The organism is Clostridium sp. chh4-2 (assembly GCF_002899675.1).
Taxonomy (GTDB): Bacteria; Bacillota; Clostridia; order Lachnospirales; family Lachnospiraceae; genus CHH4-2.
The window spans coordinates 1-57,671 of record NZ_PKUU01000028.1 but is presented as its reverse complement, the minus strand read 5'-3'; the positions used below and the strand labels follow the sequence as shown (position 1 = coordinate 57,671).

58 protein-coding genes (1 of these 58 running past the window's edge) are annotated in these 57,671 nt (G+C 46.4%); 6 read left to right on the top strand and 52 right to left on the bottom strand.

The genetic code is table 11. The annotated features are described in order from the left end of the window. The 10 genes from C0033_RS23130 to C0033_RS23085 all read right to left on the bottom strand — a co-directional run. Positions 1–126, bottom strand: partial view of a (4Fe-4S)-binding protein gene (locus tag C0033_RS23130; protein WP_103228258.1) — the start only. Its footprint begins 828 nt before the window's first position; only the first 126 of its 954 coding nucleotides appear in the window; its start codon is at positions 124–126; its stop codon lies beyond the left edge, outside the window. A 15-nt stretch (positions 127–141) separates the two neighbouring features. Then, positions 142–1,764, bottom strand: a complete 1,623-nt coding sequence (locus C0033_RS23125) for an FAD-dependent oxidoreductase (RefSeq protein ID WP_103228257.1) — start codon at positions 1,762–1,764, stop codon at positions 142–144. Positions 1,765–1,802: 38 nt separating this feature from the next. Beyond that, positions 1,803–3,239, bottom strand: a complete 1,437-nt coding sequence (locus C0033_RS23120; RefSeq protein ID WP_103228256.1) for an aldehyde dehydrogenase family protein — start codon at positions 3,237–3,239, stop codon at positions 1,803–1,805. Between the two features lie 21 nt (positions 3,240–3,260). Further along, a complete protein-coding gene (locus C0033_RS23115) occupies positions 3,261–4,301 on the bottom strand; it encodes a tripartite tricarboxylate transporter substrate binding protein (RefSeq protein ID WP_103228255.1) in 1,041 nt (346 codons plus the stop codon). Between the two features lie 22 nt (positions 4,302–4,323). Then, positions 4,324–5,823, bottom strand: a complete 1,500-nt coding sequence (locus C0033_RS23110) for a tripartite tricarboxylate transporter permease (protein ID WP_103228254.1) — start codon at positions 5,821–5,823, stop codon at positions 4,324–4,326. Positions 5,824–5,847: 24 nt separating this feature from the next. Beyond that, on the bottom strand, positions 5,848–6,351 hold the full coding sequence (locus C0033_RS23105; RefSeq protein ID WP_103228253.1) for a tripartite tricarboxylate transporter TctB family protein: 504 nt from the start codon (positions 6,349–6,351) through the stop codon (positions 5,848–5,850). Positions 6,352–6,369: 18 nt separating this feature from the next. Beyond that, positions 6,370–6,843: a heme-binding protein gene (locus C0033_RS23100; RefSeq protein ID WP_103228252.1), complete on the bottom strand. Its 474-nt coding sequence runs from the start codon at positions 6,841–6,843 to the stop codon at positions 6,370–6,372. A gap of 372 nt (positions 6,844–7,215) precedes the next feature. Continuing rightward, positions 7,216–8,106 (bottom strand): dihydrodipicolinate synthase family protein, encoded by an 891-nt coding sequence (locus C0033_RS23095; protein ID WP_103228251.1) that lies wholly within the window; start codon positions 8,104–8,106, stop codon positions 7,216–7,218. Between the two features lie 60 nt (positions 8,107–8,166). After that, positions 8,167–9,057 carry a dihydrodipicolinate synthase family protein gene (locus C0033_RS23090; protein ID WP_103228250.1) on the bottom strand — a complete coding sequence of 297 codons (891 nt, stop codon included), beginning with the start codon at positions 9,055–9,057 and terminating at the stop codon, positions 8,167–8,169. Between the two features lie 36 nt (positions 9,058–9,093). Then, a complete protein-coding gene (locus tag C0033_RS23085; protein WP_103228249.1) occupies positions 9,094–10,044 on the bottom strand; it encodes a sugar kinase in 951 nt (316 codons plus the stop codon). Positions 10,045–10,379: 335 nt separating this feature from the next. Between C0033_RS23085 and C0033_RS23080 the strand changes: the two genes are divergently transcribed. Next, entirely contained in the window at positions 10,380–11,336 is a 957-nt protein-coding gene (locus C0033_RS23080; protein ID WP_103228248.1) for a LysR family transcriptional regulator, read from the top strand. Between the two features lie 21 nt (positions 11,337–11,357). On the opposite strand, the gene C0033_RS23075 is transcribed toward C0033_RS23080, so the two are convergent. The 9 genes from C0033_RS23075 to C0033_RS23040 all read right to left on the bottom strand — a co-directional run bounded on the left by C0033_RS23075 (position 11,358) and on the right by C0033_RS23040 (position 19,901). Then, complete coding sequence (locus C0033_RS23075) at positions 11,358–12,350, bottom strand: response regulator (RefSeq protein ID WP_103228247.1); 993 nt, start codon at positions 12,348–12,350, stop codon at positions 11,358–11,360. Between the two features lie 47 nt (positions 12,351–12,397). After that, the gene (locus C0033_RS27225) at positions 12,398–12,559 is read right to left on the bottom strand and encodes a hypothetical protein (RefSeq protein ID WP_180994717.1); all 162 of its coding nucleotides are present in this window, start codon (positions 12,557–12,559) and stop codon (positions 12,398–12,400) included. A 98-nt stretch (positions 12,560–12,657) separates the two neighbouring features. Then, positions 12,658–13,374, bottom strand: coding sequence for a response regulator transcription factor (locus C0033_RS23070; protein ID WP_103228246.1), 717 nt, complete (start codon positions 13,372–13,374; stop codon positions 12,658–12,660). Beyond that, positions 13,337–15,331 carry a sensor histidine kinase gene (locus C0033_RS23065; protein ID WP_103228245.1) on the bottom strand — a complete coding sequence of 665 codons (1,995 nt, stop codon included), beginning with the start codon at positions 15,329–15,331 and terminating at the stop codon, positions 13,337–13,339. Before C0033_RS23065 ends, C0033_RS23070 begins: the two co-directional genes overlap by 38 nt. Positions 15,332–15,707: 376 nt before the next feature. After that, positions 15,708–15,977 (bottom strand): 30S ribosomal protein S18, encoded by a 270-nt coding sequence (gene rpsR, locus C0033_RS23060; RefSeq protein ID WP_103228244.1) that lies wholly within the window; start codon positions 15,975–15,977, stop codon positions 15,708–15,710. Positions 15,978–16,007: 30 nt separating this feature from the next. Then, positions 16,008–16,466: a single-stranded DNA-binding protein gene (locus C0033_RS23055; RefSeq protein ID WP_103228243.1), complete on the bottom strand. Its 459-nt coding sequence runs from the start codon at positions 16,464–16,466 to the stop codon at positions 16,008–16,010. A gap of 24 nt (positions 16,467–16,490) precedes the next feature. Then, the gene (rpsF, locus tag C0033_RS23050; RefSeq protein ID WP_103228242.1) at positions 16,491–16,778 is read right to left on the bottom strand and encodes a 30S ribosomal protein S6; all 288 of its coding nucleotides are present in this window, start codon (positions 16,776–16,778) and stop codon (positions 16,491–16,493) included. 190 nt (positions 16,779–16,968) lie between these two features. Continuing rightward, positions 16,969–19,491, bottom strand: coding sequence for a heavy metal translocating P-type ATPase (locus tag C0033_RS23045; RefSeq protein ID WP_103228241.1), 2,523 nt, complete (start codon positions 19,489–19,491; stop codon positions 16,969–16,971). A gap of 107 nt (positions 19,492–19,598) precedes the next feature. Then, positions 19,599–19,901, bottom strand: a complete 303-nt coding sequence (locus C0033_RS23040; RefSeq protein WP_103228292.1) for a metal-sensing transcriptional repressor — start codon at positions 19,899–19,901, stop codon at positions 19,599–19,601. A 341-nt stretch (positions 19,902–20,242) separates the two neighbouring features. On the opposite strand from C0033_RS23040, the gene C0033_RS23035 reads away from it, so the two are divergent. After that, positions 20,243–21,028 carry a metallophosphoesterase gene (locus C0033_RS23035; RefSeq protein WP_180994716.1) on the top strand — a complete coding sequence of 262 codons (786 nt, stop codon included), beginning with the start codon at positions 20,243–20,245 and terminating at the stop codon, positions 21,026–21,028. Positions 21,029–21,043: 15 nt separating this feature from the next. After that, positions 21,044–21,715: a GntR family transcriptional regulator gene (locus C0033_RS23030; RefSeq protein ID WP_103228239.1), complete on the top strand. Its 672-nt coding sequence runs from the start codon at positions 21,044–21,046 to the stop codon at positions 21,713–21,715. Here C0033_RS23030 and C0033_RS23025 read toward each other — a convergent pair. From C0033_RS23025 to C0033_RS22880, 31 genes are all read right to left on the bottom strand, one after another. Beyond that, the gene (locus tag C0033_RS23025; RefSeq protein WP_103228238.1) at positions 21,687–21,893 is read right to left on the bottom strand and encodes a DUF951 domain-containing protein; all 207 of its coding nucleotides are present in this window, start codon (positions 21,891–21,893) and stop codon (positions 21,687–21,689) included. The two genes, C0033_RS23030 and C0033_RS23025, sit on opposite strands and share 29 nt — an antisense overlap. Before the next feature lie 14 nt (positions 21,894–21,907). After that, positions 21,908–22,918, bottom strand: coding sequence for an L-glyceraldehyde 3-phosphate reductase (gene mgrA / locus C0033_RS23020; protein ID WP_103228237.1), 1,011 nt, complete (start codon positions 22,916–22,918; stop codon positions 21,908–21,910). A gap of 15 nt (positions 22,919–22,933) precedes the next feature. Further along, positions 22,934–23,656, bottom strand: a complete 723-nt coding sequence (locus C0033_RS23015) for an NAD-dependent protein deacylase (protein ID WP_103228236.1) — start codon at positions 23,654–23,656, stop codon at positions 22,934–22,936. 43 nt (positions 23,657–23,699) lie between these two features. Next, positions 23,700–24,734 carry a GNAT family N-acetyltransferase gene (locus C0033_RS23010; protein WP_103228235.1) on the bottom strand — a complete coding sequence of 345 codons (1,035 nt, stop codon included), beginning with the start codon at positions 24,732–24,734 and terminating at the stop codon, positions 23,700–23,702. Positions 24,735–24,738: 4 nt separating this feature from the next. Further along, complete coding sequence (locus tag C0033_RS23005; protein ID WP_103228234.1) at positions 24,739–25,656, bottom strand: phosphatidylglycerol lysyltransferase domain-containing protein; 918 nt, start codon at positions 25,654–25,656, stop codon at positions 24,739–24,741. A 120-nt stretch (positions 25,657–25,776) separates the two neighbouring features. After that, positions 25,777–27,039 carry a M14 family zinc carboxypeptidase gene (locus C0033_RS23000; protein WP_103228233.1) on the bottom strand — a complete coding sequence of 421 codons (1,263 nt, stop codon included), beginning with the start codon at positions 27,037–27,039 and terminating at the stop codon, positions 25,777–25,779. Beyond that, positions 27,039–27,989 carry an SH3 domain-containing protein gene (locus tag C0033_RS22995; protein WP_103228232.1) on the bottom strand — a complete coding sequence of 317 codons (951 nt, stop codon included), beginning with the start codon at positions 27,987–27,989 and terminating at the stop codon, positions 27,039–27,041. Before C0033_RS22995 ends, C0033_RS23000 begins: the two co-directional genes overlap by 1 nt. A 39-nt stretch (positions 27,990–28,028) precedes the next feature. Beyond that, the gene (locus C0033_RS22990; RefSeq protein ID WP_103228231.1) at positions 28,029–30,140 is read right to left on the bottom strand and encodes a YARHG domain-containing protein; all 2,112 of its coding nucleotides are present in this window, start codon (positions 30,138–30,140) and stop codon (positions 28,029–28,031) included. 21 nt (positions 30,141–30,161) lie between these two features. Next, complete coding sequence (locus C0033_RS22985; protein WP_103228230.1) at positions 30,162–30,560, bottom strand: zinc ribbon domain-containing protein; 399 nt, start codon at positions 30,558–30,560, stop codon at positions 30,162–30,164. Positions 30,561–30,629: 69 nt separating this feature from the next. After that, the gene (locus C0033_RS22980; RefSeq protein WP_180994715.1) at positions 30,630–33,044 is read right to left on the bottom strand and encodes a zinc ribbon domain-containing protein; all 2,415 of its coding nucleotides are present in this window, start codon (positions 33,042–33,044) and stop codon (positions 30,630–30,632) included. A 119-nt stretch (positions 33,045–33,163) separates the two neighbouring features. Beyond that, positions 33,164–35,005: a hypothetical protein gene (locus tag C0033_RS22975; RefSeq protein WP_103228228.1), complete on the bottom strand. Its 1,842-nt coding sequence runs from the start codon at positions 35,003–35,005 to the stop codon at positions 33,164–33,166. Between the two features lie 76 nt (positions 35,006–35,081). Next, positions 35,082–35,750 (bottom strand): zinc ribbon domain-containing protein, encoded by a 669-nt coding sequence (locus C0033_RS22970; RefSeq protein ID WP_103228227.1) that lies wholly within the window; start codon positions 35,748–35,750, stop codon positions 35,082–35,084. A gap of 15 nt (positions 35,751–35,765) precedes the next feature. Then, entirely contained in the window at positions 35,766–36,869 is a 1,104-nt protein-coding gene (locus C0033_RS22965) for a tetratricopeptide repeat protein (RefSeq protein WP_103228226.1), read from the bottom strand. Positions 36,870–36,884: 15 nt separating this feature from the next. Next, complete coding sequence (locus C0033_RS27710) at positions 36,885–37,007, bottom strand: hypothetical protein (protein WP_278320748.1); 123 nt, start codon at positions 37,005–37,007, stop codon at positions 36,885–36,887. Positions 37,008–37,019: 12 nt separating this feature from the next. Next, entirely contained in the window at positions 37,020–39,005 is a 1,986-nt protein-coding gene (locus C0033_RS22960; protein WP_103228225.1) for a protein kinase, read from the bottom strand. Between the two features lie 20 nt (positions 39,006–39,025). Then, complete coding sequence (locus C0033_RS22955; RefSeq protein WP_180994714.1) at positions 39,026–39,781, bottom strand: PP2C family serine/threonine-protein phosphatase; 756 nt, start codon at positions 39,779–39,781, stop codon at positions 39,026–39,028. A gap of 8 nt (positions 39,782–39,789) precedes the next feature. After that, positions 39,790–41,331 (bottom strand): FHA domain-containing protein, encoded by a 1,542-nt coding sequence (locus C0033_RS22950; RefSeq protein WP_103228223.1) that lies wholly within the window; start codon positions 41,329–41,331, stop codon positions 39,790–39,792. Between the two features lie 108 nt (positions 41,332–41,439). Beyond that, positions 41,440–41,754 carry a WXG100 family type VII secretion target gene (locus C0033_RS22945; protein ID WP_103228222.1) on the bottom strand — a complete coding sequence of 105 codons (315 nt, stop codon included), beginning with the start codon at positions 41,752–41,754 and terminating at the stop codon, positions 41,440–41,442. Positions 41,755–41,828: 74 nt separating this feature from the next. Continuing rightward, positions 41,829–42,131 carry a WXG100 family type VII secretion target gene (locus tag C0033_RS22940; protein ID WP_103228221.1) on the bottom strand — a complete coding sequence of 101 codons (303 nt, stop codon included), beginning with the start codon at positions 42,129–42,131 and terminating at the stop codon, positions 41,829–41,831. 46 nt (positions 42,132–42,177) lie between these two features. After that, the gene (locus C0033_RS22935) at positions 42,178–42,489 is read right to left on the bottom strand and encodes a WXG100 family type VII secretion target (RefSeq protein WP_103228220.1); all 312 of its coding nucleotides are present in this window, start codon (positions 42,487–42,489) and stop codon (positions 42,178–42,180) included. Positions 42,490–42,498: 9 nt separating this feature from the next. Further along, positions 42,499–42,828 carry a WXG100 family type VII secretion target gene (locus tag C0033_RS22930; protein ID WP_103228219.1) on the bottom strand — a complete coding sequence of 110 codons (330 nt, stop codon included), beginning with the start codon at positions 42,826–42,828 and terminating at the stop codon, positions 42,499–42,501. A 12-nt stretch (positions 42,829–42,840) separates the two neighbouring features. Next, positions 42,841–43,146, bottom strand: a complete 306-nt coding sequence (locus C0033_RS22925) for a WXG100 family type VII secretion target (protein WP_180994713.1) — start codon at positions 43,144–43,146, stop codon at positions 42,841–42,843. A gap of 14 nt (positions 43,147–43,160) precedes the next feature. Beyond that, a complete protein-coding gene (locus C0033_RS22920) occupies positions 43,161–43,520 on the bottom strand; it encodes a hypothetical protein (protein WP_103228217.1) in 360 nt (119 codons plus the stop codon). Positions 43,521–43,640: 120 nt separating this feature from the next. Beyond that, positions 43,641–43,889, bottom strand: coding sequence for an EsaB/YukD family protein (locus C0033_RS22915; RefSeq protein ID WP_103228216.1), 249 nt, complete (start codon positions 43,887–43,889; stop codon positions 43,641–43,643). Between the two features lie 57 nt (positions 43,890–43,946). After that, a complete protein-coding gene (locus tag C0033_RS22910) occupies positions 43,947–44,681 on the bottom strand; it encodes a hypothetical protein (protein WP_103228215.1) in 735 nt (244 codons plus the stop codon). Then, on the bottom strand, positions 44,678–45,394 hold the full coding sequence (locus tag C0033_RS22905) for a LytTR family DNA-binding domain-containing protein (protein ID WP_180994712.1): 717 nt from the start codon (positions 45,392–45,394) through the stop codon (positions 44,678–44,680). The genes C0033_RS22910 and C0033_RS22905 overlap by 4 nt, the downstream gene beginning before the upstream one ends. A gap of 3 nt (positions 45,395–45,397) precedes the next feature. After that, entirely contained in the window at positions 45,398–50,371 is a 4,974-nt protein-coding gene (gene essC / locus C0033_RS22900) for a type VII secretion protein EssC (RefSeq protein ID WP_103228213.1), read from the bottom strand. A gap of 27 nt (positions 50,372–50,398) precedes the next feature. Then, a complete protein-coding gene (locus C0033_RS22895) occupies positions 50,399–50,872 on the bottom strand; it encodes an FHA domain-containing protein (protein WP_146043765.1) in 474 nt (157 codons plus the stop codon). A 406-nt stretch (positions 50,873–51,278) separates the two neighbouring features. Then, the gene (locus C0033_RS22890; protein WP_180994711.1) at positions 51,279–52,127 is read right to left on the bottom strand and encodes a zinc ribbon domain-containing protein; all 849 of its coding nucleotides are present in this window, start codon (positions 52,125–52,127) and stop codon (positions 51,279–51,281) included. A gap of 226 nt (positions 52,128–52,353) precedes the next feature. After that, complete coding sequence (locus tag C0033_RS22885; protein WP_242984491.1) at positions 52,354–53,691, bottom strand: sensor histidine kinase; 1,338 nt, start codon at positions 53,689–53,691, stop codon at positions 52,354–52,356. Continuing rightward, positions 53,688–54,413 carry a LytTR family DNA-binding domain-containing protein gene (locus C0033_RS22880; protein ID WP_103228210.1) on the bottom strand — a complete coding sequence of 242 codons (726 nt, stop codon included), beginning with the start codon at positions 54,411–54,413 and terminating at the stop codon, positions 53,688–53,690. The genes C0033_RS22885 and C0033_RS22880 overlap by 4 nt, the downstream gene beginning before the upstream one ends. A gap of 439 nt (positions 54,414–54,852) precedes the next feature. Here C0033_RS22880 and C0033_RS22875 point away from each other — a divergent pair, with 439 nt between their 5' ends. Further along, positions 54,853–55,215, top strand: a complete 363-nt coding sequence (locus tag C0033_RS22875) for a hypothetical protein (RefSeq protein ID WP_103228209.1) — start codon at positions 54,853–54,855, stop codon at positions 55,213–55,215. Between the two features lie 329 nt (positions 55,216–55,544). Here C0033_RS22875 and C0033_RS22870 read toward each other — a convergent pair whose 3' ends face one another. Further along, complete coding sequence (locus tag C0033_RS22870) at positions 55,545–55,907, bottom strand: response regulator (RefSeq protein ID WP_103228290.1); 363 nt, start codon at positions 55,905–55,907, stop codon at positions 55,545–55,547. Positions 55,908–56,229: 322 nt separating this feature from the next. Here C0033_RS22870 and C0033_RS22865 point away from each other — a divergent pair, with 322 nt between their 5' ends. Further along, complete coding sequence (locus C0033_RS22865) at positions 56,230–56,664, top strand: GNAT family N-acetyltransferase (protein ID WP_103228208.1); 435 nt, start codon at positions 56,230–56,232, stop codon at positions 56,662–56,664. Between the two features lie 57 nt (positions 56,665–56,721). Then, a complete protein-coding gene (locus C0033_RS27220; RefSeq protein WP_180994710.1) occupies positions 56,722–56,886 on the top strand; it encodes a hypothetical protein in 165 nt (54 codons plus the stop codon). Positions 56,887–57,072: 186 nt separating this feature from the next. Here the strand turns inward: C0033_RS27220 and C0033_RS22860 are convergent, their stop codons facing one another. After that, a complete protein-coding gene (locus C0033_RS22860; RefSeq protein WP_103228207.1) occupies positions 57,073–57,276 on the bottom strand; it encodes a helix-turn-helix transcriptional regulator in 204 nt (67 codons plus the stop codon). Between the last annotated feature and the right edge of the window lie 395 nt (positions 57,277–57,671).

The following is a 57,671-nucleotide window of genomic DNA, read 5'->3' as shown; positions in this document are numbered from 1 at the left end:
ATCCGCTGTAATTTTGCCGTTTACCGTAATGATTCTGGCGGAAAAATTATCCGTTCCTTTATTGTTTAAAAAGCCTAATGCTTTCACCCTTTTTTCATCTTCGGCGTTCACAGTTAATGCAGCCATTCTCAATTCCTCCTACTATTTTAATTCATTGAACGTCAAACCGCCCTCAAGCACCTTTGTCCCTGTATAACCATAATATTTCAGGCGGTTTTGAAGCATATAGGCCCGTTTGCCTTTTGCACACACCAAAAGCAGTTTTTCATCCGGTCCGAATTCAGTCATTACCCCTGTAACCTTAGACAAGTTTACATAATCCGCACCGTCAATGGATGGCTGCAGGGAAGCGTCCACGATCCGGTAACCATCCGCCTCTCCATTTATGTACCCGGAAGGCGTAATTGTCTCAAATTCGCCTTCCATCTTATTCAAAAGAATATTTACCATGTGCTCAAATGGATGGATCGCCGTGGAAAAAGGCGGCGCATACGCCAAATCCAGATTGGAAAGCTGGTACAAATCAGCCTTCAATGAGATCGCCGTCGCAGCTATATCCACGATTTTATCTGCCGCGCCCTTTCCCAGCACCTGAATGCCCAAAAGTTTAGCGGTTTTCTGATCTGCCGTCATTTTAATGATGAAAAAGGATGCGTCGGGATAATAATGCGCCTTATCATCCACTACGCCTACCACGCTCACCGGATGGTATCCTGCCGCCGCAGCCTGCGATTCCGTCATACCGGTCCGCCCCACATTTAATTCAGGCAGTTTGCATACAGCCGTTCCTAATACTCCTGCATAGCTTCCTTCTTTTCCCGCAATGACTCTGGCAGCCAGCCTTCCTTCTATATTGGCGGAAGAGCCCATCGGAGACCATTGAGCATCTCCTGTAATCATATTTGATACGCAGGCACAGTCTCCCAACGCATAGATATCGGGATCATTGGTTCTCATCCGGCTATCCACCTTCACGGTTTTATCCGGCATCAATTCAATGCCTGTTCCTTCCAAAAAGCCTGTATTAGCCCGTATTCCCACGGATAGAATTACCGCATCCGCCTTCATGGCCCGTTTTCCGGTCTGAACCTTTTCCACATGACCGCTGCCCAGAATACCCACCAATTTTGTTCCGGTAAATGCCATGATTCCCTTATCCGCCAGATGCCGTTCCACATAAGCGGCCATCTCAGGATCAAAACCCGGTAAAATGTGATCAGCCATCTCCAAAACCGATACCTTCACGCCCTGAGCCGCCAGATTTTCCGCAATTTCAAGGCCGATAAACCCTCCGCCGGCCACCACTGCCCGCTTAATTTTGCCCGCTTCCACGGCTTCTTTAAGTGCAGCCGCATCATCAGGCGTCCGCATAAAGTACACTCCCGGCAAATTCACCCCTTCTACAGGCAATTTTACCGGAGATGCCCCGGATGCTATCACCAATTTATCATAGGCGAATACGCTCTTTTCCTGCGTTTTCTCCGATACGGCCGTCACCGTCTTCTGCTCCCGGTTTACAGCCACCGCTTCCATTCCGGTGAGCACAGTAACCCCGGTCAGGCCGCTGAAGCTTTCAGGCGTATTTACAATCAGCTGGTCTTTCCGCTGTATTACATTTCCCACATAATAGGGCAGTCCGCAGCCGGCATACGAGATATCGCTGCCTTTTGTAAGAATGGTAACTTCTGCACTTCGATCCTCTCTCTTCAGCTTGGCCGCCGCCTTAGTTCCCGCTGCTACGCCTCCGATAATTAAAACCCTCATCGTCAATCCTTCTTTCTCCCCCTATACGGGGAACCGTCTTACGGTGTCATGGTAATCCGTTTTACATCATAATATTCTGATAATGATATGGTGGACCAGTCCTTTCCGATTCCGCTTTCCTTCACGCCGCCATGGGCATATGGAAGGGGAGAGCCGCCGCCCCATACATTAATGATGATTTCGCCCGCTTCCAGATTCTCCGTCAGCAGGAATGCATCATGCAGATTTTGGGTGTAAGCATAGGCGGAAAGTCCGTATTCCGTATCATTAGCTATTTCAATTGCCTCCTCTAAAGTCTTAAAGGTAATTACAGGCAGTGCAGGGCCGAAGATTTCTTTTCTGCATAGTTCCATCTGATTATTACATCCGGTAAGAAGGGCCGGCGTCAGATAATTGCCTGATGATTTATCCTCAGGAATTTCTCCGCCGCATACCAGATTGGCACCGTGGGCAACAGCGTCACTGATCAGTCCCAGAACCCGGTCTCTGTCACCTCTTGTAATCAAAGGCCCCATAGTGACATCCTCTTCCCGGCCCCAGCCCAGTTTACATGCTTCAAATTGTTTTTTGACAATTTCCACAAACTCGTCTGCCACGTCTTCGTGCACCAAAGCGCGGTTTACGCAGGTACAGATCTGACCGCAGTTATTCATTTTAAGGGATGCAATGAAATTCGCTGCCTTTTCCAAATCTGCATCCGGCATCACGATGGCAGGAGCATTTCCGCCCAATTCCAGAGAGTAGGATTTTATCGTATTACAGGAATCGCGGATCACCTGTTTTCCGGTTTCCGATGAACCGATCAGTGTAATCAGCCTGGGAATCGGACTTGAATTCAGCACCGTCGCCACATCATTTACCGGCCCTGTCACGATGTTGAATACACCTTTGGGAAAATGTATTGATTCGGCAATTTCACCCACCTTTAAGGCAGAAAGAGGGGTTAGGGAGGCTGGTTTTAAAACACAGGTGCATCCCGATGCCAGGGTCGGTCCAAGTTTTGCTCCAATATTGAGAAGAGGCATATTCCAGGACAGATGGCCTACCATAACGCCTTTTGGGCGGTACGCGTTCGTATGATAAGAAGCATTGCTGCTGTTATAGTCTGGAATCGTGATCCCGGTAAAACGCTTTGCTTCTTCATAATAAAAGTCAAGTGCATCCACCAGCACATTGAACCCTCTCGCCGCCGCAAACAAGGGCTTGCCCGTCTCCATAGACAGAATATCCACCAATTCCTCTTTCTGGGCAAAAAGAGCCTTTTTCAGCTTTCCGATCCACTGTCCCCTTTCCGTCAAGGACATACGGGACCATGTTTTAAATGCTTCCTGGGCTCCGTCAAGAGCTTCCAACGTCTGTTCTTTGCTGGCGCATTTAATGACCGCAACGGTTTCTCCCGTACCCGGATTGCTGATTGTTCTCTCCACGCCTTTTCCTTCCACTAACTGCCCATTGATATACAATTTAAAACTCATATTCCCGCGCCTCCTTCTATCTTATTTCGCCAGTCCTGCTTCTTCCAGAATCGGAACATAGGTATCCACTTCTTCCTTCATCCATTCCTCATATTCCTTAGCGTCTCTCCACATAATATTGGACTGCTGGTTCTTAATAAAATCTTTAAATTCATCACTTTCCACCGCCTTTTTAAAGGAAGCTTCCAATACGGCAATCACATCGTCCGGAGTTCCCTTCGGCGCCACAAAACCTCTGGTAGAGTAAACCGAACAATCCCAGCCCAATTCCACAGATGTGGGTACATCTGCATAGCTTTCCATGCGGACATCCGTAAGCGCTGCAACCGGAATGATCTCTCCCGAATCGATCTGTGAAATACAGTCCACCGGACTGAATACTGCTACATCAATATCGCCGTTTGCAAGGGTCAGACCCACACCAGTACCGCCTCCTGCGTTGGGAACCACATTGACCTCAATGCCGGCCACTTTACAGAACTTCAAAATGGCCAGGTGCCACATTCCGCCTGCTGCTCCGGTTCCCCAGCTCAAATCGCCGGGATGAGCTTTTGCATACTCCACAATCCCCGAAAGATCTGTAAACCGGTCGTCATTGCTGCGGATCATAACCGTAGGGGCATCAAAATTAGCTCCACAGATAGACGTGAAATCTTCATATGACAGTTCAGAATATCCAAGCGCATTTAGGGTGGCAAGGTTTGTCATCGTCATGGCGATGGTATACCCATCCGGGTCAGAATCCGCCAGCTGCTGCAGTCCGAGGGACGTGGAACCGCCCTCCACATTGGTGCACACAACCGGAACCCCCAGATCCTTCTCCACCTGGGACACCAGCACTCTGGCAATCAAATCACTTCCTCCGCCCACTCCCTGAGGAATAATCAGTTCTATCTTGCTCTTGGGAAATTCTGACTTTGCAGCCTCTGTCTTTGCTTCAGAAGACTGTGCCGCCGTATTTCCGGCTGTTGATGGGGCCGCCTCCGGAGCTTTCGAACAACCGGACATCAATCCCATAACCGCTGCCATAATTCCTACCGCCAAACCAATACTTTTTTTCATTTTACCCTCATTTCCGCGCGTTTTACCCCGCCGCGCTGTTTTTTTCCTTCTCTGCTTTGTTTTTCAACGCTTTTCTTATCTTGGGAACCACCACCATTATTATGGTCAAAACCCAGAATACCATGGGAATCGGCCGGAAGAATATCTTATAGCTTCCCTTGGAAAGCGTAAGCGCCGACCGGAAATTCACCTCAGCCAGTGTTCCCAGTACCTGCCCCAGAATAAACGCCGACGTGGAAATGCCGACTTTATCCATCAGAAATCCCAGAATGCCAAAAATTGTCATAACATAGATGTCAAACACTTTATTGGAAGATGCAAAAGATCCCACGACACACGCCATCAAAATAATGGGGATCAATATCTTTTTATCCGTATTGATCAGTCTCGCAAAATACTTAGCCGCCGTTAATCCAACGATCAGCATAAAGATATTGGCAATAATCGTATATACATAGACGCTGTATACAATATCAGGAGTTTCTTTAAAGATCATCGGTCCAAGTCTTAGCCCGTGAATCGCAAATGCTCCCATAATAATTGCCGTAACTCCGTCCCCCGGCACCCCCAGCGCCAGCATCGGAATGAGCGCACCGCCGACAGTGGCGTTATTGGCACACTCAGGCGCCGCAATTCCTTCCGGAATACCGGTTCCGTATTTTTCAGGTTCTTTTGATCCGTTCTTTGCGCTGTTATAAGCCACAAAAGCTGCAATCGGCCCTCCTGCTCCCGGAAGAGCTCCGATTAAAGTCCCAATAATAGAAGATTTTATCAATATAAACTTGATTCTTTTTATTACGCCCCATCCCGGAAATGTCCTGCCGATCTCCTGTTGTTTCACCTCTCCGTTTTTCATATTGAACAACTGGTTTAATATTTCAGAAACTCCAAACAATCCGATCAACGCGGGCACCATACCGATTCCGCTTATCAGATTTCTGGAACCCATGGTAAACCGGGTGATTCCCGTCAAGTTGTCCATTCCCACAGTGGTGATAAAGATTCCCAAAATAGCCCCTAAAAGCCCCTTTAATAAAGAATCTGAAGATACATTTGAAATCACGCACAGACCAAAAACCGCAATCACAAAATATTCAGGGTAAGAAAACTTCGCTGCCAGACCGGCAATCGCCGAACATCCAATAATCAGAAAGATACAGCTCACAATTCCTCCGAAAAAGGAGGATACCGTGGAGATGCCGATTGCCTTTCCGCCCTCTCCCCTCTTGGCCATAGGATAACCGTCCAGCGCCGTCATAACAGCGGATGACGTACCGGGAATTTTCATCAGAATAGCTGAGATAGAACCTCCGTAAACGCCGCCTACAAAAATCCCCAAAAGCATGGCAATGGCCTTTGAAGATTCCATACCAAAAGTAAAAGAGGTCAAAACCGCTACTGCCATCGTAGCAGTCAGCCCCGGTATAGAACCCACAACAATTCCCAGCACCACGCCCACAAACGTCAAGATAATAGTCGAAAATGATATCGTTGATAAAACCATCGTAATATTTGCCGCCATATTCTTTTCTCCTCTCTCAACGTTTTACAAAAAACTGGTAGGTATTGCCACTCTGAGGAATTTAATAAACAACAGATAGACAACAATGATTGCAGCTATTGGAATCAGCAGCAGCCGCTTCCAACTGCGTTCTCCGCAGACTGCCATACTGGCTATAAGAAATACAAATGTGGAAATCTCAAATCCAATGCCGCGCAGCGAAATTCCGTATAACACCATCAATATGGGTATTACTGTCATCCTAAAAACGCCGGACAAATTATTTTTTATGGTTTCCTTCAGATCAACAGCCTTTTTAAGTTCCGCTTTGGCATAAGCCGTATCCCCTGTTTTCACCGTTATAATCTTATAAACTTCCTGTATGATAAGTACCACCGCTGCAAATGTAAAGAAAGCTGCGCAGCACTTTGGGAAAAATCCGGGACCCGCCAAAGTCATGCCGCCAAGGTTTGGCATTTTTGAACTCTCTGCATAGATAACCCCCGACAAGATCAGCAATAAAACCGATGTGATAAAGTTTCCTATCATTCCGCCACCTCCATAAACTCAAATACTTCCGGCCAGATATCCTTTTATACAGTCCACTGCAAATTGATGGTCTTCAAAATGGCTCATACCGGAGACACAAATGGTTCCAATGATCCCCGCCTGTTCCACATAAATGGGAACTGCGCCCCCCAGCGCCAGATATTCCATGGGATCCCGCCCTCTGTCTTTAATCGTTAACCCGCTCTGCTGCAGTTCATAAAAGATTTTGAGAGATGGACATCGGAACGCATCCGACACATTTGATTTTCTGATAACCGCCCGTTCATGATTTAAATCGGTTCCGTCGAAAGCGAAATAGAACATCATCTTCTGGTTCACCCGTATCATCACCGCCAGATCAACCCCTTTATCCATAGCCGCCTGTACCATCCGGTTTCCCAGTTTATAGGCATCCTCCGCCAAAAACCTTTTAAAATGAATCTCTTCTGTTTCCTGTTTTAACTCAGACAATCTTCTTTCGTATTCTCCCATACCGTTCTCCCTGTGACCGCTTTTGCTTCTTTTTGTTTTTGTTTATTTTGTATATTTTTTCATATTTTTGCTTCATTTATTATACATATCGTACTATAGATTTTTCTAATCTTCCAATACCTAAATGTTATTACCTACATAACCATTAAGTTAGCGATCTTCGTCATCACATATCAAAGGATTTAAAAATGCCCCAGAGGTTCAGCGAAAATACCGTTCAAATGACATAATCAGTCAGGACAGGGGTATTCTATGCCAACCTCCAAGGCATTTACAAAGACGCATAACGTATGCATCGTCAACCTCAGATTCAGGTAAAACAATGGATATGGGCAACAGGCTCGAAGAACGCTCTCAAAACTCTGTGATTCATCAGCCGATAATCATCTGAGTCTCAACTAATGCTTTTCTGATTCTCTCTACCTCAGCTTCACTTCTCGGAAGGAACGGCTTTTTCGGAACTCCGATATCCACTCCCAGCATGGGCAGTACCGCATGATAGAATGGAACAGGGATTCCATCTCCCGTTACGGAGCGGAGAAGATTGGCTTTCAGCTGCATATCTCTCGCTTTCTGGAAGTTGCCTGATTTACAGTTCTCATAGATTTCCTTAATAAATCCCGGGAATGCATTGGATAATCCAGATACCACTCCATGCGCTCCGCCTACTACTGCAGGAACCAGATGAGTTTGAGATCCGATCAGGAATAAGAAACCTTCATTGTCCACTTTTGCCATATAGTCATAGAATAATGCGATATCCGCAGAACTGTCTTTTACTCCCTGCAGTCCGATATCCGCCAACTCCTTTAACAGGTCTCCGGTAATACAGAAATTGGAATACTTTGGATTATTGTATGCGATGACTGGAAGACTGGTTGCTGCGATTAAGTCCTTATAGTACTGGATAATAACATCCTTTGTGTGACGGTAATAGCAGGGCGTTACCGCTGCTACCGCATCGGCTCCCACCGATTCCGCATGTTTTGCCAGCTCTATGGTGCTGTTGGTATCCGTGCATCCGATCATAAAGATCACCGGGACTTTTCCTTTTGCCACTTTCATTACGGTTTCTGCAACCGTCTTTCTCTCGCTCACAGTCATAATCGGACCGGAACCATAAGAACCTCCTACAAATAAACCGTCCACCTTATCTACGAGATATGCAATGTAGTTTGTAAGCTTCTCTACATCCACTTTGCCTTCCTCTGTAAATGGGGTGATAACCGCCGGGTAAACTCCTGAAAATTTCTTGATATCCATCTCATTTTCCTCCTTTTTATGAACATTGTATATTGTATTATGTATTTTCTTCAAAAAAAATTAACCTATGATCATCTGAGTCTCAACTAACGCTTTTCTGATTCTCTCTACCTCAGCTTCACTTCTCGGAAGGAACGGCTTTTTCGGAACTCCGATATCCACTCCCAGCATCGGCAGTACCGCATGATAGAATGGAACAGGGATTCCATCTCCTGTTACGGAGCGGAGAAGATTCGCTTTCAGCTGCATATCTCTCGCTTTCTGGAAGTTGCCTGATTTACAGTTCTCATAGATTTCCTTAATAAATCCCGGGAATGCATTGGATAATCCGGATACCACTCCATGCGCTCCGCCTACTACCGCTGGAACCAGATGAGTTTGAGATCCGATCAGGAATAAGAAACCGTCATTGTCCACTTTTGCCATATAATCATAGAATAATGCGATATCCGCAGAACTGTCTTTTACTCCCTGCAGCCCGATATCCGCCAACTCCTTTAACAGGTCTCCGGTAATGCAGAAATTGGAATACTTTGGATTGTTGTATGCGATGACCGGAAGACTGGTTGCTGCGATTAAGTCCTTATAGTACTGGATAATAACATCCTTCGTATGGCGGTAATAGCAGGGCGTTACCGCTGCTACCGCATCGGCTCCTACCGATTCCGCATGCTTTGCCAGCTCTATGGTGCTGTTGGTATCCGTGCATCCGATCATAAAGATCACCGGGACTTTTCCTTTTGCCACTTTCATTACGGTTTCTGCAACCGTCTTTCTCTCGCTCACGGTCATTATCGGGCCGGAACCATAAGATCCTCCTACGAATAAACCGTCCACCTTATCCACGAGATACGCAATGTAATCTGTAAGTTTCCCTACATCCACTTTGCCTTCCTCTGTAAATGGGGTGATAACCGCCGGGTAAACTCCTGAAAACTTCTTGACATCCATTCCTTTTCCTCCTTAATTGCACATATAATTTTTATGTTATCGATTAATCCCCGTACTGCCGCTGATAAAATCTTCGACTTCCTTTCTCATCGGGAATGCCTCAATATTACCCTTTACCGTAACCGTCATAGCGCCGACCGCATTTGCTAACTTCATACGCTCTCCCAAAGAACGCCCTTCCAAGGTCCCGGCCAAAATACCGGCTGCAAAAGCATCTCCTGCGCCAAATGCATCAACTACTTTTTTCACCTTAAAACCGGAAGAAACCTCTCTGTTATTTCCTTCGTATCCAATACAGCCATCAGCTCCAACTTTTACAATAACCGTTTTAACACCATAGTTTTTAACGGCCGCAGCGATCTTATCCGGATCAGAAGTCCCATACAGCAGCTCCCCTTCTTCCACTCCCGGCAGCGCAATATCCACATATGCCATTAACCGGTCAAGGGTCTTTTTCGCTTCCTCCAACGTCCACACCTTTAATCTCAGATTCGGATCAAATGCCACTAAAATGTTGTTTTCTTTTGCAATCTGCATAGCCCTCTCCACTGTACGTGCCGCGCTTTCGCTGATTGCCGGAGTAATTCCCGAAATATGCATAATTTTTGAATTTTTTATATAATCTTCATTCAGAATATCCGGAGTCATGGCGCTGGCCGCCGATCCTTTCCGATAATAAAAGTTTTTACTTTCACCGTTATCCAGCCTCTGACGGAAGAAAATGCCTGTTACTTCCTGATCCGACATCTGAACCTGGCTTACATCCACGCCCTCTCCCCGAAACTGGTTTAAAATCTTATAACCAAACTCGTCCTCGCCCAATCTGCTGATCCAGCCGGCCGTATGTCCTAACCGAGTCAATGCGACTGCAGTGTTCGTTTCAGCGCCGCCGGTATGGCATTCAAAGTTGTAACTATATCTCAGCCTGGTAGCATTCAGGCTGTCAAAAACCACCATAGTCTCTCCAATCGTCACTACTTCCGGCATTTCTCTGTCTCCTTTTCATCTGAATTATTATCTCTCTGCTTATGGTTTCATTATAAACACCGGATTGTACTTTGTAAAATACATAAACCGAATCGGACAGATAACCAATTGGTTATTAAAGTCAATTATTTTCATCAAAATCAGGGTTTATTATGCAAAATGTGCACTAAAATAGAATATTATACCATTATTTAACAACTTGAAATGCTATATTTAATGTAATATAATTTCTATAATTAATCTTTTAGACAAAACAATGATTGCTCTGCCATTTATCGTTATACTTTAAAAATGGGATTATTTTATGTTATCATTATAATTTTTTACATCAAGATATGCAGCTGCCCAAATTACCAATGGATAAACTATTAGGAGGTTTTACAATGACAATTCGACACTTTCGGGTTTTCAATGAAGTCTGTAGACATATGAATATGACACAAGCATCGAAAATTCTGCACGTATCTCAGCCATCAATCAGTAAAACGATCGGAGAACTGGAAGACTGGTATGGAGTGAAATTATTTGAAAGACTTGATAAGAAACTCTATTTAACAGAAGCGGGCAAAACAATTTACCACCATTCTATCTATCTGGTTGATACATATGACAAAATTGACAGCGAGATCCGGCATACCGCTACCAATGACTTAATCAGAATCGGGGCCAGCGTCACTGTTGGCACCAGTGTATTAAGCGACATCATTTCTTCTTTTAAAGTTCTTTATCCTGATATTCAATACCGTGTTTATATCGAAAATACCCAACGCGTGCAAGATTTATTATTAAATAATGATATTGATATCGCTCTTATCGAAGGCTATATCGATAACCCGGTGCTGATTACGGAACAGTTTATGGAAGCCGACGTGGTGGCTGTCTACAGCCATAAACATCCTTTTTACCAAATGGAGACCATCACGGTACGTGATTTAGAAACCGCAGACTTTATCATCCGAGAACCCGGAAGCGGAACCAGAATACAGTTTGAAAAGGTGACAAAAGAACTGGGCATCCAGTGGAATCCCACCTGGATCTGCCATAATACACAGGCAATTAAAAATGCGGTGGCGGCAGGACACGGAGTGGGAGTATTATCTAAGCTTTCTGTCCGAAAAAGGCTGAAAAGCGGTGAATTTAAAGCCATTCCTTTTTTAAATATGAAACAGGATTTTTATATCGTTTACCACAAAGAAAAATTTATGCCTAAGATGCTGCTCACCTTTAAAAAGCATATTATTAACAGCTTCAACAAGCTGGAATTGGATTTGATCAATCCGGCTAACAGCTAATTGAAAATTCAAATTTATTTTTCATATTTTGGAGCTGTTTTTTCCATCCACCGCATCAGACACCGCTTTCTGTAAATCCTCCATTTGATAAGGCTTAGTCAGAAATGCGCAGCCTCCGGCCTCTATCCCTTCCCGCGCAGTTCGCGCATCGGAGTGGGCCGTAAGAAATACCACCGGAATGTCAGCTCTGCTGCGCAGTTCTCTGCAAAAGCTCAGTCCGTTTCCATCCGACAGATCAATATCCAAAACAATGACATCCGGCGAAGATTTTTTAAGCAGCGCACCGGCTTCCTGCAGTGACTTCGCACTCATAATAGTATAACCATCCGGACGAAGGACTCGTTCATTCAGGCGAAGCAGCTCCGGGCTGTCGTCTACCAGCAAAACGGTCTTTCCCACATGCCTGGATTCGGCAGTTCTGGTTTTCTGAACAGAGTTGCGGATCTCTCTGAGCCTTGACAATTCCCTTTGGCTGACCAGAGAATATACGAAATATGCCAGCAAATCGAACAGCACCGAAATATGTCTGAGGTTTTCCGGCGGAGGATTATCCGCCCCCAGAAGACCGTATATCTTTCCCTGGACCATCATAGGGCTCAGAATGATGGAGTGGATTTCCTGAAACTGTAAAAATTCATAAATTAATGGATCACTTTTTTTAAGCATTTCCACATCCGATTCGATGATGTTCCCTCCACCTGCCAACCGCCCATACCAGGGAAACAAGTCTTTTTTTGTCACATAAGGGAGTTCTTCAATACCGGATGAGATTCCCGGCCTACACCATTCGTATGTGTTGTAAATATGCTGCCGGTCGATCTCCTCAAACACGTATACCCGGTCGCATTCCAGCTTCTCCCCTAAAAAACAAAGAAGCTGGCGCAGTCCTTCTTCCGCATCTGAAGCCGCGCTTATCCTTTTTAAACATTCCCCGACGAACCGTTCATTACGAACTGCGCTCTCTTGATGACATAAGACCTGAGACTGTCCAGCGATACCTGTATAAAGTTTCATTAACTGGCCTCCCTCCTTTTTTAATAGTGAAACTGCAGAAAGGCCTTTCACATCCTATTACTCACCAGTTTATCTATGGTGAGCAGCAGTTCTAAATCACTTTTAAACTCAATCACACGACCCTCTGTTGTCAATTTTCCCTGCCATGTATAATTGCGGTAATCCTCTATACACACCTCAAACCTTATCTGTGAATGTTCTTTTTCCATACGCCTCCTCCTTTCTCAGATTCAGCATAACAGAAAAAAACGAAAAAAACGCGAACCTTACCAAAATGTCAGGTTCGCGTTATACCGTCACTCTTATATCACTTATTTTCCAGCCCGTCGTCCAAAATGTCTAACAGATAGCCCTCATTTCGAAAATTCATTAAAGATATTCTGCCTTCTGAAGCCGCCAGTTTATTCTTTAGCCGCGACATACATTTCCAAAGAGCATTAGCATCTCCGGACATGGGCTGTTTCCAGATCTCTTCATAGATTTCCTCCGCCGGAAGGGTTTTTCCCTCATTTTTTAAAAGATACAGCAGAACGGAAAATTCCCTGGCAGAAAGCCTCATATCGCTGCCGTTTAAAAAGACCCGCAGCGCTACTGTATCCAGAACCAAAGGCCCCCTCGTCAAAGTTTTTGTGTGTTCCATTGTTTGACGATTCATGCGCACAAGGCGGAGCTGGGTTTTAACGCGGGCCACAAATTCGTCCACATCATAAGGCTTTGTAATATAGTCATTGCCGCCTGCAACAAGCCCTTCAATAATCTCATTCTTTTCATCCAGTGCTGTCAGAAACAGTACCGGCGCTGGAGTAGCAGAACGGATTTTTTCACAAAAAACCAGCCCGCTTCCATCCGGAAGCATAATGTCCAACACCAGAACATCCGGCGAATGCTTTTGAAGAAGCTCATATGCCTTCCCTATGGTTGCGGCACACAGTACCGTGAATCCTTCCCGTTCCAAAATCCGACGGTTAATCCGCTGAATATTTTTGTCATCTTCTACCAGGAGAATTATCCCCGTTTCTTTCATGTCCCGCCCCTTTCATCGCCGGAAGAGTAAACCAAACCCTTGTCCCCCTGTGCTCTTCGCTCTCTATTCCAATTTCGCCGCCATGTTCTTCTATTATTGTTTTACATATGGTAAGCCCCAAACCGGTTCCGCCTCCCTCGCCCCGCCAGAACCGGTCAAATACGTGCGGAAGCAGTTCCGCGCTGATGCCGCTTCCATTATCCGAAACGCTGATCCGTACCTGGTCATTCAAAACTTCCGCGTTGACCACTACCTTGCCGTTTCTTGTATGTCTGTTGGCATTGCTGAGAAGATTGATCAGAACCTGAACAATCTGGTCGGTGCTGCCCTCCACAACGGGTATGTCCGGTTCAAGTTCTGCTGTCAGGGTATTTGCCCGCCGGGCAAACATGGATTGATAAATGCGCACCGTTTCCGCCACTAAAGACTCAAGAGACAGTTCCGTTCTCCCGGATACGGTTCCCTGCATTCGGCCAAGATCCACAAGGCCTGTGACCATTTCCGACAACCGCCTGGCTTCGGCCGAAATAGCGGTCAGATCGGTAACTGTTTCTTCATCCACCACACCGGCCTTAATGTTCTGGGCCGCGAACTGCGCATTGACAGATATAACCGTTAAAGGAGTTTTCATTTCGTGGGATATTTCCGTATAAAACTGATTTTTCATTCGATTCATCTCCGCCAGCATCTCCTTTTCAGCGGCCATGCGCTCCTCCCTCTCTCTGGCGCGGCGCACCTCCCGCATGGTACCAAAAAACATAGCTGTCATGGAAAATAGGACGAACACCGCCATTGCCATCTCCGAAATCGCAAAGCGCAGGGCCGGAGCCATGAACATATCACGATGGTACATCATATCCCATATGGCTGCAAACACCAAAAATGCAAATCCCGACAATACGGCAGACTGTCCCGGGTCCGGCCTCTGCCAGCTCAAAAACAGGCGGACAAAAAAATATATGCCGATAAGCACCAGAATCACGATACGCCAGACTGTAGTATAGGACATAAACAATGTGGAACCGAACAGATCAACAGCTGCGAATAAACCGCATAATATAGTGACAGCCGGAGGAAACCATTTTTGCAGCACACCCGGAAATAGCAGATATAGAAGCCAAACAAGCAAAATACCGCTTAACGGCATCGTTAAATATTCCAGCCGGAACACTGCCGTCCACGGCAGCTGCGGCAATATCACGCTAAATATCCGTTGTCCGGTCACTCCTGTACGGACAAACCATGTTAGGCAGTACAAAGCAAACAGGAAATTAGGCCTGTAGCCACGCATCATCAAATAGAGGATCAGATGTACGACAAACAGAGAAAGATAGCATCCCATGAGCACTACTTCCGGCCAGAGATTACGGACTGCATACCGGTTGATCTGCTCCGGCATGCCGATGTAGAGAGTTCCATGGGTTCCCCCGTCTTTATGGGTGAAATTGGACGCCTGCTGCACAATAACAATCTCTCCATTTTCGTCCGGCGATACCGGAAGCACATAGAATTCCACGCCCGGCGCAGTATTTTCCCGGCTGTCGCCCGGAACGCCGGCTTCAAACAGCAACTCCCCATTGGCATACATCCGGCTGGCAAAGTCCACGCTGTACCCGCAGATAAAATAGCTGCCTTTCGGAGCCTTTATCCGCATCCGGCTGGTGGCATACGGAATCTCATTGCCAGGCTGTCCCAGCAGGATTTTATTGTCTCTTAATAAAGCATTCTCAGAAAAAGCCTGCGGGGTAAGCAGAGCGTTTGGTACATATTCAACGGAACCGGTAAGTCTAGTCACCCTTTGGTCAAGGGCGTAATCCGTCAAATCCCATATGCCGTCTGCAGAGGTTACAGTTGTGATTTCATCTAGGCGCGGCTTAATCCCCCATAACGCCAGCATCAAAATCACTATCATAGGCAGAACAACTGCCAGTATCCACCGCTCTTTTTTCTCTGACAATTTCCCGCCTCCCCGCATTCATTGATAGCTTGATTATATCAAATAATCACAGGTATATAAACCAATATCGGCAATTTGCAGTTTATATCTAATTCTATCATCACATCCTGTCCCTTGCCTCGTTTTTTCTTTGTACCCTTCTCGGTTCTTTTCTTCCTTCAATAACCTGTATCCGTAAATTCACGAATGCTGGATTGAGATTTTGTCTGGAAGGTTTTTTATATCATTTTACACCTATTAGAAACATATACCGCCGAAAGCACAAAAAATGACCTCATATTTTCATATAAGGTCATTTATAAAATCATATTTTATTCACACTATGAGTAAACATTTGAGCAAAACCAACACTCAAAGCCCTTATAGAATAAGGATCTTACTCCATTGTGTAAGGCATTAAAGCGATATGACGTGCTCTCTTAATTGCTACTGTAAGAGCTCTCTGATGTTTTGCACAGTTTCCTGTGATTCTTCTAGGAAGAATTTTACCTCTCTCAGATACATATCTTTTTAATTTGTTTACATCTTTATAATCGATTACGCCGTTCTTATCGCCGCAGAATACGCAAACTTTTTTTCTTCTGCGCATACCGCCGCCTCTTCTCATCTTAGAACCGTCAGCTTTATCATTTCTATTGAATGCCATTGATGTTACCTCCTTCTTCGAATATAGGTATTAATTGAACGGAAGTCCTTCGTCTTCAACTCCGTCCGGAATGTTCATAAATCCATCACCAATTGCGCTGGATGGCGCTGGTCTGGCTGCCGGCTGCTGGTATCCGCCGCCGCCCATATCGGAAGCAGCGCCCTTGCTGTCAGCAAATTCCTGATCGTCTACAATAATGTCAGTCGTATAAACTTTCTGACCATCTTTGTTGGTATAGCTACCAGTCTGAATTCTTCCTGAAACTAAAACCCTCATACCCTGGCGGAAGTACTTTTCTGCAAATTCTCCGGCTCTGTCAAATGCTACGATATTGATAAAGTCTGCTGTCTGTTCGCCGCCGTCCTGGCTTCTGCGGCCTCTTCTGTCAACGGCAAGAGTATATCTTGCAATTGCCATAGAACGCTCGCCCTGAGAATATCTCACTTCAGGATCTCTTGTCAATCTACCCATAAGGATAACTCTATTCATACGATCACTCTTTCTTATCTTCTATTATGCATCCTGTCTTACGCATAAATATCTGATAACCTGCTCCATAATACGAACGTGTGCTTCCACTTCGTTAGGACAATTGGAATCAGACTCAAACTGGATGAAATAATAGAAAGCTTCTTTCATCTTCTGAATTTCGTAAGCTAATCTCTTCTTACCCCATTCATCAACGTTAGTTACAGTACCACCGAAACGGGCAATATATCCTTTTACCTTTTCAAGTGCTGCTGCTCTTTCTTCATCATCGAGTTTTGCGCTAAGAACAACTGCTAATTCATATTTGTTCATGCTTTTAACCTCCTTGTGGTCTCTGGCCCCTGCTTTCAGTTTCAGGAGCAAGGAATTTATATGTCACGAATATTCATTTTATCAAACTTTGTCCATAAAATCAAGCATTTTTCAGGGATTTTTTGATTTTATTATAACAGTTCAGCCTTCCGAAGCCGGCTAAAGCATCGGAATGCTGAACTGTTACATTTTATTTGCCGCTGTTCTCAATGGACAGCACTTTATAATCCTGATCTTCCACTGTTTTTTTCAAAACATCATCCTCTATCTGTGAATTCAAGGTTACCACTGCGGTTCCGGCTTCATGGCTCACTACGGCTTCATTTACTTCCGGCAGCGCTTCCAGGCACTTTTTCACTCTGGCCTCACAGTGTCCGCACATCATTCCTTCGATTTTCATTGTTTTTTCCATAATTTTTTCTTCCTTTCTTTTTGCTTTTATTTTTTTATCCCCTGATGCGTCATGCATTTTGAAGAAATTAAGCCGGAGCGCATTGGTGACCACACAAAAGCTGGATAAGCTCATGGCCGCCGCCCCGAACATGGGATTCAGTTTCCATCCGAATAACGGGAACCATACGCCTGCTGCCAGCGGTATTCCCACCGCATTGTAAAAGAACGCCCAAAACAGGTTCTCGTGAATATTTCTTAATGTGGCCCGGCTCAGGCGGATGGCGGCCGGAACATCGCTCAGGCGGCTCTTCATCAGCACCACATCGGCAGCGTCGATAGCAATATCCGTTCCTGCTCCGATGGCGATACCGATATCCGCTCTGGTGAGGGCGGGCGCATCGTTGATGCCGTCTCCCACCATGGCCACCTTGCCCTTTTTCTTCAGTTCCCGGATCACATTTTCTTTTCCTTCTGGGAGCACGCCGGCAATCACCGCGTCCACACCGGCCTGTTTTCCCACAGCCCTGGCCGTCCGCTCATTATCGCCAGTCAGCATCACTACATGGATTCCCATGTTCTGAAGCTCTTTTACTGCCTGAGGGCTATCTTCTTTTATGGTATCGGCTACGGCTATGACGCCGGCCATACTGCCGTCTTTACTGAAAAATAACGGGGTCTTGCCTTCCTCTGCCAGCTGCTCCGACCTGCGCTTCATCTCCTCAGTCACCTCTGCCTGGCTGCTGATAAAAGTAAAGTTTCCGCCGCAAAGCACAGCGCCGTCCAAAACTGCGGATAATCCGTTACCGGGAAGCGCACGAAAATCGGTTACTTCCCTGGCTTCCATCTTCTCTTCCTCAGCCCGCGTAAGAACCGCTCTGGCCAGCGGATGTTCGCTTTTCTTCTCCAATGCGGACGCCAGCTCTAAAAGCTGTTTTTCCGTAAATCCTTTTGCCGGAATAATATCGGTCACCTTAGGTTCTCCGCTAGTGATCGTTCCGGTCTTATCCAGGGCTACGATCTGTGTCTTGCCCGTCTCTTCCAGGGAAACGGCTGTCTTAAACATGGTGCCATTCTTGGCTCCCATTCCGTTGCCCACCATAATCGCAACCGGAGTTGCCAGACCGAGAGCGCACGGACAGCTTATTACCAGAACGGATATACCCCGTGCCAGCGCAAAACCGACGCTCTGGCCTGCGATCAGCCAGGCCAGTATAGTCACCGCAGCGATCACAATCACGATAGGCACAAAGATTCCCGATACTTTATCCGCAACCTTGGCAATTGGCGCTTTCGTTGCCGATGCATCGCTGACCATCTGTATGATCTGGGACAAGGTGGTGTCTTCGCCAACCCTGGACGCCTGGCATTTGATGAAGCCGGACTGGTTGGTGGTGGCGGCCGATACCTGATCCCCGGCGCCTTTATCCACCGGAATGCTTTCTCCGGTCAGAGCCGATTCATTGACCGCGCTGCTGCCCTCCAGAACAATTCCGTCTACCGGAATATTTTCACCGGGGCGGACTACAAAAATATCGCCTTTTTTCACCTGATCGATGGAAACTTCCACCTCTTTGCCGCCTTCTATAATAGTTGCTGTTTTAGGCGCCAGTTTCATCAGGCTTTTTAACGCATCTGTGGTCTTACCCTTAGAACGGGCTTCCAGCATCTTGCCGACTGTAATCAAAGTCAGAATCATGGCGGCCGATTCAAAGTAAAACTCATGCATGTATTCCATGACTCCCGCCATATCCCCTCTGGTCTGAGCGGCCGTCATGGCAAACAGCGCATACACGCTATATACAAAAGACGCGCCGGAACCCAATGCCACCAGCGTATCCATATTCGGAGCTTTATGCAAAAGCCCCCGGAATCCGCTGATGAAGAATTTCTGATTGATAACCATGACAATGGCCGTCAAAATCAGCTGAAGCAGCCCCATAGCCACATGATTATCCGCGAAAAATGCAGGAACCGGCCAGTTCCACATCATATGTCCCATAGAAAAATACATCAGGACAATCAAAAATCCAAGGGAGGCAGCCAGACGGTGCTTTAATACCGGCGTCTCCCTGTCTTTTAACATATCACCGTCATCTGCCGCCGGCCCGCTCTTTGCTGCGGCACGTTTCGCAGCCGCCCCATATCCGGCTTCCTCGACCGCACGGATCACGGCCTCTGCCGGTGCGTCGCCCTCCACTCCCATGGAATTGGTCAGCAGGCTGACCGAACAGGATTTAACTCCCGGCACTTTGGATACCGCTTTTTCGACGCGGGCGCTGCATGCCGCACAGCTCATACCTGTTACATTATATTGCTCCATCTATTTACTCCTTTCCTGTTGTTGTCTTTCTGTCAATGCTTTCTGCTGCCGTATTTCCCTTGCCGCCGCTCTGACAGTTCTCGCATCTATCCCATTCCGGGATTATATTACCGCATCAGCTTCCGGATTGTATCGACCAGTTCGTCAATGGTCTCATCCTTGCCGCTGCGGATATCATCTGCAACGCAGGTCCGTATATGGCTGGACAGCAATTCCTTGCTGAAACTGTTCAGAGCGGCGGTAGCCGCAGCCACTTGGACCAGTATATCCGTACAGTAGGCGTCCTTTTCCACCATGTTTTTGATCCCGCGTATCTGTCCTTCAATCCGGTTCAAACGGTGTACCAGGCTCTTATATTCTTTTTCTGTCCGCTCTTTTGTTTTGTGACAGCAGTTCATTCCTTCTTCCATCATTCCGGCCTCCTTTTGCATCCGTATACCCCATACAGGTATATTTACATTGTTTATTATATACCCCCATCAGGTATTATGCAAGCACTTTATTAAAATTTTTTGCAGCATTTCCGGCTTTCCGCACCTTCAGACACTTTCATGCCCAAAACCGGAACAGAATGCAGCCATGGAAGCTGTCTGAGCCGGATCAGATATCAGAGCACAGGGACAGGAAACCGCAGCTCTGTGCCATCCCTCTTATTTCTTTTTCTTCCGAATCACTTGTAACGGACAAAAATACTTTGTATAATAAACCTAAATCAAAAAACAGCGGACGCATTGTCCCGAAAGGACTATTTTTGTTTCAAACAGTTCATTATACAATTAATTCACCACGTATTCCGGCGGAATTTAACGGCTGCCGGATCGCCCATCTGTCCGACCTTCATGGAGCGCTGTACGGGCCGGATAACCGGCTTCTTCTGAACCGGATTGATGAGGCCCGTCCTCATCTCATCGCCATGACCGGCGATATGGCGGATGAAAAGGACAGGGCGGTGCCCGGCTTCATTGATCTGTGCCGCCGCCTTGTAAAACGGTATCCGGTTTACTATATAACCGGAAACCATGAGCAGTCATTATCTGCGGATGTGCTCTCCGGGCTTCTTTCGGAATTAAGGAAGATGGGAATCCGGATTCTGGAAAATAACTGGACCACCATTTCCCGAAAAGGAGCATTTCTCAAGTTATACGGTTTAGTCACTCCCATGGTATACTATAAAGATCCGTTGGGCGAATATATAAAAGGAATCCATTTTTCGGCGGAAGATACGGAAAATGCCCTTGGAAGTTTTGATAACTCCTGCTATACCGTACTTTTGTCCCATAACCCGCTTTATTATCCTTCTTACCGGGACTGGGGCGCTGATCTGACCTTATCCGGCCATATACACGGCGGAATCATACGGATTCCCGGGCTTGGCGGACTTCTTTCGCCCGATTTAAGCCTGTTCCCCAAATACGACGGAGGCCTGTTTGAAGAAGAAGGAAAGCACCTGGTTGTCAGCCGCGGACTGGGCAACAATTTTCTGGTGCGCGTTTTTAATCCGCCCGAATTAGTCATTATCGCATTACAACACAGTTAAAATACAGGGGGATTTATGGATACTCTAAACAGCGATGCTATCTACAAGATATTGGAAGAAGAAATTATTAACCTGACGCTGGAACCAGGAAAGGTGCTGAGCGAAAATGAACTCTGCGCCCGTTTCAACGTGTCCCGCACGCCCATCCGCGGCGTCCTGCAGCGCCTCCAGGAGAACGGCTTAGTCACCATCACGCCTTATAAAGGAACCACAGTCACTCTCCTCGATCTGGACAGCGTAAACCAGATGATCTATCAGCGCCTGGCCGTGGAAACCATGGTGCTTCGGGATTTTACCAAGATCTGCGACCTGCTCTCCATAGAAAAGATGCGCCATCTGGTGCGGGAATCCAGAAAGCTGATCTCCGGATCATTTGAACCCGCAGATTTTTATGAGCTGGACAGCAGACTTCATTCCATCTGGTTTTTAGAAACAAAGAAAAATTACATCTGGGAGATGATACAGAAGACGGACAGCGACTATTCCCGTTTCCGCATGATGGATATTGTGGAAATGAAGAATTTTGAACAGATTATAGAAGAACATGAAGAACTTCTGGACATTTTAGAGCGTAAAGATACCGCCGCAATTGAGCCTCTTATGAAGAAGCACCTTTACGGCGGCATAACCCGGCTTGGCCAGTTGATCTATACGGAATTTAAAGATTATTTTGTTCCGGTTTCCTGAGTCCCCGGGTGTTTTTCTCCACCAGTTTACGGGCTACCATAACCTGATGGCTGCATCCCATGCACTTTAACCGGAAATCCGCGCCCACGCGCAGGATTTCCCATTCATTGCTGCCGCAGGGATGCGGCTTTTTTAATTTCACAATATCTCCTACTTCATAAACCCATTGTCCGGGCATAATCTGTCAACCTCCTATGCTAATAATCCGGGGCCTTTGCCAATGATTGCTTCAATCCGGTCAAGCTCTGCCTGTTCAAATGACAATTTACCCACCGCTGCGATGCTGTTTTCCAGCTGTCCGGCGCTGCTGGCTCCCACCAATACGGAAGTCAGACCTTTATGGGATAAAATCCAGGATAATGCCATCTGAGCCAGGGACTGTCCTCTGTTTTCTGCAATCGCATTCAGCTTTTTGATCTGATCCAGGCGTTCTTCTGTCAGATAACGGCCTGCAACCGTAGATCCGGTGCGGCTGGCCCTTGATCCTTCGGGAATTCCCTTTAAATATTTGTCCGTCAGAGCTCCCTGTGCCAGCGGGCTGTAAGCGATGCAGCCCACGCCTTCCTGTTCTAGTGTATTCAAAAGTCCGTCCTCTACCCAGCGTTCAAACATATTGTATCTGGGCTGATGGATCAGACATGGTGTTTTGTTCTCTTTAAGAACCGCTATGGCCTTTTTCGCCTCTTCATCACTGTAATTTGAGATGCCCACATAAAGAGCTTTTCCCTTCTTTACAAGGTCTGACAGCGCTCCCATCGTCTCCTCAATCGGCGTCTCCGGGTCAGGTCTGTGGTGGTAAAAGATGTCCACGTACTCAAGACCCAGGCGTTTTAAACTCTGATCCAGGCTGGCTGTCAGATATTTTCTGGAACCCCAGTTTCCATAAGGTCCCGGCCACATATCATAGCCCGCCTTTGAAGAGATAACCAGCTCGTCACGATAGGACGATAAATCATCCTTTAATATCTGCCCGAAATTCTCTTCCGCTTTTCCCTTTGCCGGACTTCCATAATTGTTAGCCAGGTCAAAATGGGTAATTCCGCTGTCAAATGCCTTAAATATAATGGTTTTCTGATCTTCCAACGGTTTTTCCAGGCCAAAATTCTGCCACAAACCAAGAGAAATCACAGGAAGTTTCAGCCCGCTTCTACCGCATCTCCTGTACTCCATGTTTTCATATCTCGATGTTTCTGCCTGATACATATGTAAGTCCTCCTTTTATTCAACAATGCTTCCTAAAACTTCTCCAATACTTCCGCTTATCACCAGATCCGCCTGGCTGTCCAACGGCGTAACGCTCCGGTTGATTAAAACCAGTTTACTGCCCTTATAATAATTAATTAATCCCGCCGCCGGATATACAGTGAGAGAAGTTCCTCCCACGATCAGCATATCCGCATGGTTAATATATCCCACGGATTTGCTCAGCGTGTCCTGATCCAGCCCTTCCTCGTATAAAACCACATCCGGCTTTATGATTCCGCCGCATTTACAGCGCGGCACCCCGTCCATCTCCATAATCTCCTTCAGGGAATAGAACTGGCCGCATCTGGTACAATAATTCCGGTGTATGGAACCGTGAAGTTCCATCACCTCCCGGCTGCCGGCCGCCTGATGGAGTCCGTCAATATTCTGGGTGATCACCGCCTTTAATTTGCCCTGCTGCTCCAGCTTAGCCAATGCAATGTGGGCCGCATTGGGCTTCGCGTCGGAAAATATCATGCGGCTCTTGTAAAAACGGTAAAATTCCTCCGGATTTTTCCGGTAAAAGCTGTGGCTGATAATCGTTTCGGGCGGATATTTGTATTCCTGGTTATATAAGCCGTCCACGCTTCGAAAATCGGGAATCCCGCTTTCCGTGGATACTCCTGCGCCGCCGAAAAATACGATGTTTCCGCTTTCTTCAATCCATTGTTTCAAAGTTTCCATTGAATCTGCCATATCATACCCGCCTTTCTGTTATCTATTATCACACTATACTCAATTATACCACTTCATCCAGAAAAACGCCTTCCAAAGTTTTCACCTTACTCATCCATTCCGCCCCGCATTCCCTGGAATACCCAAACAGCCAGGCAGTCAGGCGGCCCACAGAAATTACCGGGCAGTCCTCCGCCTCATCCTGCTGCAAAATTTCACCGCTCACCTTTTCAAGGCAGGACCCTTTATGATTTAGATGCCACAGATAGCTTCCATGGTTCTGCGGCAAAAACTTATCTTCCACTGCCAGTCGGACCGTAATCTCTTCCTCCGGGCAGCTTTCTTTCAGACATACCGCCTCCACAAAACGCTCCATGCAGATGATCCGCGCCATAATGGCCGGTGAAGCCTCTTTTTCCTCTTCCACATATTCCGGTTCGCAGTAAAGTAGCCTCTGTTCCTTTTTATCAATTCCCCACTGGCTTTCCATACCAACTAAACGAGTTCCGTGATACAAAAGATTCGTCTCTCCGTTTTCACTGTCCAGCTCTTTTAAAAGCATGTTCACATATGCTTCATCCCTCTTACAGTACACCTCATAGCGGTCAGACAGCCAGTTTTCCATAAACGCGGCCAGCTCTGCCGGGGTTTTGCCGGAGCCTTCTAAAGAAACGCGTTCCAGCGGGGCTCCCTCTTTCAGCTTCCAATGGGGCTGATCGAATATATAGGTAAAATCAAACGGCAGATAAATTCTCTCATCTGCCGGCATAAGGAAACAAAACGGCATCTTTTCCTCATACATGTCCTGCATCATCCGCGTCAGCACCTCTCTCATATAGCCGCGGTGGCGCTTGTCCCGATGGGTAGCCACCCCCACGATATAATCAGACCGCCAGACGCAGACGCCCGCCTGAACCAGGTAAGGGTTCAGGTGAGCCATAGACACAAGTTCTGTATCTTCCGTTTTTGCCAGCACCCTGTTTTCTCTCATCTTTTCTGAGAAATAGTACCGGTCAAAGCTTTCGGAATCTTCCGGAAATGCCTGTTTCCACAATATTTCTGATCTCTTCTTTTCCTCTTCATTCAGATAACCAATCATAGGCTCATCCTTTAAAATCTTTCTGCAAAACAAGATATTTTCTTGCAAAGTCAACCGGGTTATAGGACATCTTGGCTTTTCTCAGCCCTTCCAGTCCCAAGTCGTCTTCCCTGTTCACCAGTTCCGCTTCCGGAAACTCATGGATTAAAAACTGCTGGTTGATGAACTGATACAATCCGTGAATCTCAGGATTGGCTTTTTCGATATGAATCACAGCCATCTTTTCCATGCTGTTAAAACTTCCTATCGTAAATGCCTCTAAACTTCCGTCAATATATACGCCTCCCATGCGTACGCACAGAGCCGCGCAGTTTTTCAGGATTTCGTGGATACCTTCCACTTCATAGTCCAGATGTTCTTCCACTTCTTCACCCTTCTTGTCCCTCCATTTCGTGAGGAAATTCCACACGTCATGGCGGTCGGAACAGCAGAGAGCCCGGTATTCAAACCGTCCTTCATACTCTCTTAAAAATCCGTTCAGATGGTTCTTCTTTTTATGAAGCTTTTTTCCGGCCAGAGTTCTGAGCGCTTGGGCGTCATAGAGGTAATCTTTTAAATCCTCCTGTTCCGTCACGGAAAAACGTTCCGGGTCCAGGTTCAGATATTCCACCGCTTCCGCGTCTGCCAGATAGATCTTAAACGGCTTTTTAAGCACCTGATTAAAGTAATCCACCATCATGTTGAAATAAACTGGAAGGTCTTCCTGACGGCACATCGGCATCGCGCTGTGCTCTTCTCCGTCCATGCTCATCAGCCATAACAGAGCCTTGCCCTCCACAAGGGCATATCTTACATTATAGTATTCTCTCCACAAAAAGCTGTCCAGAAATACACTGTCACACGTTCTGTTGCTTCTTAAATTAAAATAAGGCGTCAGCTTTACAATATCCTCAGCGTCTACTTTTTTAAAAACTAAATTCATAATCCATCCTTTCTTCTTATGCTGCTTTTCCTGCTCTCAGAGCGCATTTGAAACCTTATTATCACAGGATGCGTACCGCAGGCCGCAAAAATAAGGTTTCAATTACGCATTAGTATGCCCCTAATAATTTAAGATAACACTCCACACCTCTTTATTCTTGTTCCATATCTCCTGAAACTGAGCCGGGTCAACCGGAGAAGTATCTCTTCCGACTTCTATAGTCAGGCTTGGAATGCCCTTTTTAGAGATCGCCCAGTCCTTATATCCTGCCGGGTCCAGATTCTGATAATTCGCATCCAGCGGATATCCGGTCACGGCCGAAACAGCCTGAGCCATGCCTTCCGTCTTATCCCTCAGCTCGCCGGTCTGTCCGAAATACCAGTATATCACTCCGCCCTGGGTATGGTAGCTCACCGTTTTAACAAAATTATACGTATTGGTCAGCTGGATCAAAGCCGCTGACTCCGGTATACATCCTACCGCCTCGCCTTTATACCGGTCGGAGGATACCTGGGCCGGGCCGCCGTAATCTTCCCAAAGGGCATCGAAATTTCGGTTGACGTCCACGCCCTGAGCGTTGGCTTTCCACCTTCTCAGATAGGAGTTCATATCCGAGGCACCGTCCAACTGGCTGATTACCTGAACCAGATCCTTTGTTTCCTGTTTATTTAATTTGTCCAGGCCAAACTGGCTGATTGTGACTCCGTCCGGGTTGATCATAGGGATCACATGGATCACCGTATCATTCAGATATTGTCCGCTTGTCTCCGGATTTTGCAAAAATGCAGCCGTCTGTTTCATAACCAGCTGGGTAGTTATATATTCCCTTGCATGAATCGATGCATTGATCATAACATGGTTTGGAGCATTAATATCCCCAATTACCATATCATAAATTTCTCTTCCGTCAAAGGTTTTTCCCAAAGAATTTATAGTAATTAACTGGGGAAAGGCTTTTTCCCACAATTTCATATCGTGTTCCATATCCTCGTAGGAATACAATGCCGGGTCTTTATCCACTATAATTTCATTTAAATCTACCTGAGCGGCGGCGCTGCTCTCCGGGCTGGGCTGGCTTTCGCCAGGATTTTCAGAAGTTTTTTCCTGATCCGCCAAACTTTCCTCCGCATTTGCCGAAGATGTTTCGGACACCGGTTCATCCTTTGTTTCCGTGCTTATTTCCTTTTCCTTTTTCTCCATGCCGGCTGTGCTTTCCTCCTGGCCTTTTGACGCCTTTTTATCCTTTTTGCTTTCTGCCGCCAGGGCCGTAACCTGGACATCGGCACGGGAGCTTACAAATGCCACCGTGCCGATACATATACCGGCTGTAACTGCTACAGCAAGAATGCCGGCCGCTATGATCTTTTTCTGTCCGTTATCCATTAATATTCCTCCAAATAAGACGCCAATGCATATCCTGTACTGCCGTTGTAGATCACCTTATAAAAGCCATTGGAGGAACTTTCCACATAGCTGACCGCAGATCCAAGAGGAATCTGGCAGATTTCACTGGCCGATGTGGACGGGCTTGTCCTGAGGGTAATGCTCTCGTTGCAGTTTACCACATAAAATGTGCGGTAAACCGTGGTATTGCTTCCTGTATTTCCCGTCACTGCCGGTTTACTCTGGCTCAGATAAGACGCCAGTCCGTATCCTGTCTTACCGTTATAAATAATCTTATAAAAACCGTTATCCGCCGTCTCCACATAGCTGACCGCAGATCCAAGAGGAATCTGGCAGATTTCGCCGGCAGATGTGGACGGGCTTGTCCTAAGGGTAATGCTTTCATTGCAGTTTACCACATAATATGTGACATAGGTAACATTAGCCGCCATAGTTGCAGGCGCTGTAGTCGCCGCAGGAACCGTCTCAGGATAGGTCCAACCGGCTGCCGCGCCGGTGGAAGCCTCTGTCTCAGCAAAAACAGGAGTTGATTCCGCTGCCGCTGAAGACGGAATTTCCGACGTCTCCGCTTCTGTGGTCTGAGCCTCCGTTTCTTCCTCCGAAGTCTCTTCCCCCTCCTTTGTTTCCATCTCACTCTCGTCCTCGTCCGGCTCTTCAATTCCCACCGGTTCTGATGCCGGTTTCTTCATGTTCACAGCCACAAATGCAGCCGTTCCTATAATCATTAATGCGATCAGCACACAGCACACGATAATAAACGGCTTGGCGCTTTTCTTTTTTTCCGGCTGCTGTGCCGGAGGGCGGACCTGTGGCGCCGGCCGCACCGGCGGTTGTGAAGCCGCCGGCTGATCGGCAATTACATTGCCGCACTTCGTACAAAATTTAGCGTTATCTTTTAATTGAGCCCCGCATTTACTGCATATCTTCATCTCATTCTCTCCTTTTAGCTGCCCATTTCCTGATACTCTTTACTGCAGATATCCCTTTAATCTCTCATAATCTGCGATAAAGTAAGCGTTGGCCCTTTCATAATCATTAAACATGGTTTCTCTGAAAGCGTCTGGTGAAATGGTTCCCTGATACCAGGACTTCTGATTGAAATAATCCTGAAGATAGGCGTCCTTAAACAGACGGCCGCGCCGTGCATAGATCTCATTACGCGCCAGACGAAGCTGTTCCTGTGTGAGCAGGGCTAAGTCGGCGGCAGTAATATATCTGGAATCGCTGTCATAGATTACGAAATCATTGGTAAACAGCAGCGCCTGTGAAACTGTTGCTTCCATGTAAACGGCCGGAACAAATTCATAGGCATTTCTTGCGGTTACCTGATCATCGCTGTAGTTAACCGTTACGGATCTGACCGCTGTTGTGGCATCCGGATTCAGAGTCTCATATTCCAGCAGGTACATCTCTTTCTGCTGACGGTAGATGGCTGAATAGATCTCGGACATGTCGCTGATATCGTTGACATTGCGGTAAAAACCTCCGGTGCTGTTGGCGATGGAATTCATGGTATAAGTATCTAAGCTTGGATCGATACCGATGATGAAGATCGGAATCTTATACCGGATTGCCAGTTCTGTGATGATGGCCGGATCACATTTACTCATGTTATCCTGTCCGTCGGTAAATGCGATGATACATTTTGCACCACTCTGCATGGCGGTCTGGTTGACTGCCACATATAACGCATCATAGAACGCCGTGCTTCCCGACGCGCCTAAGGAGTTAATTGTGTTTGAAATCTGGTTGTAGTCAGAAGTAAAGCCAATATTCGTATATACCTGATCCGCAAATGTGATCAGAGACGCCTTGTCGCCGATCTGGAACTGGATTCCTGAAAGGAAGCTGTTCATCACGTTCTTGGCTGCCGTTAAAGCGCTTCCGGACATGCTTCCGCTGATATCGGCCACCATGTTGATATTTAAGTTTTCCACTTCATCCAGCTGTACGGCTTTGATAATGGTCTTCTCCGTAAAGGAACCGCTTCCCTCCATCCGCTCTGCCAAGTGGAAGCTGTCGGCTTTCAGGTCATCAATGGCTTCGCCTGTATTTTTATCTTCTACACGGACATAGAGCTTTACAACCGGGAAGGTGGATACGTCAACCTGCTCCACGCCCATATTGTAATCCGTCTGGCCATTGATGGAATCGATCACCTTCTGCCATTTCTGAAGGCTTTCGCTGGCTCCTATGTAATCGCCGGCGTCCATTTTCTCTTTCACCTGGGTCTGATAGGTCTGGATGATCTGTTTTTCGGATTCATAGGCATTGGTCAGATCCGCATTCAACAGACTGTTATAGGAAGATTCTGCCTTTGTTTTGTTCTCTTCCTGCAGCTGGGTAATGAACTCGTCCAGCTCTTTACTAAGGGATAAGATGGAATCCTTATCCAGGTTGTCCACCGCTTTGGTGTACTTCTTCACAAGGCTGTTGTATTCCGACTGTCTGGCCTCATCCATAACGAATCCGCCGGTGGCCCCTGACAGGGATTCCTGCTTTGTCTTGGCCTCTTCGATCACCGTATGAAGCTCTTCAATCTCAGCGGAAGCCGCTTTCAATTTTTCAGACAAACCTGCAAATTCCTTTGTGGCCTTTGCCTGAACTGCGTCTTCGCAGTCGCTCATCAGCTGCTTATACTCCGAGATATTCTCATAAGAATATTTCTTCAGCTGATTTTCCACCGCCACATATTCCTGTTCAAACTGCTGCGTTTTGTTCTTTTTCAGCACCTGGAGCCCTAAAAATCCGCAGGCCCCTGCAATCAAAATTACAACCAGCCCCATGCAAAGGAAAATAGGCCATAATTTCTTCTTTTTCGGCTCTGCCGGATAGGGATTAGGCATCGGTGCAGGCGCCGGATTCGGCGCTGCCTGCCTTGGCGGCGCCTGCTTGGGAGCCGTCTGTTTCGGCGGTGTCTGGTTTGGTACTGCCGGATTCGGTGCCGACGGGCCGGACGCCTTATTCGACGCCGCCCCGTTATTATCATTTGGACCTGCTTTCCTTACGATCTTCGTCCCGCACTCAGGGCAAAACTCGGATTCATCGGGAATTTTCGCTCCGCATTTTCTGCAAAACATACTCTGTTCCTCCCTGTTTGTTTAGTTCATCTTCGTTCCGCATTTACGGCAGAACTTAGGTGCCGCATCATAGGTCTGGCCGCAGTTCGGGCATACGAGAACTGCCTGCTGTGCTGTTTCCGAAGCTCCTAAAATCTGTTTTTCGGATTCATTTAAACGAACAACTTCTTCTTCCTGTGTTTTAATGATTTCCTGTTTTTCTTTAATTGCATTCAGTTTGTCGCTGATCATGTCTAACGTCACATTGTCCGTAGCGCTCCACTCCTGATATACGAGATCGCCGATTTCCTTTTTCAGCGTCTCAATCTCGCCTGTCAATGTGGAAATATAAGTCTTAATTTTGTTGATCTCCAAGAATGTGGATGTTTTTACGTTTAACATAGTTAAACCTTTTGAAAATGAATTTTTAATGTCTGCCATTGCCTTATCCTCCTGTGAATAAAAATTATAAATTATTTAATCTATTTTCCTACAGCCTGAGCGCTGCAATTAGTAAAACATATCATAGCTTCCCGTTCCGTTCAGAAGCCATCTGACATCCTCATCAATCTTTTTCGTCTTCTTGCCGTCCTTTTGGGATATAAGCTTCAGGTCGCCTTTCAGGCGCTTATTGCTGTAATCCACCAAAACTGCTACATACTGATTATCTGCAACAGAGAAGAATGATACATCATCCATCAGTTTTACAGGCTTTCCGCCGTCGTAACGGCAGAGAGTTCCGCTGGCGCTCTTGCTCTTTTCTTTCAGGTAATAGAGATTCTGCGTATCTTCATCATAATAGTAGACATAGACATCGTCATCGATCTCCTCACCGTCACAGTACAAGGTTCCCTGTCCCTTTGAATTATCATAATCCTTATAGTAATACATCTTTCCGCTTTCCGGATATTGGGAAGAGTACCTTTCACCCAGGTCATCATCGATGGTAACCGGCTTTTCAACTCCGCTGTCCGAATATTTCATTGAGAACAGTTCCTCGTAAGTAGTATTGTAGGTATCTTCATCAAAGGTATATCTGGTTCCGTAAATCGTTTTTGAATCTCCATCCGCCGTATACTCGACGTCGCTTTCATAGGCAAACGGCACTGCCTTTCCGTCTGCCAGAAGATAACCGTCCATTCCGTCTTCAGCCAGCTTATCAACTGCCTCGAATACGACACTGGAAACATCATAAGCGCTTTCAAGTTCAGATAATTTTACTGTAGGAAGTTCCACGTCATCCCAGCAGTATGTATAATAAATCCAATCCGAAATTCCGATATCTTCCGGGCTGGAAGCATTTTTTAACAGCTCGTGTTCCGTGCCGTCATAAGCGTAAATATCTAAAAATTCACCCATATAAAATGACGTTTCGTCCTTCAGAGCTTCACGAATCTCATCTCTGCTCTCTTTTTCACGATACGCTTCCATTGCCGCATTATAAGCGTCATAATCCGTCACGGTTCTCGTTCCGCCAAACCAGCTCTGCTCCTGTTTTGTATAGTTGGATTTCAAAGGCTCTGACATCGCCGCATCAGCTGCAGCCATATCATCATCTACTATATCTTTGACTGTAATTGCCTCATCTGAGGTTTTTGTATAATAGATACCTGCATTGTCATTATAGCTTCCCAAAAGAGTTGCATCTGAAGCAACCTTTTCTTTATCCTTCAAATTCTTCATGCAGTAGATATCCGTATCTTTTGTATAGTAAATGGTGTTTAAATCTTTTGTGTAATAATAAGAATAGTATACGTCTGAATCTAGTTTCTCCTTATCAGCATCCATCTTTGTTTCTCTGTAATACATATCCATATCATTGGTAATATATAACATCGTTTTTCCATCTTCACTGAGCATATAAGTATAGATATCCGATCCCACTTTTTCTTTCTCGTCGCCCTTCAGATCATAGATATAAAGGGTGTCGGTGCCGCGTTTCATGTAGATTACCCTGTTATCATCCGTAACCTGGAACGAAGTAACATCATTGTCAATCTTTTCCGTGGTATCATTTTTATCGCTCTGTTTCTTCTTATCAATGTAGCAGAGTTTTCCCGTTGACCCGTCGTAATTTTCGTAGAAAAACTCATATTTACCGTCTTTGGTCTCCTGGATGCCGGATAAAGCACTGTAGAGCACATAATACGGTGCGTTCTTCTCAACGCCTTTGGAAGTGAACTCCAAAGCCTTATTCGCTTTTATATTGTACTGATAAATTCCGGTATCCTTCACATATTTAATGTCCGGATTTGCTCCTTTTCCTCCGCCAAAACGGCTGATTCCAAATGCCGCTGCTCCTACCACTACGGCAGCGGCTGCAATCCCGCCTATAATAACCGGCAGTTTTGATTTTTTCTTAACCGGAGCCGGGATTTCCTGAGGCATTGGCGCTGATTCATGGAGATTGGCGCCGCAGCTCTGGCAAAATGCGTCGGATGCGTCGTTGAGCGTGCCGCAGGCCGGACAATAGATAGGAACTGCCTGGGCCGGTTCTGAAACTGCCGGCTCTTCCGGCTGCACCTGATCTGCAGCCGGAACCGCTTCTGACTGCAGCGGTACGGCGGCGTCCGCCGTATTGATTTCGTTTAACGGAGCTCCGCAGTTTTGGCAGAACATTCCGTCCGCTTCATTTTTCATTCCACAGTTCGGGCAAAATATCGGTTCATCCAATTTGGCCGTCACATATTCTTCTTCCGCCCCGGTCTGATCCGCGATGAGTGTTTCTTCCTCTGCGGTCGTCTGCTCTTCCTCAACCGCTGCATCCAGCGCCTTTTCGATGGCTTCTGTTTCTTCGTCCTTTTCGCCCTCTGTCTCCTGGGTTACTTCTGCTGCAGTTTCCTGCTCCTCTGCCTTTGTACCACATTCACAACAAAATAATTCATCGTCATTCATCTCATGGCCACAATTTCTGCAAATTTTCATACTTGCCTCCTTATTCTGCTGCATTTTCCCGTTTGTCAGGTTTCTGCCGCCTCTTTTGTTATTTTAATTCAGCTTTTAGGGAGCTGCCTTAACCATTGAATAAAACTGCCAACCATTGTTTAGTTTGTCAACACGCCATAATTACCTAAACTGTCCTGGATTAAACTGACATCTTCATCTATTTTCTTTGGCTTGCCACCGTCTTTTACAGACACCAGTTTCAAATCCCCGGTTTTTCTCTTGGTACTATAATTAACTAAAACAACTGCATGCTTGCCATCCACAATGTTGAAAAGCACTGCATCATCAATTAACTTTGCTGTCTTGCTTCCATCATAACTGCAAAGCATTCCATTGCCGCTTTTGCTCTTCTCCTTCAGATAATAAAGCATCTTGCTGCCTTCATCGTAATAATGATAATACACATCTTGATCAATTTCATCACCATTACAATATAAAGTTCCTGTCCGGAGTTCACTGTCATAGTCTTTATAATAGTACATAACCCCGTTTTTCAATGACGATAACGCACTGTCCTTATCCAAATCATTATCAATAGAAACTGCTTCCCCAACTCCGGCATCCGAATATGTTACAGAAAACAATTCACTATAATTCTTCTTGTCAGATTCTGAATCTATGCTGAACCGTGCCCCATAAATGATACCAGCCTCTTCATCCACTTTGTACATCACACTGCTGTCATATGTAAATGGTACCGCCTTGCCGTCAACTAAAAGGTAAGCATTAGTCCCGTCTTCCGCTATGTTCTCAAATTCCTGAGATATAAATTCTGTTATATCCTCATAACTTTCAATATCAGATAGATTAATCGTTGGAATTTTCGTTTCCCCCCAACAGAAAGTATAGCACATCTGGCTGTTCCATCCCAGTGGTAAAGGAACTGCAGCCTTCTTTAACACTTCATGTTCCGCACCGTCATAAGCATAGATATCCGTACATTCTCTTAAATACGGTTCCAATTCCGCCTTAAACCGTGCCCTTAAAGTATCACGATGCTGTTTTTCACGATACTTTTCTTTAGCCGCATTAAATGCTTCATTGTCAGTAACCATAATAGTTTTGCCTGTAGAAGTCTGTTCCTTCTTCGTGTACTTTCCGGCCAGTGGCTGCGGCAAGTCGGCATCGGAAGCAGCAAAATCATCAATCAAGACCGTATCGCTGGTAAATACCTGCTCCACATTCTTGGTATAGTAAATACCTGCATTGTCATTATAGCTTCCGATTGGGACTGCATCTGAAGCAACTTTTTCTCTATCTTTTAAGTTCTTGATGCAGTAGATATCCGATTCTTTTGTATAGTAAATAGTATTCAAATCTTTTGTATAATATAAAAGATCCTCAATATCGGAAGCAAGCTTTTCCTTATCAGCGTCCTCTTCTATCTTTATATAATAAATATCTGAATCCTCTGTAGTATAAAACAAATTTTTTCCGTCCTCACTAACAGTAAAAGAGACCGCATCAACTCCTATTTTTTCTTTTTCGTCGCTCTTTATATCATACATGTATAATGTGCCGGTATCCTGCATATAGATCACTTTATTATCATCTGCCAGTTCAAAAAGGGACACGTCGTTGTCGATCTTTTCTTTGGAAGCATCCTTTTTATTCTGGTTCATATAACAGAGTTTCCCATAAAAACTATCATAATCTTCATAGAAGAAGACATATTTCCCGTCCGGACTTTCTTGAATATCATTTAAAGCCGAATACCGGGCATACCACCTGTCAGATTCACTGACCGCATTTGAGGAAAGCTTAATCTCTTTTCCCGATTTTACATTATACCGGTAAAGCCCATTATCTTTAATATATGATACTGATGAGCCCTCTCCTTTACCATCCCTGAAGCGTACGATTCCAAATGCCGCTATCCCTATAACAGCCGCGGCAACTACTATTCCTGCTGCCAACACCGAAATTTTTATCTTTTTCATACCTGCCTCCCCATTCTCCCATGGCTTTTACAGTCTTAAACTGCACGCTTCTTCTATTGAGGTTCCAACTTTATCTTTACTGCTCCTTGATGCCAAATATCGGTTCTGTACTCTCCGCTTCCGTAGTTTCGCCTTCAGAATCTGTTTCACCTTCCTCTGTGGTTTCGTCTTCCTCTGCGCTTTCGTCTTCCTCCGCTGTTCCCTCAGTCTCCTCTATCTCGTCCTGAATACCAGCCTTCTGGTTAAACAGCGGGCTGGACTTTCCATTCATCATCGGTGCCACAAACAGATAGATACAAATTCCCGCTGCTATAGCTGCTATAAATAAAACTGCGGCAAGGGCGGCAAACAGCCCGGCTCTGCTCTTTTTCTTAACCGGAGGGTTCTGCATTCCGGCCTGTGGAACAGCCGGAGCCGGCATGGGCGCGGGCGGCGGTGATGGGAAGATCACAGCTCCCGCCTGGCGTTCTCCCTGGGGCATAAGCACTTCCGTTTCATCCCCATACTCTTCCGGGGCCAGATATTCGGTGTCTCCCGACGTATCCGGCAAATCCTCTACTCTAAATCCGCATTTCAAACAAAATTTACTGCCCGGCCGCACCGGATGGCCGCATCTGGCACAGACCTGATCTTTCGGTACGCTTGGTTCCGCCTGTATCTTCTCCGGCTGCTTTACAGGTGTTCCGCATTTCGGACAGAACTTGCTTTGATCGGATATTTCTTTCCCGCAATTTTTACATATCATCGCCAAATCCCCCCTTTATGAAATCGGTATCGCAGAATTACCTGCGCCTGTGATAAAGCCGTAAACTCCGTATTCCTCTGTGGCCGTTGTTATAAATTCATTTTCACTGTGTTCCCTGGATACGGCCACCACGTACTGATTGCCGTTCCGGTTCTGGACCACTCCGTTCATCGGCTCCGCGATTCCCGACGAAGCGTTGTAGCTGAACGTATTCGTTTCATTGTTCTGCATATGCACCAGAGTCATGGCGCCGTTTTCTTTTCCTTTTGAGAAAGTTCCGCTGGTACGGGCTGTATAAAGAACCGTTCCTCTGGCAGAATATTTAGTAAATGTTACGGTTCCGGTTCCCTCCGGCATATCCCCGCTCCACTGTCCTTCATAGATATTGGTGCTCTCCGCATCCGATTTAAGCCAGATGCCGGAACCGTCCCGTTTTCCTTCTTCCAAATTTCCATAGTAAAGCGCCTTGTTCGGGAATACCGCCACGGCCTTTCCCGTGCCCAAAGGATAGATCACTCTGTCATTAACGCCTGCAAGAAGGGTCTGATACTCGGATGTATTCAGAATATCCTTCACATAATCCATATTTCCCGATTCGCAGGCTCTGTACAGCCGTTCCAGAAGCTGACGGCTCTGCTGGTCCAGACTGGCCTGTTCTTTCAGGCCGTCGATCTTCTTTTTCGTCCCCCTGTCCCCGGTGGCCTGATAAAGGATTTCCAGAATCTTCTCCGCCTTATCATAGTCGCCATCCTTCATATAAGCTTCGTACATCTCCAGGACAATATCTTCCAGCTGTCTTGAAACCTGGCTGTCTTTCGTGGTTTTATAGCCTGCGGCCAATACCTGAACCGCTTCATCCTGTTTTCCCATGATCTGATAAGCGGATGCCAAACCAAGGTATGCGTCCGATCTCTTAGGCTCTATCTTAATGGCCGTCTGAAATGCGATCACTGCCTGCTCATAATCCATCTGATCCATGAACTTTTCAGCCCGGGCCAGCTGCCGCCCGCCGATGAAATGATTGACCTGGCCGGAATAACGGAAGGAAAGCACGAAACCGCAGATAATACCGGAAATCAGTATAATCACTGTCAGCAAAACCTTATACTTTGTTTTCATACTCATCCCCCCCTTTTACCGTACTTTTCCATGCTCCTGTTCGTATTTTAAAGGAAATACATGGAACAACACGGCTGTAATCAGCGAAGCTCCCAACAGAATAACTCCTCCTGCTATCATCAGAGTTCCTAATGTCATCATGCCCTCCTTCTACAGCCATCCGCCGTTTTTCAGCTGGTTAATCAGACCTTCCAGCTGCTGAAACTGGGTGATGTCACTGTTTTTATCCACGAGTCCGGCTGCCTTTTGATATTCCTCATATGCGGCTGTAAAATTCCGCTGGGCCTCCGGTTTCCCGTTTTCTATCATTATATAAAGCTGTGCCAAAAGCGCATGAGGCACATAATCTGACGGATAGGCGGCCTGGTATTTTCCCAAGACCTGTTTCGCCGCTTCATATTCTCCGGCATACTGGTATGCGGTAAATGCGTTGACATACAGATATTCCTTCTGGATTCCCGCATCCACTACCTTTATAAACCCTTCCGCCGCCTTAATCATATCTTCCTTGTTGTAATTCAGTTCAATCGCTCTTCCATAATAGGCCGCCGACTGCATCTCCATCAAAACGGTGTTGTTCTGCATTCCTTCTTCCCGAAGCGCATCACCGATCGCATTGACGGACTTGGTATAGACATCTCCGATCCTCTGGGGATCGCCTGCATGCAGCTTAGCGCTGTCCCGGTAAGTGGTTGCCAGAGCAATATAAGCTCTTTTCTTCATCTGAGAAGATGCGGTCTGGCCGATCACCTTTTGAAAGGTTTCTTCCGCCTCCAGGTATTTCCCCTGTACATAGTAGATTTCTCCCGCCACATAAAAGGAAATGTCCTGAGTGTCATCCAGTTTAATGATCTGATCCAGAATCTTTTCCGCCTGGGAAATCTGCCCTAACCGTCCCATGCATACCGCATAGTCCCTAAGATTATCGATCTTCATATCCGTTTTCTTGGCCGCTTTATAGAAATAATCCCCGGCTTCAGAATAATTCTCAAGTTCGAAATAGGAAGAGGCCAGCGCCAGCAGAAGATCCGGGTCATCCGGGAAATCCGTCTGGTTGGAAAGGGAGAATTTAATGCATTTCTCATACTGTCCGTCCAGGTACAAGGCGTAGGCGTATTTTCCGTAAGCTTCCGGCCTCTTTGGATCGATATGGCTGGCTTCCTTCAGATACTCCATCGCCTCCTTGGGCGCCTCTTCCATACAGTCCTCAGCCGATTCCAGACAAGCCAGATACCGCTGCGTCTTCTCTCTGCCCAGTTGAACGAATCCCCCGGCCAAAAGTCCGGCCGAGCATAAAAACATGGCCGTTAAGGTCAGCGTCCTCAGCAGTTTATTGCGCTTATACCGCTTATATTCCGCATCAAATGTATGTATATGATTCAAATCGGCCATCAGTTCATCGACCGACTGATATCTCTCATTTTTATCCGGACGGATACATCTGGAAACGATATAATCCATTCCGACTGAGATGGACGGGTCCATCTCCCTTAAAGGTTTTCCGCAGAAAGGTTCCTCGTTGGGCCCTCTCCCGGTCAATATATGGTACATGGTTATGCCAAGGCTGTAGATATCCGTCCTGGCATCCGACTGGCTCTTTCCGAACTGCTCCGGCGCCGCATATCCCCGCGTCCCGATGTAGGTCGTATCGTCCGTATTGCCGCTCTTATACTCTCTGGCAATGCCGAAATCGATGAGTTTCAGCCTTCCGTCGGGCTGCAGCATGATATTGGACGGTTTCATATCCCGGTAAATGATGGGAAACGGCCTGTTTCCGTGCAGATACTGAAGCACCCTGCATAGTTCCGTGAACCAGTAATAGGCCACATTCTCCGGCGCGCGGCCCTGGCCCTGAAGCCAGACATCCAGCGCGACTCCCTCCACATAATCCTCCACGATGTAGACATTATCCGTCTCGTCAAAGATATCGTAGATCTTAGGAAGCATATCGTGATCCAGATGGATCAGAATATCCGCTTCCGCCAGGAAATCCAGTTTCACTCCCTGGTTCTTCGACACGCTTTTTACCACAAGCTGCTTTTTCGTCCGGATCTGCTCAGCCAGAAATATCTCTGACATTCCGCCCTGATTAATTTTTCTAATGATTCTGTAGTTCTGTGCAAACCGTGGATCCATACTTCCCCTTTTTCCTTTGGTTACTCGATTCGGATCATGACAGCCGACAGGTTATCCGGCGCCGAATTATCGTACACCTTTTTCCTGATCCGCTCCATTGATTCGTTTAATTGTCCTGTCCTCAGCGCGGTTCTCATCTCTTTTTCCAGAAACCGCTCCGGACAGTATTTGTAAATGCCGTCGCTGCATAATAAAAATATCTGTTTCTTTTTCAGCTGGTCCGTGCGGGCGTGGCAGCTGATCTGTTCTCCCACTCCCACGGCCTGAACCAGTTTTCCATAGTTCATGTGGGATTTTATCTCCTTCGCAGAAAAGGCCTGAACCGTCTGAGGAAGGTTCTCCCACACGTCGTCCGAAGTCAGCTGGTGCAGCCGGAACCCCTTGTTCTGGTAGATTCTGCTGTCACCAACACTTATTATACCATAATATCCGTTATGTATCAGAATAAGAACAATCGTGGAACCGCAGACTTCTCCGGCAGGCGTCGTATTCCTGATATACTCGTGAGCCTGGTACAAAACCTCCTTCAAAGACATCATAAGGCGGTTAAATTCCTGGTTGGAACCGGGCAGAAATACCTGTGTCCACCAGTTCTGATAAGCCTGTGCCAGATGGCGGCTGGCCCTTTCCCCATGCTGGTGGCCTCCCATTCCGTCCGCCACCAGAAACAATCCGGATCTGCCCTTCTGCAAAACCCGGATTGCATCCTGATTCATCCCTCTCTTTAATCCGCAATCACTGATCCCTCTGCTGTTTATCTCCATATTATCCTTCATTCTGAATTCTAATGAATCTCCAGTTTTAAAGTTAACCTTCCCAATGTGAGAATGCATCCCGAATAGACTTCCGCATCCGTCAAAACCCTGCTGCCGTTCACAAATGTCCCATTGGATGAATTTAAATCCCTGATATAAAACTTGCCGTTTTTAATGAATATCTCGCAATGCCTTCCGGACACCGATTTATCGTAATCCAGCACCATCTGACAGGCTTCCGGCTTTCTTCCGATCACCACCGACTGAAGCAGCGGGCATTCAAACGTCCGGGCCAGGTTTTTCTGATCCGCCAGGCTCAAAACATATTTTCTCTTGTCATCCCAAAGCATCTGGGTGCTGTCATTGCCCTGTCCGCCTTTTCTTTGTTCCAGCCATTCCGTCTCCGACTTTTTCACCGGGGCTGCCGGGGCGCTGTTGGGGATCGTGCCGTTAAACGGTTCAAATGTCTCTTTTTTGTTCTTCTTTTTCACGATTACCACTACGAGAGCTGTAATTCCCGCCATGAATATCAGAACCGTTCCCACGCCAATGGCCAGTACTGCCAGAGGAATTCCACGTTCTTTTGGCTCCTCCTCTTCCTCATCCGGCACACTGACCGGTTCTGTCTCCGGTTCCTCTGTTTCCGGCTGGCTGACTTCCGGTTCCGGCTCCGAAACAGCCTGAACCATAGGCATACGCACTTCCGACATGGAAGTCACATCACCGCCTGAGGTATGGAATGTGACCTGAACCGTTTTAACCGATCCGTCGCACTGTTTCGCATCAGGCCGGGCGGTTATGCGAAGAACATCCCGATCCGCAGCCAAATCCATCACCACCGCGATGGGGTCCTCCACCTCGTCCAGAAGATACGATCTCCCATTGCTCATGCGGGACAGCGCAAACATGTTCTTGAGCTGCTCGTTGTTATTCTTATAGGTGCATCCCAGCGTATAGACAGGATATGGATTTTTGCCGATCAAATCATATAACTCTTCCTTTGTATAGCCGATGGACTTATTATCCACCCCGTCGGAAATGATAATGATCCGTTTAAAACAGTCATCCTCAGAAGAATTCAGTTCTTTTAACAGATCATACAGCACATCAGTCAGATACGTCTCCTGATCCTGATAACTGATTCCGTCCACAATCTGCTTAATCTGTGCGTAATCACTGCTGTCCTGGATCAGATATTGGATGCTCTCGCCGAATGTGGCGATCGTAAACTGTTCCCTGTCCATCCGGTCCGCCACAATATCCTGAATGGTCCGGCTGATAAGGGGACGGTATTTTTCCACCACGGACAACGAATTGTCCAGCAGTATAATTGTCTTGAGAGGAACCTCCTGCCCGGATATGGAAGCGCTCTCAACCTGGCCGCACAGACCGGTTCCGATCTGATACTCCAGGCTCTGCACTTCTCCCGGGTTCTGGACATACATCACGATCTGGCCGTCCCGGGTATCTGTATTCAGTACTGTTCCCGGATCTGCGGCAGAGGCCGGCATAACAGACGCCATGGCAATTGCCGCCGCCATCATCAGCGCTTTTAAACCTGATTTTTTCATACTCCCTCTTATTCCGCCGCATCAGCGGCATTATCAACTTATCTTAGAAATGTCGGATACCAGAAGAGCCAGGCGCTGTCCACACAGCCCCCGGCGCTTCAACCTCTGTTACTGAATCACATCTCCCTGAAGTCCGCCGGACTCCTGGGTGTTGGCATTTTCCGCTTCCTGATAGGTTCTTGCCATATCGTTTAAATCGGTAACGTGTTCCTGGATCATGCGGTTCATGCGTTCGATATCATCCTGAAGCTGGCTGAATTTGTTCACATAAGCGGATGACGCTTCGCCTTCCCATACGGTAGAAAGATTTTTTACGGTTGTCATCATCTCTGATGTTAAACTGCTGACGGTTTTACCGGAATTTCCAAAATTAGATGCTCCCTCGGTTAATTTTTCAGGTGTTACTTTTAAAATGCCTTCCATAATTTATTCTCCTTTTCTGATCTGATTTCTGTTTAGACGCTGCTTTTATAATTCGCACTGTGTAACTTTTCTCACTATTTGTAAGTTCTGGATGATGCGATTTCCTGATTTTTCTGCTCCGCCTGCTCATATTTCGCCGCAATGTTTAAAAGAGCGGTTACATACTGGTCGATTGCCGTTGCAAATGCGTTCATCTGGCCTTTATCATTGTTAAATGCGTTGCGGAATGCTGCCTGAGCCTGGCCTTCCCACATGGAAGCCAGCTGGTTTTCATATCCCTCCAGGGTTCCGATTTCATTTTTTAATCTGGAATTTAAATTTGTTAAATCTTCCGCTTTCTTTCTTAATTGGCTTGCTGTTACTGAAAATGCTGACATATGATTGTCCTCCTTATTTTATCATTAAATTTAATTATTATATCCTTTAGTAATCTCTCTTGCTGGCGATTCTGAGCGCCTCCATCTCCGCGTCATAAATTCTTTTTGCGATTCTCCTGATGTCGGCGGCCACCCGGTTCAGTTCTTCGGATGTGGCTGCGATATCCTTTTGAAGGATAACCCCCTTTTTGATATACGCGCTGGCATTTTCACCTTTCCAGCTTCCTGAAAGGGTATCCAATGAATTTTCAAGAGAGGTATTGGCAAGCTTTTTCAGCTGGCTGGCCGAAGTCTCCAGCCGCTCTGCCTGCTTGATGGCAGTTCTGAAATTAAACCTTATCTCTGATCTTGAACTCATAACGCCCTCCTAAAATAACACATCTGCGGGAAGCTCGCCCGCCATGGCCTGAACCTCAGCCTCTGTAGCTGCATAAACGCCTGCAATCTGCTGTAAATCCACCGGATGTTCGCCAAGCCGTTTCAGTATCTCGGTAATATCATCCGACTGGTCTGCGAACAGTTTTCTGTGTAGATCCCCGGCCTCCCCGATCCAGTAGGAAGAAGAAGCGGTTACCGTCTGTTTTAACGTGTCGAAATCTGCTTTCATGCCTTCAATTTCTTTTGCAGCCTCGGCTGCCTTGTTGTTTAATACGTCTGTGGATACTTTAATATGTACCCCGGAAGCAAGTAATCCCATCTCTCATCCTCCCTAGATCCGTATCGCTGCGATCGCAGAACTTACGGAATCTTCACATTTCTGATATTCGGACTTGGCATACTCCATACATTGAATCAGCTCTTCCAGGGTTTTATAAAGAGTCTGAAGCGCCATATAATCGTTTTGAAACTGAGCGTTAAAGCTCTCATGAGCGGGCCCCTCCCACATGGCACCCAGTTCCAGAATCCGTTCCTGCATCCGGTCCGAATGGCTTTTCAATGAATTAAGCGTGCTCGTCAAGGTATCAATATCGCTGTTCAGCGAAGAAATCGTAACTTCGATTATGCTGCCTGCCACTGTTCCTACCTCCTTTAAATAACTTCCATCCGTTTCAGGCTTACCGCCAGATCCCTGAATCTGTTCACATCGAACTCCGCTGATAAAAACGGTATTTTCGGCTGTTCATATTCTTCTGCGATCCGTTCCTCGGTCCGTCCGTACCAATCTGCAATTGCGGACAACGCCTGCTCCATCTGGTTCAGCTGCACCCGCTTTTCCTCAAGCTCTTCAAGCTTCTTTCGGATGTCTCTTCTCTGTTCATCGAGATAAGACAGACCGCTTAATGCGCTTTCCACACTTTTTAATGTTTCAGCTTCCAGCTCCAGGCGCCGGCCGGACATTTTTAAGTTGTCACATGTCTCTAATAACGGTTGAATTATTACTTTAAACACTGTCTCATCTCCTTGTATCCATATAGTACCAAATCATAGTGCGCAAGTCATAGAAAGCTGACTAACCGCACATTTATTATGACGGATGACCTGTTTTATCATGATTTGCCTGTTTTAAGGCTAAATCAGCATTAAACGCTTTCCGTTTACTATCTTATATTGTTTCAAATCGGCCTCCGGCGACAGGATTTCCCGGGTATCCAGACAGCATAAATTCAGTTTGTCCTGCATCCCCTCCAAACCGCACCGCTCCTTCTGGCATATCATCTCCACCATTTCCGGAATCAGCACGGATACCGGAACCTGTTCGTCCAGGCTGAAATCATAAGTCCTTCCAAGGGAAGGCACCGTTACGTCTACCAGTACCATCTTTTCCTCATTTCCGACGCCCTGACGGCCGTCTCATTCTATGTTCACAGTATCTTTTCAGATCAGCACATCTCCTTCGGAATGGAAGTTCCTGATGATCTGATCCCATGTTTCCTTAGCGTATACTTCCGCCCTTTTTCCGTCCCTGCCGCAAGTCAGAAGATAGGGATAAATGCTTCCCCTGACAATCAGATAGCGCGTTTCCGTAAATCCCATTCCGGCGGAAATCACGTCAAAAGAGGATATCCTGTTTTCCATGCGCTCCAATTGGCTAAGATCCGCGCTGCAGTCCGGCCCCTGTTCTTCCAGTTTTTCCAGTTCCTTCTGCACTCCCGGGTCCATTTGGCATATCCGGTCTGCCTGCGCGGCCGTTTCCTCCGCCCGTTCAGGTGCCAGCCCGCATTCTTCCATCCAGGTTAAAAGCCCGTCAAACGGCTCCCACCATAACCGGAATTCCTCAAACTGCTTTTCCATCATTACCAGTCCGTCTTTTGCCGTGTAGGCCAGACAGATACGGCCATGTTCCCTGTCCGTCATCATTCTGACCACAGTCCGGGAAATTCTCAGTTTTTCTATCCATCCGGCCACATCTTCCAAAACCACAAGCTTGCCGCCTTCTTCCCGGCATATGCCTTTTTTAACAAGGCCGTGAATGCACCGGATCAGCTCTTTGTCATCCGCCTCTTTATAGGAAACGGGAAATCCGTAAAGCTCCTCCACTCCGCACACGGTCAGCAGAACGGCCAGCTCTAATTCCTTAAAATAGTAGATTTTCTCTTCTTCCTTCATCATATCTTATAGTCCTTCAGAGATTTTTTATAACTTCTCGACAGCGGCACCGCCAGCCCGCCGTTAAGCGTGACCATATTTTGAGAAAGCATTACTTTTTCAATCTTTTTACCGTTAACTATGTAGCTTCTGTGGCACCGGATGAACTCAGAAGGCAGATTCTGTTCCAGGTTCTCCATGGTTTCATAAAATCCGATCTCCTGATCCAGAATTCTGACAAAAATCTTCTTTTCCCTGGCCTCCATATAATAGATCTGGCTGTATGGAATATACTGTTTTCCCTCTCGCGTTTCGATCATAAAGCACTCCGCCATATCCTCAGACTCAAACCGCTCCAAAAAGGACTGAAGCGTTTCAGCCAGCACTTCCCGAATCTGTTTTTCGTCCGCCGGACGAAGCAGCAGAGAGGACGGAGCGATCGCAGGCCTTAAATAGCGCATGGGTGACACGGCGGCGTCCGCCACCACCATGAGCAGAGACTCCCTGTACCTGGATCTGATCTGTTCCAGATACTCAAGCCCCTGCTTTTGGGTCACGTCATAACACATCACATCGGCCAAAGGCTCCTTTTTTATGTATTCCTGAAATTCCGGCAGTTTTAAAAAGTCCCGGATATCCCAATCCTCTTCGCTCAATTTTCCAGCCAGGTCCTTTACTTGCTTTCTGATGGCGGCAAGCTCGCCCTTGTCCTCATCATATGTTAAAAATGAAATCATCATTTACCCCCTGGATAAAGGTATCACCACTCTGCAAGGCTTTTCACCCTCTTCAGAAGGAATCATACCGCTTCCTGCCTTCATCGCTTTGCTGCGCTCCATAAACGGCAGGCTGTTAAAATCAAAAATTCTCTGTTCATCGGCCTTACCGCCCAGATGAATTCCATTTTTCATGCGGATAAAGTTCTCATAAATCTTCCGTCCCGCCACATCCCTGATATCGTCCTGGTTAAAGCAGGCATAGAAAAATACATTGTGCAGCACGCCTTTATCCGTAATATTCTCCACAAATCCGTGCATGGACGCCACACCCGGCTGCGGATTATAAATGCTGTTTACAAATCCCTTCAGATCGGCAATGAAGATATGGTACTTCTCATGCTCCTGCATCCGTTCATAGATGGCCTCTTCTTCCAGTTCCTCGCTTACGCACTGGCGTTTCAGCTGGTTTCTGGCCTTAAAGGAAGGAATAATGCTTTCAAAGAAATGATATACTTTCTGATCGGAATCCAGATACTCAGCCCCCGCTTCCTCTGCGGTCTGGCGAAGCTCTTCCGCTCCCGATTCGATCACCCAGATCTTCTCTCCCCTGAGAGCCGCCGAACGTATCATCACCTTCATCAGGTTTGTTTTTCCGGTTCTGGCTTTTCCTGAGATCAGGTAACAGTAGATTCTGCTCAGATCAATGCCGTAAACCGCAGCCGTCTCCATGTTGTATCCGATCGGAAGCGTTCTGTCATCCGCTGCCGCATTGACGGTATCTTCCAAAGCCGCGAACTCTGACCATACCGGCTTCGCCGGAATCTCAGGAACCGGCTTCGCCCGTTTGCCATCCCAGCATGTATTCATCCGTTCACAGACCGCCTTAATGGCCTCCATACGCTTGTAATCGTCTTCCGCTTCCACGGAAAGAGCCGTCTGGAATTCCAAAATGCTGCCGTCCACCACTGCAAGGCCACGCCCTTTGATATTGGACTCCGGAAGCACGGATACCCGCATCGTCTTTAAAGCGTCCGCATACTGGAATTTATCAGCCATTTCAAGACAGATGGAGGTGCGGATATTGTCTCCGATCTTGGACTGAATCTCCGACGAACTGTATCCGGCCGCCGAAAGCACCAGATAGATGCCGTTGGCAGACCCTTCTTTTGCCAGCTGGATCAGCACGTCTTCATATTGGTTCTCCGTTTTTTCCTTAAAATTCGCATAGCTGTCTATCATCACTATAATTGACGGACAGGTCACTCCGTTAGCCTGCACATACTGGCTGTAATTTCCGCCCTTAAACAAAAGCTTGCGCTCTGATAAGATCCTGGAAATCATGGTGAAGAACTTGGAAATCTTCTCCATATCCCCTTCATACATGATCCCGCCCACATGGGCCAGCCCCTCAAACGGGGACATCATGCGGCTGCTGAAATCAATGGCATACAGGTTTACATAATCAGGCGTATACCGGCTGACCAGCGCAAACGCCAGAGACTGTAAAAATGTGCTCTTTCCGCTCATAACCATACCGCAGACCGCATGGTGTCCGCCTTCTGCAAAATCCACCACAAGCGGGCTCTGAGCCTGGTTCTCAGGATCGTCATAAAGTCCGATCTTAACCTGAAGATTCCATCTGTGGCCCTGTTCCGGCCATCTTTTTCCGTCAAAGCTTTCCTCTTCATATCCGGGAAGCTGTTTCAAATACATGGTTTCAGGAAGAACGGGAAGCCATAATTTGATATCGTTTTGGTATCCCAGCCGCTGAGCCGATTCTTTCAGGTATTCCACCACAGCGTCCAGCTGGGTCTTCTCCTTCTGCTCCGGCAGCTTCTTTCCAAGGCGTTTTGCAGCCGCCACAATGCGGGCCGCCTGTTCTTTTTTGTCTTCCTCCGCTTCCATACAGATATCTTCGTACAGCTCTGTAAAATCCATCAGCCGCCTTGTGTTATAATCGTTCACAGCATAGTCCACATGATCCCTCTCCATCATCTGATAGATCAGAGCCACCGCTTTTTCCATATTTCTGCCGGTCTTTTCAAGAGCTTCTTTCGCATAGCCCATCAGTTTGATAATCCAGCGTTCCAGAACCTCTTCTTTCCGCTTCATCTTCGTATGGCTTCCGGTGATTCCGGTCTTTCCGGTTTCGGAAATCATCTTTGCCACCACATTTTTCGCATTGCCAAGTTCCGCGTCATAGGACGCTCCGCTCCATCCCGACTGGAATAATTCATACAGCTCATCATTTCCCACCTGAAGATAGCATCTTCCCGCCTGGGTGAGATAAGCCGCGTCCGGTTTATGCAGCATATCCATGCTGTCCTGACGGTCCTGAACTCTCAGGCAGAGGCGGAATTTGGAGTTGCTCCAGATATTATCATCCACCGTTCCGCTGGGCTTCTGGGTTGCCAGAATCAGGTGGACGCCAAGGCTTCGGCCTACCTGAGCCACGCTGATCAATTCCCGCATGAAATCCGGTTCTTCCCGCTTCAGCTCTGCAAATTCATCGATGATGATGAACATGTGGGGAATGGGGATTTGGGCCTCTTTATTCTTATACAGATTGGTATACAGGTTAATATTGTTGACGCCGTATTCGTTAAAGATCCTCTGCCGCCTGCGGTTCTCACTTTTAATGGATACCATGGCTCTGTGAACCTGATTTCCCGACAGATTGGATATCTGTCCGATCAGATGGGGAAGTCCGGCAAACAGGTTTGCCATTCCGCCGCCTTTATAGTCAATGATGAAAAATCCGATGTCGTCCGGGCTGAAATTAATGGCCAGGGAGAGCATATAGGTCTGAAGGGTTTCGGACTTACCGGAACCTGTGGTTCCTGCCACCAGACCGTGAGGCCCGTGATATTTCTCATGAACGTCCAGATAACAGGGCGCTCCTCCGGCTTTCTGTCCCACAAGAGCCCTCATATTCTCAAAGGTTCTGTTCTTTCTCCAGCGGTCCGCCACATTCAGCTCATTAAGGCCGGAAATTCCGTACATGTCAAAAAATGTCAGTGAAGACGGAATCTCGCCGCCGATCTCCACTTCGTTCACTTCGATATTGCTGAGACGCCTTGCAAGCGCCTCCAATGCATTCCGGTTCATCTCGTCAAAGCGGACAGCCGTCCGTTTGGCATAATCGCTGGCCGCATTATAGAATCCGGCAAAGGAGCTGTCATTTTGAATAATGCATTCGACCGCATTGGGCAGGTCCTCATATTTTTCCGCCAGCAGAATGGTTGACAGGCCAAGATTCCCCGCCCCTCCGTAGATATACTTTGCCGCAGGCTCGCCTTCCAAAAAGGAGGGTTCTGCAATCACCAGGATATAATACGGCTTGGGCGCCGTCTCTTTATTCCGTCCGGCCTGCTCTTCGGACCTGAAGCGGAATACCTTTGTCAGTTCATAGAATACGTCGCTGGCATCCGATTTGGTACCCGCCACATAACGGGTTTTCTTATCTTCCGACCACACATGGGGCAGCCATCTGGCAAATTCCCAGCAGTCCGCGTCAATTCCCTGGGCTTTATCATAGATAAACGCCAGTTTTACGTCCGTATAGGAGTTGTTAGCCGCTATCTGGGTTACCAGATTGTAAACCACATCCACTGCGCCCTTTTTATGCTCTCCGCCGATCACGCCGATCAGATGCTCTTTTAACAGATCCATGCAGATGGGAACATCGTGAAGAGTGCTGTAATTATCCTGAATGAATTTAGGTTTATCGGCCAGGGAATCGTTAATTAACGTAAATTTTTCCTTAGGAATGGTGATGGGAACCTGAAATGGAATATCCCCCATGCCCAAGCGCTCCGTCAGGAAATCCCCATGGCTGCTGTTTCTGTTCCAAAGCTGCATGGTTGTGCTGTCATATCCGCTGCACACCGCTGCCGACGGGTATTGTTCATTTAAAATCCGGGTATTTTTTTCATATTTTCCCCTGATGGTATCCGTACATTTGATCAGATATTCGCTGTAGCGCTCAAACCGCTTCAGCTCTTCCTTCTTCTTTCGATCTTTCGTATAGCGCAGATTGGCAATGGCCCATCCGGCTCCGATCACGGCCGACGATACGGCTGTGATCAGCCCCGTATACATAAAAGCGCTTGTATTGCCGCCTGACATCCGGCTGCTGTAGATGGCCAGACCGCTTCCTAACAGCATGGGAATTGCCATAGTCATGGCCGGCCCGATTACCATCGCCAGGGGAGTCTCCCCCATATCCTGAGGGCTTGGCGGCGCTTCGATCTCCACCGCTTCGTCTTCCAGCTTTTCGATATTTCTCGGCGCGCGGTGAAAATATTCTTTCTCGCGTTTGATCAGTCCCTGAGGCTTTGAAACCTCTTTGACCGGCATAGTCCAAACCTTCAGCAGTTCATGATTGATTTCCAACGCTTTACAGGGACGGACCGCCAGAATATCCCCCAGACAGACCATATTGAGCCCGAAGATATCCACGCTGTCCCCAAAATGAAGCTGGGCCGAGCCCACCACCCGGACGGAGTTGACGAATACGCCGTTTCTGCTGGTATCCTCCAAACGGAGCACATGACCCTGCATCTTTAAAACCGCATGGTCACGGGAAACCAGTTTCTGATACTGGTAGCGGATCATGGATTCCGGTTTATTTCCCACCGTGACCGCCATGCCGTCTTTTAACAGGTATTTTTCATAGGCGCAGAAAGAGCTTTCCTGCTCGCTGACCGTAATGGAAAGCTGTTCTTCATAGGGCGTGTTCACCAGAAAAATGTCATCGTTTCGCAGCGGCTCCCTTCCGTACGGCTCTGTTCCTCTGCTTATGGAATAGCGATTCCCGGCAAACATCCAGCGGTTTTCGATCACTTCCAGCTTTAAAACCACATCCTGATGCAGCCGGAACAAACGCTTATCAACTATGATGGTGGTATCATCATTATTAATTGCAGGCAGTACAAATTCTTTAAATGCGCTTTTACTATAAACGGAAAGTACAATACTCATATTTTTCTCCATTCTGCAGGCAAAGACGGCTTTTCCTCATCAATTTCTGATAATGGAAACTTCTAACCGGACGGAACCGGCGCTGATGCAGTCTCCTGACTGTATTTTAATGCCTCTTTCATCTACAATGACGGAATCCGACTTTCGAAGCAATATGGTGGGAACCGACATTTGGCAGTTTCTGATATATAAATCCTGTCCGTACTGAAAAATCTCACACTGGCGTTCCGACAGGCTTTGATTATTGATCACAATTGTATTTACATCAAACTGCCTTCCGATCCTTATGACTTCAGATGGGTTCAGCAGATATTTTCTCGTCGATAATTCATTGATCTCGGTCAGCTCCAGCATACATCTGCCGCGGGCCGGGGCTTCCCGTTTCAGCGCTTTTTCATCCTGTCCATAATCCACCGCAACAGGGCGCTGAAGACCTTTTCTCTCTTTCACCTCTTTCTTTTTAGCCGGATTTTCAAGAGCCCGGTCCAACGCTTCTTCCCGCAGTTTTTCCATGGCAAGCCTGCGCTGTTCCTTCTTCCTTTTTCCGGTTTTCGAAACGGTTATGAGAGCTATGATAACAATTATAACTATTACACCGATTATTATATAGAATGGATTATTTAGTAATTTGAAACCCATTTTCACCGGGACTCCCCCCTGTTTTCTAAATTCTTTTTATAAATAAGGAGTCTGACAAGTCAGACTCCGGCGTTTGCTATGATATCAAAAAAAGAGCCCGAATATCCAGCATTGTGATGGCTTGCGTCATCACAATACCAGTATTCTGCTCCTTTCGATTTTCGAAACCAGCTTTTACGACCACGCTCATCATACTTCCCCTGTGTGTAAAATCTTTTTTTAATGGTTCAAGTATACCATGTAAACGGTATTACGACAAGCTGATTTACATCCGGTTTTACTACCACAAAAGGCTGGAAACGATGTTAAAATCACCGGAAGTTATATCGATACACCACTTACCGTTAACCTTAATTACGTTCACCGTAATATCCTGGTCATCGTCATCTTCTTTTCCTTCAATGCTGATATTAACTTCCAGAGTATATCCGTCTGTCACCTCAATATCTTTTAAATCGTCAGAAAGCTGATTCACTAATTTATTGAATTTTTTAAGCGTAGAGGAATCCAGTTCATCCTCAATATCTCCGTAAAATCTACCGTCTTCCTGTACCCATTCCAGATAAGAACGAAGGTTTTTATAGGAACTTTTAACCTTTTTAAGATCGCTCTTGCTCATCTTGTCTTTATCCAGGATTTCGTATTTCACTTTGAAATCTTTTCCGTACATTTCCTTCAAATCGTCAAATCCGTCGCTTAATTCATCTTTGGCCTCGTCCATAGCCTCGTCAAATCCGTCTATGTCGCTCATGAGGCTGACACCATTGTTATACGCGTTTACCATGAACTTAGGACATACCGCATCTACGTATTTTTCAATCTTAGTATCTCTGTTATTCAGTAATTTGCATACCTGATTCAAAGGCTTTGTATAGCTTCCGCCTCCGAAAACCTTCATCGCGATCACCACGATCACGATCAATGCCAATGCTCCGGCCGCAAGACCTCCGATCAGCTTAACATTCTTCTTGTTGTTCTGTACCGGAGCCGGCTCTGCCTCATATACCGGCTGATTCACATAACCTGATGGCTGCTGTACGCCACCTGCCTCTTCGTCTACTCTCTGTCCGCAAGTTCCACAGAACACGGAATCATCTGGAAGCTCTGTTCCACAATTTGGGCAAAACATACTCATTTCCTCCTTTTGTATCTCTTGGTCTTTATCTATCAGTGATTTATTTGATAGCCTTATTCTAACTCAATTAATACTGCTACCGCATAATTCCTGATAAAATGCACATCAGGCATGATGAACAACCTGATTCAAGGCCATTTTATACCAGTTCATACAATTAAGCAATCTCTGTTTTACACAATTACGACACAATTCGAGCTTTTTATCATTCATATTTTCCCTAAACTGTCTTCAATGAAACAGAGGCGAAAAATACGCCGTCCCGCTGTTCAAATTTCACGGTTCCCCCATAACGGGCGGCAATTTCGCGTACCGAAGCGGTGCCGATCCCCTCGCCTTCCCGTTTGGTGGACAGAGGCGTTCCGTCTTTAAATGATACCGGCGTCCGGCACGTATTATCTACCAGAATCAGCAGTGAAGACTGCCCCCTCTGTTTCACTCTGAGCTTAATAAACTTTTGGCAGTCCTTTTCCTTTTTACAGGCCTCCACGGCATTTTCCAGCAAATTTCCTAAAAGTACCGTAATATCGGTTCTGGACATGGGACATTCCTTGGGATAAGAGACTTTCGACATAAATTCGATTCCCGCCTCCCGCGCCATTGACGCATAATAGCTGATAACCGCATTTACCACGTCGTCTCTGCAGAAATATTCCGTCACATCGGGCGGAAGCTTACTTTGGTAAATGTCCAGATAATCCGCCAGTCCCGCCTTATCATCCCGGTCAATATAGGACTGTACCACGGTCAGATGCTGGCGCAGGTCATGGCGGGCCTTCCTCATCTCATCCATGTGGGCAGAAAGGCTGTCAAACTGCTTTTTCTGAGCCATCAGACTCCGGTCCGCATATTTCAGCTTCTCTTCTAACTGTGTGCGGCTGCGGGAGATTTCCAGAACTTTCAACGCAACATAGGACACATAGCAGGTACCGAACAGCATAAGGTAGCGGGACACGATAAACTGCCGTGTGGCATAAGCATAAACATCATCGGTGAAACAGTACAGCATTCCGAACATCGTGGAAAACAGCGGAATCTCCCACAGATACCGCCATATGGATTTATCCTCAATTTTCAGGGCGCTGGCTACGGTCCGGTAGAAAAACCGGAGCATAAACGGGCTGATTATCAGATAAATCACCACTCGGGCAATATTGTAAATCAAGTACGGATGACGGTCGGAGAAATCCCAAAAGTAACGGCTTTCAATATAATTGGCATTGCCATAGACGAAAAAGGCCCAGGCAATCAGCAGCAGATTGGTAAACAGCACTTTAGTGAACCGCTCCTTGATAAACAGAAAAGACAAGGTCATATAGAACAACAGAAAGCTGTAGCGCATCAATGTGGTACACTGCGCCGCCGCTTCATATCCGCCCAGATTGACCACATAAAAAGCTGCGCAGTTGATGACCGTAAGGGAAAACAGCACCATCACCGTATATCGGAACGGAATCCTCAGCTTGTCCCGAAAAAGCCAGTACTGGGGCAGACTGAAGGGAAGAAAATCCAAAAGGGGAAATGCGATAACCATCAAAGTGTCAATCACCTTCATCATTCCATCTCATCCTCCCTTTCCCTCCAGAATAAATACTCATCAAAAAGCTCTTCCATCTCTTTCTTTTTCCTCCCGGAAAAAGGAACTCTGTCACCGGTATCCAGCAAAAAATCCAGGCCGTCCACCTGTTCCACCCGGTCCATATTGACAATACAGCTCTTATAGCAGTTCACAAACTGCCGGTAAGGCGCCAATAGCCCGGTCAGTTCCGCAAAAGGGATGCGGGAGCGGAACATGCCCCTCTTTTCAGTATGTATCTGAATATAATGTCCGTCACGGTCACACCAGAGAATCTCCCGCAGCAAAAACTTATTCTGTTCTACGCTGATAAAGCGGGCGCTTCGTATCTTTTCCAGATGGGTAAGTTCCATGGTTTTCCTGAATTTCTCATATGTATATGGTTTAACCAGATAACCGCAGGCCCTCACCTCGTAACTGTCTATGGCATGGCTGAGACTGGTAGTGACAAATACAAGAGCTGCCAGCTCGTCCTTTTCCCGGATTTTTTTGGCGGTGTTGATTCCGGATAACCCATTCATATACTGATCAATAAAAATAATGTCATAGTCCCCCGGCCTGAAATGGGACAAAAAATCCTCCCCGCTTTCAAACTCCCGGATCACCGGCATGTCCCCCGAATAAGTTTCGTCCAAATAGCGATTCAAACTCTCACGCATTTCCTCCCTGCAAATCGCAAGGTCATCTATAATAGCGGCTTTCATCTCAGAAGTCCCCCTCCCGCATCGTCAAACAATTTGCCTGTTAAAGACTATTTTACAAGAAGAATTGGATTCCCGCAATGTAAGTTCAGGCCAAAAAACGTCACTTTCAGGCCCGGCGCTTGTAAACCGCCGTCTTTTCATCTATGTTAAAGTTAAATTAATGGATCATACGGATTCGGGTTTCAAAAGGTCTTGCCCCTGCAAATTGTCTGAATTGTTTGCATGTGCAGGAATTTAGGAATCCTTAGACTGCCGGATTTAGCGTTGAGACGAAAATGACAGCATGTCTGAGCGCAGCGAGTTCTGCATTTTCGTCTCGCTTTTAGCAAAATTTGGCGGTCTTAGGAGTCCTTAATTCCGAACCCTGACAAACAATTCAGACAATTTGCAGGGGCAAGACCTTTTGAAACCCGAACCCCATACGGAAAGGAGGAATTCTATGTGGAATATAATTGTCTGTACCTCTGACCCGGCGGAACGGGAAGAGATTTTAGAATATGTCAGGCGTTTCTGCGCCCAGAAAAACCAGGAGGTATCGGCCAAAGGATGTAAAAACTGGCCAGAATTATTTGATATGCTCCGGCAGGCGGAACCCGACATAATCGTCATTGCCCAGAATGGGGTTGACGGGCTGAACCTCATCACCAGCATCCATCTGCCGCATGAGAAATTCATCTGGTTTTCCGACCTGGATTTTGGAGTACAGGCGTACAGACTTTGTCTGTCCTGGTTTGGGAAAAAACCGGTGACCTATCAAAAAATGCAGCAGGCCCTGGGGCGGTGCATGGGGGTGGGGGAATAAGCGTTTACTGGCGAGGGGACGCATGGAATCGGGAGGCGGAACCGGGAGACGAAGGTTGAAGGGGCTGTCCGGGCCGGGGAAGGAAGATGCGGGCAAATGGGATTCGGGATTCGCCCCTAAGTGCTGCTAAGGCCCGTAAGGACAGAACGAGGCAGCACTAAAGGGGTTCCATACGATCCCATTTGCCCGCATCTTCCTTCCCCGGCCCGGACAGCCCCTTCAACCTTCGTCTCCCGGTTCCGCCTCCCGATTCCATGCTGGTTTTCGCTGGCCTGGTGAAAAGCAAACTGCTTATTCAGGTAGATTGAGTATGGTGTGAAGGGATATTCTTAGGTAAAAGCGTTCTGGACCAATTGGGACAGGGTTTCTGGGTTAAAGGGTTTTACCAGGAAAGACCAGGCGCCTAGGTTTAGTGCTTTTTGGACTATTTCTTCTTTTCCGACTGAGGAGCACATGATGACGCGGGCTTGGTGGTCTATGTTTATCAGGGCTTCTAATACTTCTAGGCCGGACATTCCTCCCATGGTTATATCAAGTATTACGAGATCAGGCTTTTCTTTTTTATACAGTTCTAGCGCTTCTTTTCCTTTTTCAGCTTCTAAAAAGCGGCTGAAACCGGCGCGTTTTAATGTATTCTTAATCAGAAGCCGGATAAATGCCGCGTCATCCACGATTAATATTTTTTCTTCCATTCTTTTCCTCACATTCTGCCGCTTCAGCAGCATTTTTTTATCAAAGGCTTCTGTAACTCCTTTTTTAATATGTAACTGTTTGATCCGCAGTAATAAAAATGCTTATATAATATTAAATCGCAAAGAATGGCAAAATAAAACGGGCATTTAGCGATTTTTTATTTTCGAGGGCGAAAGTCAGGTAACAGTTCCGCCTTCCAATCCCTGCGCGGGCTCCGTCTGTTTCCAAAAACAGAGGATTCATAGACAAATTCAAAAGATGGTAGTAAAATGTATAGAGAACAGAAATTAACGAAGTTAAATTGGAGGAGGTTCTGTGGCAATGGTTAGAGAAGTTAAGGAAAGCGATTTAAACGGATTACTTCATTTGTACGAACAATTACATAACAGCGAAGTCGTTATAAATTCAGACGAATTATCAAAACTTTGGAATCAGATTTTACAGGACAATAATCATCACATTATTGTAGTGGAGGAAGATGGTAAAATAGTCTCTTCCTGTGTCTGTGTAATTATTCCTAATCTAACGCACAACCAGCAGCCATATGCATTTATAGAAAATGTCATTACAGATGAAGCATATAGGAAAAAAGGATTGGCCACAATATGTCTTAATTATGCGAAAGATATTGCGATAGCAGAGAAATGCTATAAGCTTATGCTGTTAACCGGTTCCAAGAAAGATGCAACATTACAATTCTATCGAAATGCCGGCTATAATAGCGAAGATAAGACGGCGTTTATACAATGGATTTGATACATTCCGATTTATAAGGGGTGGGACAACGCCACAAATCGGGATTTGGAGGGAACTATGGAATTAAATATAAATTCTCCCGCTTATTTTACAGAGCATTTTGGTGTTGATGATGAAGTATATAGGTTCTGCCAAAAAGCATATATTTTTTTCAAAGGCAAGGAATACAGTGATATTTTGCATATTATTGGTATAGTTCCTGTTGTGGCTCCACAAATTTGATTATGATAAATTCACAAACGATTTATTATCCATAAACTAAGCAACTTCATAGCTGTCCTCCAATTAACCATATTGGCTATAACAAAAAAAGCCCGCCGTACAAAATTATCCGCAAAAAGAGAACAATCTTTTCCAACTGACTTTCCTGTCTGTAAACCCTTGCTTTGTTGAATCGAAAAACGTTTTTTACTCCATTTCGATCTCAATTCCCAATTCTTTAGCAATCCGCTCTTTTGTTCTTTGGCTTAAATTCCGTCCAAAAATAACATCACTAATCGTAGAATTTGTATACCCCAGCTTTTGGGCCAATTCCTGATTCGTCATGTTGTTTTTAATCAGCGCTATTTTTACCTGCATTCCAAAAGGCGTACATTTTTTCAAATTAGTCATAAACGATGCCCCTGCTTTCTCTGGTGTTTTTAATCCGGCCCGAGGTCATACCCGCCGGAACTTTACTACATAATGTAAATTATGTGGTTTTTTCCCGGTAAATAAGAGATAAAAAGCGAATATTTATTTATTATAGAAGATTAAAAAGAGAAATATTGAAAGGTAAAAACAATAAATTTACTTGCAAACCAGTTTTTTTGCAAATTTTGGAGACCCTCATATTGCTTTTTTAAATAAAAAATTGCATAATAAATATGTATTTATCAAAAGAACACTACATAATTTACAATATGTAGTTTTTTTATTTTCTTAACATAGCAGTTTTAATTTGGAAAGCATTTTTTTGTGTTCCGTACCGCTTGAAACCGTATAAATTCTGGTTGTTTCGATGCTGG

Excerpts from the sequence above, each read along its gene's own strand:
- C0033_RS23125 (WP_103228257.1), bottom strand. The coding sequence starts at position 1,764 with ATGAGGGTTTTAATTATCGGAGGCGTAGCAGCGGGAACTAAGGCGGCG.
- C0033_RS23120 (WP_103228256.1), bottom strand. The coding sequence starts at position 3,239 with ATGAGTTTTAAATTGTATATCAATGGGCAGTTAGTGGAAGGAAAAGGC.
- C0033_RS23115 (WP_103228255.1), bottom strand. The coding sequence starts at position 4,301 with ATGAAAAAAAGTATTGGTTTGGCGGTAGGAATTATGGCAGCGGTTATG.
- C0033_RS23110 (WP_103228254.1), bottom strand. The coding sequence starts at position 5,823 with ATGGCGGCAAATATTACGATGGTTTTATCAACGATATCATTTTCGACT.
- C0033_RS23105 (WP_103228253.1), bottom strand. The coding sequence starts at position 6,351 with ATGATAGGAAACTTTATCACATCGGTTTTATTGCTGATCTTGTCGGGG.
- C0033_RS23100 (WP_103228252.1), bottom strand. The coding sequence starts at position 6,843 with ATGGGAGAATACGAAAGAAGATTGTCTGAGTTAAAACAGGAAACAGAA.
- C0033_RS23095 (WP_103228251.1), bottom strand. The coding sequence starts at position 8,106 with ATGGATATCAAGAAATTTTCAGGAGTTTACCCGGCGGTTATCACCCCA.
- C0033_RS23090 (WP_103228250.1), bottom strand. The coding sequence starts at position 9,057 with ATGGATGTCAAGAAGTTTTCAGGAGTTTACCCGGCGGTTATCACCCCA.
- C0033_RS23085 (WP_103228249.1), bottom strand. The coding sequence starts at position 10,044 with ATGCCGGAAGTAGTGACGATTGGAGAGACTATGGTGGTTTTTGACAGC.
- C0033_RS23080 (WP_103228248.1), top strand. The coding sequence starts at position 10,380 with ATGCAGCTGCCCAAATTACCAATGGATAAACTATTAGGAGGTTTTACA.
- C0033_RS23075 (WP_103228247.1), bottom strand. The coding sequence starts at position 12,350 with ATGAAACTTTATACAGGTATCGCTGGACAGTCTCAGGTCTTATGTCAT.
- C0033_RS27225 (WP_180994717.1), bottom strand. The coding sequence starts at position 12,559 with ATGGAAAAAGAACATTCACAGATAAGGTTTGAGGTGTGTATAGAGGAT.
- C0033_RS23070 (WP_103228246.1), bottom strand. The coding sequence starts at position 13,374 with ATGAAAGAAACGGGGATAATTCTCCTGGTAGAAGATGACAAAAATATT.
- rpsR (WP_103228244.1), bottom strand. The coding sequence starts at position 15,977 with ATGGCATTCAATAGAAATGATAAAGCTGACGGTTCTAAGATGAGAAGA.
- C0033_RS23055 (WP_103228243.1), bottom strand. The coding sequence starts at position 16,466 with ATGAATAGAGTTATCCTTATGGGTAGATTGACAAGAGATCCTGAAGTG.
- rpsF (WP_103228242.1), bottom strand. The coding sequence starts at position 16,778 with ATGAACAAATATGAATTAGCAGTTGTTCTTAGCGCAAAACTCGATGAT.
- C0033_RS23045 (WP_103228241.1), bottom strand. The coding sequence starts at position 19,491 with ATGGAGCAATATAATGTAACAGGTATGAGCTGTGCGGCATGCAGCGCC.
- C0033_RS23040 (WP_103228292.1), bottom strand. The coding sequence starts at position 19,901 with ATGGAAGAAGGAATGAACTGCTGTCACAAAACAAAAGAGCGGACAGAA.
- C0033_RS23030 (WP_103228239.1), top strand. The coding sequence starts at position 21,044 with ATGGATACTCTAAACAGCGATGCTATCTACAAGATATTGGAAGAAGAA.
- C0033_RS23025 (WP_103228238.1), bottom strand. The coding sequence starts at position 21,893 with ATGCCCGGACAATGGGTTTATGAAGTAGGAGATATTGTGAAATTAAAA.
- mgrA (WP_103228237.1), bottom strand. The coding sequence starts at position 22,918 with ATGTATCAGGCAGAAACATCGAGATATGAAAACATGGAGTACAGGAGA.
- C0033_RS23015 (WP_103228236.1), bottom strand. The coding sequence starts at position 23,656 with ATGGCAGATTCAATGGAAACTTTGAAACAATGGATTGAAGAAAGCGGA.
- C0033_RS23010 (WP_103228235.1), bottom strand. The coding sequence starts at position 24,734 with ATGATTGGTTATCTGAATGAAGAGGAAAAGAAGAGATCAGAAATATTG.
- C0033_RS23005 (WP_103228234.1), bottom strand. The coding sequence starts at position 25,656 with ATGAATTTAGTTTTTAAAAAAGTAGACGCTGAGGATATTGTAAAGCTG.
- C0033_RS23000 (WP_103228233.1), bottom strand. The coding sequence starts at position 27,039 with ATGGATAACGGACAGAAAAAGATCATAGCGGCCGGCATTCTTGCTGTA.
- C0033_RS22995 (WP_103228232.1), bottom strand. The coding sequence starts at position 27,989 with ATGAAGATATGCAGTAAATGCGGGGCTCAATTAAAAGATAACGCTAAA.
- C0033_RS22990 (WP_103228231.1), bottom strand. The coding sequence starts at position 30,140 with ATGTTTTGCAGAAAATGCGGAGCGAAAATTCCCGATGAATCCGAGTTT.
- C0033_RS22985 (WP_103228230.1), bottom strand. The coding sequence starts at position 30,560 with ATGGCAGACATTAAAAATTCATTTTCAAAAGGTTTAACTATGTTAAAC.
- C0033_RS22980 (WP_180994715.1), bottom strand. The coding sequence starts at position 33,044 with ATGAAAATTTGCAGAAATTGTGGCCATGAGATGAATGACGATGAATTA.
- C0033_RS22975 (WP_103228228.1), bottom strand. The coding sequence starts at position 35,005 with ATGAAAAAGATAAAAATTTCGGTGTTGGCAGCAGGAATAGTAGTTGCC.
- C0033_RS22970 (WP_103228227.1), bottom strand. The coding sequence starts at position 35,750 with ATGATATGTAAAAATTGCGGGAAAGAAATATCCGATCAAAGCAAGTTC.
- C0033_RS22965 (WP_103228226.1), bottom strand. The coding sequence starts at position 36,869 with ATGAAAACAAAGTATAAGGTTTTGCTGACAGTGATTATACTGATTTCC.
- C0033_RS27710 (WP_278320748.1), bottom strand. The coding sequence starts at position 37,007 with ATGACATTAGGAACTCTGATGATAGCAGGAGGAGTTATTCTGTTGGGA.
- C0033_RS22960 (WP_103228225.1), bottom strand. The coding sequence starts at position 39,005 with ATGGATCCACGGTTTGCACAGAACTACAGAATCATTAGAAAAATTAAT.
- C0033_RS22955 (WP_180994714.1), bottom strand. The coding sequence starts at position 39,781 with ATGAAGGATAATATGGAGATAAACAGCAGAGGGATCAGTGATTGCGGA.
- C0033_RS22950 (WP_103228223.1), bottom strand. The coding sequence starts at position 41,331 with ATGAAAAAATCAGGTTTAAAAGCGCTGATGATGGCGGCGGCAATTGCC.
- C0033_RS22945 (WP_103228222.1), bottom strand. The coding sequence starts at position 41,754 with ATGGAAGGCATTTTAAAAGTAACACCTGAAAAATTAACCGAGGGAGCA.
- C0033_RS22940 (WP_103228221.1), bottom strand. The coding sequence starts at position 42,131 with ATGTCAGCATTTTCAGTAACAGCAAGCCAATTAAGAAAGAAAGCGGAA.
- C0033_RS22935 (WP_103228220.1), bottom strand. The coding sequence starts at position 42,489 with ATGAGTTCAAGATCAGAGATAAGGTTTAATTTCAGAACTGCCATCAAG.
- C0033_RS22930 (WP_103228219.1), bottom strand. The coding sequence starts at position 42,828 with ATGGGATTACTTGCTTCCGGGGTACATATTAAAGTATCCACAGACGTA.
- C0033_RS22915 (WP_103228216.1), bottom strand. The coding sequence starts at position 43,889 with ATGGTACTGGTAGACGTAACGGTGCCTTCCCTTGGAAGGACTTATGAT.
- C0033_RS22910 (WP_103228215.1), bottom strand. The coding sequence starts at position 44,681 with ATGATGAAGGAAGAAGAGAAAATCTACTATTTTAAGGAATTAGAGCTG.
- C0033_RS22905 (WP_180994712.1), bottom strand. The coding sequence starts at position 45,394 with ATGATTTCATTTTTAACATATGATGAGGACAAGGGCGAGCTTGCCGCC.
- essC (WP_103228213.1), bottom strand. The coding sequence starts at position 50,371 with ATGGAGAAAAATATGAGTATTGTACTTTCCGTTTATAGTAAAAGCGCA.
- C0033_RS22895 (WP_146043765.1), bottom strand. The coding sequence starts at position 50,872 with ATGGAAAAACTGCGGGAAGAAGCGTTGGACCGGGCTCTTGAAAATCCG.
- C0033_RS22890 (WP_180994711.1), bottom strand. The coding sequence starts at position 52,127 with ATGTTTTGCCCAAATTGTGGAACAGAGCTTCCAGATGATTCCGTGTTC.
- C0033_RS22885 (WP_242984491.1), bottom strand. The coding sequence starts at position 53,691 with ATGATGAAGGTGATTGACACTTTGATGGTTATCGCATTTCCCCTTTTG.
- C0033_RS22880 (WP_103228210.1), bottom strand. The coding sequence starts at position 54,413 with ATGAAAGCCGCTATTATAGATGACCTTGCGATTTGCAGGGAGGAAATG.
- C0033_RS22875 (WP_103228209.1), top strand. The coding sequence starts at position 54,853 with ATGTGGAATATAATTGTCTGTACCTCTGACCCGGCGGAACGGGAAGAG.
- C0033_RS22870 (WP_103228290.1), bottom strand. The coding sequence starts at position 55,907 with ATGGAAGAAAAAATATTAATCGTGGATGACGCGGCATTTATCCGGCTT.
- C0033_RS22865 (WP_103228208.1), top strand. The coding sequence starts at position 56,230 with ATGGTTAGAGAAGTTAAGGAAAGCGATTTAAACGGATTACTTCATTTG.
- C0033_RS27220 (WP_180994710.1), top strand. The coding sequence starts at position 56,722 with ATGGAATTAAATATAAATTCTCCCGCTTATTTTACAGAGCATTTTGGT.
- C0033_RS22860 (WP_103228207.1), bottom strand. The coding sequence starts at position 57,276 with ATGACTAATTTGAAAAAATGTACGCCTTTTGGAATGCAGGTAAAAATA.